Origin of the sequence: Enterobacter cloacae complex sp. 2022EL-00981 (genome assembly GCF_028737495.1) — a bacterium.
Classification (GTDB): Bacteria; Pseudomonadota; Gammaproteobacteria; order Enterobacterales; family Enterobacteriaceae; genus Enterobacter; species Enterobacter cloacae.
This window is the reverse complement of sequence record NZ_JAQZRK010000030.1, coordinates 1-57,306: the sequence shown is the minus strand read 5'-3', so window position 1 is coordinate 57,306 and position 57,306 is coordinate 1. Positions and strand designations below refer to the sequence as shown.

The window sequence follows — 57,306 nt, the reverse complement described above, 5'->3', positions numbered from 1 at the left end:
ATTACATCGAAATGTTTTATAACAGTAAGCGTCGGCATGGTTCTAGCGAACAGATGTCACCGACAGAATATGAAAACCAGTATTATCAACGGCTCGGAAGTGTCTAGATTATCCGTGGCGATTCACTTCACCCAGCAGGATCGCATTACACAAACCGTGAGACAGATTATAAACGCCACCTAACTGGTGAGCCATTGAATGGACATAACCAAGAGACGCGTTTGAAAATGCCATTCCAGCCAGATATTCACCATATTGCATTGCATCACGTGCTTTGCGGTTTTGGCCATCATCTACAACGTCTTTAAGATTATTAACAATAATTTCAATTGCTTTGATAGCACAAGCATCAGTAACAGGCGTAGCTGCTGTTGATACATACGCTTCAATTGCATGAGTTAAGGCATCCATACCTGTAGTTGCCGTAAGGAACGCAGGCATTGCGACCATAAGTTCAGAATCGTTAACCGCAATGATAGGCGTAAAGTGCTTATCCACTACCGGGTATTTAGTTTCATCTTCCTGGTTAGTGACGATTGCAAATACGGTCATTTCCGATGCCGTACCCGCTGTCGTATTTACAGTAACTAATGGTAATTGTGGTTTTTTGGACAGATGCACACCTTTCGAGTAATCCCGAATATGCCCACCATTAGTGGCCACCAATGCAATACCTTTAGCTGTATCGTGAGAAGACCCCCCACCAAAGGAAATGACAAAATCAGCATTACTTTTTGCAAGCAAGGCTAAACCGTCATCAATATTTTTCTCTGTTGGATTAGGTTGAACACCATCAAATATTGCATAACTAATTTTATGCACCTCAAGCTCATCTGTCAGTTTGTTAACCAGTCCGGTGTCAACCAAAACACGGTCAGTGACGATCAGCGCCTTTTTTAACTCCCTTGAAACAAGTTCATCCCCTAAAAGACGAATAGCATTCAGTCCCATTAGGGTTACAGGCGGCATATAAAATACATTACTCATAGTTAATATCCTTTCGTCAGTTTAAATATTAGAGAGGGCATTTTAAATCTTGATAGCCTTGTTGTTTCTGTGTGTACATTATCTGCTTCATATACTATACGGCAGTATAGTAACTGGCAATACCAATACTGTTGATAAGGATTAAAAAATTATAAACACTTGATTTTTATCTGAAAATATTTTTTGATGTTTGATGAGGACTTGGGTTATCACTTCTGAGTAGTAACCTGTTGCGTGCGGGAAATTTCTTCAGACAGGTCAGGTGACAACGCCGCACAGAATTGGCCTATACAGTGCTGTGACCAGCCCCCAGTACCAGAACTGTCAGTTAGTACTGGTTTTCCGAACAGTGGGCGATTCTGCCCTATCGCCTGGACCGGTCTTGCGACGGTTTACAATTACAGATATCTGTAGGGCGAGGCGGCACCTGGAACACTGGTGCCGAGAATGATTACTGGATCAGAAAACTCAGGGCAGTATGTACTGCGCATGATAACGAAATTATCGCACCTGAACTGATGACAGCATTTGTCGTAGTGGTATACAAAGCAGAAATTAGTTTTGGCTGAACGACACTGGACTCCTGGGACATAGTCAGGGAATGAGTAGTACCTGTGGACTGGCTATGCCGTTCGGTTGGTGTTCATAATGACATCCAGCAGTGACCGGGTTTACCGGTCAGTTGCTATTTAAGATAGGCGCGAACCAGTTCAATCGTATCGTCAACTGATTTACTGACTTCATGGCTATAGCTGTCATTCTGGTCAAAGGTTTCTCGTATGTGACTCTCCAGAACCTCAGCCATCAATCCGTTAGATGCGCCACGAACGGCAGCAATTTGCTGGAGAATGGCGCGGCATTCAGCACCATTTTCAAGTGCTCTTTCCAGAGCATCAATCTGCCCTCTGATGCGGCGAACCCGTGTCAGTACCTTTTTTTTCTCTTCCGGAGTACTGGGCATTTCTTACCTCACTATCTTTAAGTTGATATACTGCGTCGGAGTATGCATTATCCGATCAATGAATGTATACCTCCCGTGTAGTATACAAACATAACAGAGCACATACCGATAAGCTTTATTTATAAAATAAAACAACTGGTTATATTATTGGCAAAATACAGACTGAAGGGTGTGATATTAGCCCAAAAGCATGGTCAAAAAAAGCGCGTCGCAAACACAGATTTTCGATATCAAGTCGCTTCCTGTTAGCCCATATTGCTTTAGCAGGCTAAATCCTCTTCCTTTTGTCCGAATATCGTCTGGTACCGTCATAGTCTGTGGGAGCTGTGTTCTGGTGTTCGGGCGTACAGACACAACCCAGCCACTATAAATGCATGATAGTGACATCAGGCCATTTATCTGCCAGGTACTCAGCAACCAGCCGTCTGTGGCAATGATGTGGTTTATGTTCGCTACACAATAAGCAAGCATCAGCAAACTGACTCTTTTCGAGCGATTCGATATGTCTTTTTGTAATCAGATCGATGAAATCCGAAGAATATATCTCCCAGTCTCCTTTCTGTAATTTGTATCGCTCAAACATTTCCCGCGTCGGGGCAAGATCTGGCATATGTGCGTAATCGATATCACATAGAGTATGGGCAAAGAACTTCAGATCGTCCTGTTTTGCAAAACCTGCCAGCTGAGAGCGATTATTGAGACGCACATCCAGAATACGTCTTGCTCCGGATTCCTTCAGGCGCGTAAAAAAATGCTCCGCCGAAGATTGTGTGAAACCAATCGTAAATAGTTTCATCAGGTTCTCCTTACCACCTGCATAACAGTGATGTTTAACACTGGATTAGATTTGGTGTTTTTGCTGTGCCCTGGTACAACAGGTTTCTTATCACGTATTTTTTCAGGTAGTCACAATGACAGGTAAAATGTTCAGGGGATATACCAGTAGCGTGACAGTGTCGTCATTCACGCTATGACGACACTGTCCTTTTACCAGTTCCGTGACAACTCCCGGGCAATAAACGGTGCCGTGCGGCTTTCACAAACCTGTGATACCTGGGCGGGTGTACCTTCTGCAACCAGGTTGCCTCCCTCATGACCTGCTCCGGGACCAATGTCCATAACCCAGTCAGCCTGCACGACTGCACGCATATCGTGTTCAATCACAACTACGGTATTCCCTGTCTCAACAAGACGCTGCAACTGCACAAGCAGACGGTCGGCGTCTGACGCATGGAGTCCGGTGGTCGGTTCATCCAGAACATACAGCGTATGGCCACGTTGGCTACGTTGCAGTTCGGTTGCCAGCTTTATCCGTTGAGCTTCTCCTCCGGATAACTCAGTGGCTGGTTGACCCAGACGCAGATATCCCAGACCGATTTCGCCCAGCAGGCGCAGAGGTCGCGCCACGGGTTCTACATCAGCAAAGAAGCTGCAGGCTTCATCCACTGTCATCTGCAAGACTTCCGCAATGTTTCGCTCCTTCCAGCGAACCCTGAGCGTATCCGGGTTATAGCGTGCGCCATGACATGTCGGACAAGGGGCATACACACTGGGCATAAACAAGAGTTCAACGCTGACGAACCCTTCACCCTCACAGGTTTCACAGCGACCTTTTGCCACATTGAAAGAAAACTGTCCGGCATCATAATGATAGTTTTTAGCAGCAGGTGTTCCGGCAAAGAGCTTACGAATATGGTCAAACAGTCCGGTATATGTCGCCAGGTTAGAACGCGGTGTCCGGCCTATCGGTTTCTGGTCAACCTGCACCAGACGTTTGATCAGTCCGGTGTCGCCTGTCAGCGTACCGTAAGTTTTCTCAGTAACGGTTGGTCCCTCAGCATCACTGCCCTCGGATAACACGTCTTCTGGTTCATGGCCAAGCGAGGAAAGCACCAGCTCAGGTAAGGCCTGAGCAATCAGACTAGACTTTCCGGAACCCGAAATACCTGTAACAGCGGTCAGTACCCCCAGAGGAATACAGGCGTCCAGTCCCTTCAGGTTGTGACGGTGAATATCCTGTAATTTTAACCATCCTGCTGGCTGTCGGGCGTATGATTGTGGTGGCCTGATTTCATCAAACAAATACCGCGCCGTTCTGGATTCAGCAATAGCTTTCAGACCTTCAGGTACACCACTGTAGAGAATATGACCGCCCTGTTCTCCTGCAGCGGGTCCCACATCAACCAGCCATTGCGCCCGTCGCATCAGGTCAAGATCATGCTCAACGACAAACACTGAGTTTCCGGCATCCCGCAGGTTCTCCAGAGCATCGTAAAGTGCATGGCTGTCTGCAGGGTGCAGGCCTGCTGATGGTTCATCGAGAACATAGACGACCCCAAACAACATGGAGCTAAGCTGAGTGGCAAGACGCAATCGCTGGAGTTCCCCTGCGGAGAGTGTTGGCGTTGTTCTGTCTAATGTCAGATAACCAAGTCCCAGTTTCTGCAACTGATACAGCCGGTCCATAACACCTCTGGTCAGTCGTTGAGCAGCCAGTCGTTTCTCTGTCGATAATGCTGAGGTCCGGCGGACATCCGGCGTTACAGAATGGACTGCTCTGCCGGAACCTGCGCGTTCTGTCCGGTCCCGGCGGGTGATATCCCTGTCAGTATCAGCCCCGGCATGATGCGTACTGAAATCCCCCCGGGAGATAGGAAGAAGCAACTCAGCCAGCTGGTCTAAAGGCATCTGCATAAACTCACCGATGTCCACTCCAGCAAAAGTGACTGACAATGATTCCGGTTTAAGCCTTTTTCCGTGGCAGACAGGACACAGTTTACCTTCCATAAAACTGGAGACGCGTTTCCTCATCAGTGCACTTTGGGTGTGTGCAAAGGTATGCAGAACATAACGTCGCGCCCCTGTAAACGTCCCCATATAACCCGGAGTCATTTTTTCCCTGACTGCGACACGTGTGTCTTCCGGGCTGAGTCCGGGGTAGACCGGCACCGTCGGGGTATCTTCAGTAAACAGGATCCAGTGTCGCTCTTCTTCAGATAACTCTTTCCAGGGGATATCGACGTCATAGCCCAGTGTCACCAGAATGTCGCGAAGATTTTGTCCGTGCCAGGCAGGTGGCCAGGAGGCAATGGCTCTGTCCCGGATACTGAGTGACGGATCAGGTACCATCAGTGCTTCTGTCACATCATAGATATGTCCGAGACCATGGCAGGATGGACATGCTCCCTGAGGCGTGTTAGGAGAAAAATCCTCAGCATAGAGCATAGGTTGTTCTGCCGGATAGGCTCCCGCCCGGGAATACATCATGCGCACCAGGCTCGATAAGGTGGTCACACTGCCGACAGAAGAGCGTGCATTGCTGGTTCCTCGCTGTTGTTGAAGGGCAACTGCAGGGGGGAGTCCATCAATGGCATCCACATCCGGAACACCGGCTTGATCAATGAGGCGCCGCGCATACGGGGCAACCGATTCAAAGTAGCGTCGTTGCGCCTCAGCATAAATGGTTCCAAAAGCCAGTGAAGACTTACCGGAACCAGAGACCCCCGAAAAGACAACAAGTGCATCACGCGGAACAGAGACATCCACCTCTTTAAGGTTGTGCTCCCTGGCACCACGTACCACAACAGAATTACTGGCGTCTGTCAGGGTTGGGGGGGCACCAAAAAGTTTCTTTGACATAGTTTAATCCTGTAATACGTAAATCAACTTTACTTCTGACGCTGGTTACGTTGAATGGCGTTAACCGATGTGCCGAACCATTAGTTAAGAAGGAATAATGACAAAAGGGATTTATGCAGCAGTAAGCGGATTGCCTGCGCCGGCGCCGGTGATTAAATAAGGAATGCCGCTGATGTTTCAGCGGCATCAGTAAGGTTCAGGTATCACTCTTCTGAGCGGGAATGGACCGCACTCTTATCCGGATCAGGTGATTTACCTCCCGTGATAATGCGGGCTCCCCTGTATCCGATACTGTGGTTCCAGATCCAGCTGATAGCGACACTCAACCGGTTTCTGGTTCCGATCAAAAAATACAGGTGGATAATTTTCCAGAACCACCACGCCATGGCTCCCCGGAGTTTTAACCGTCCCATATCAACCACAGCCAGTCCGCGACCGATGGTCGCCAGGTTCCCCTGATGCCGGTACCGGAAAGGTTTCAGGACAGGTTTTTCATCCTTTAAACGGGACTGGATCAGTTTAGCCACATACTGTCCTTCCTGTTTTGCGGCCGGAGCAATGCCCGGGATCATCCTGCCGTCCTCTCCGGTCACGGCCGCGGTATCACCTATTACAAATATTTCAGGGTGTAACGGGAGCGTGAGATCAGCTCCCACGATAACCCGACCAGCCCGATCAGCTTCCGTCTTGAGCCAGCGTGCAGCCGGAGAAGCAGTGACGCCTGCTGCCCAGATGATCGTTTTGGCAGGAAGAGGTTGCCCACCATATACTACGCCTTCGGCAGAGCATTCCGTTACCGGTTGGCCAAAACTGACTTCCACTCCCAGTTTCTCCAGGGACTGACGGGTATATTCCGATAATGACTCCGGGAAGGCAGTGAGCAATCGTTGTCCGGCTTCAACCAGAATAATTCTGGTCTCTGTCGGATCAATAGAACGGAAATCATTTTTCAGCGTTTTCCTTGCCAGTTCGGCAATGGTCCCGGACAGCTCAACGCCTGTCGGTCCCCCCCCGACAATGACGAATGTCTGGTAGGCAGCCCGTAACGCGGGATCAGTGGTATTCTCAGCTTGTTCAAAAGCGGAAAGGATCCGTGCGCGCAGGGTCGTGGCATCATCCAGGTTCTTCAGTCCCGGCGCAAACTGTTCCCACTCATCATGACCGAAATAAGCGTGCGTGGCCCCAGTGGCAACGACAAGCGTGTCATAATCAATTCGGGAACCATCTTTCAGCAGAACCTCCCGTGAATCGGTATCCACATCCTGGACCTCGGCCATCAGGGTACGTACATCCTCACGATGACGAAACAGAGAGCGAACGGGCCAGGCAATTTCTGCTGATGGCAGTGATGCGCCAGCGACCTGATAAAGTAAAGGCTGAAACAGATGGTGGTTACTCCGGTCAATGATTGTGATCGAAACGCCCGGCTCTTCCAGTTCTCTGACAACGGAGAGTCCACCGAACCCAGCCCCTATCACGACAACATGATGTTTTTGATCGCAGAAATGTACCATAACCATAATTCCTGAATTTAGCGCGTCAGTGCTGCTGCATGATGTGCAATGTGGTCGCCAATGTAGCTGGAGATAAAGTAATAGCTGTGATCGTGTCCCGGACGCAGGTTAAGCGTCAACGGATGACCGGTGTCCTCACAAACGCTCTTCAGTCTCTCCGGCTGAAGCTGAGTCTTCAGAAACTCATCATTCAGTCCTTGGTCTACAAGCAGAGGTAGCCTTTCCTGCGCTTTACGGATCAACTCAACCGTGTCGTACTGCTTCCAGTATTCCCGATCATCACCCAGATAAGCAGACAATGCATTTTCTCCCCAGGGCACCTGAGAAGGTGCGACGATCGGTGAGAATGCGGATACACTCTGATAGCGGCCCGGGTTTCTGAGCGCAATCATCAGGGCGCCATGTCCGCCCATCGAATGTCCACTGATACTTCTTTTATCAGACGCCGGGAACCATTCTTCAATCAGGGACGGGAGCTCGTTTACCACATAGTCATACATTTTGTAATGTGTCGCCCAGGGCTCCTGGGTTGCATTAACATAGAATCCGGCCCCCTGACCGAGAGCGTAGTCAGGATCATCAGGAATATCGGTGCCACGCGGACTGGTGTCTGGTGCCACAATCATGATCCCATGCTCTGCGGCATAACGCTGAACGCTCGATTTGGTAATAAAATTCTGTTCCGTACAGGTCAGACCGGAAAGCCAGTAGAGTACCGGTACATTACCGTTAAGCGCCTGGGGTGGAGTATAAACACCAAATTTCATCGTGCAGCCAAGCGTGCCAGACTCATGCTGATAAACTTCCTGCCACCCATCAAAGCTGGCATGATGTTCAAGACGTTCCATAATTTTCTCCGTATAACGACAGGACAATTCAGCAACAACGTAACAACTCAGTCAGAGCGGTTTTCGTTATGTTCAGGGTCGGTGTGCGAGTTTCTTATTCTTCGCACCACCCACCAAATCGCGAGCACAATGAAGGGCACGAGAATGGCAACCGCCAGCTCAGGTGGCATGACATCGTGGATCCCGGGAACCCCTTTCACCAGATACGAAATCAGACTCACCACATAATATGAAATGGCGGCAACAGACAATCCTTCAACGGTTTGCTGCAGATGTAGCTGTTGTCTGGCCCGGTTATTCATCGAAGCCAGCAGGTCACGGTTCTGATGTTCCAGTTCAACATCTATCCAGGAGCGAAGTAACGAAATAGCCCGCATGAGTTTGTCAGACAGCTTCGCCTGTCGTTCTTTCACAGAACGGCAGGTTCGCATGGCTGGGGCAATGCGCCGTTGCAAAAAATCAGACCAGGTGTAGTAGCCTGGAACCGGCGTTTCGGAGAGCGTATTCAGCCTTTCCTCAACAATTTCATAGTAGGCCTGGCTTGCGCCAAACCGGTACAGATTCGCTGCAGCGCCGGCTTCAAGTTCTGCGGCAAGATTGGTCAACGCAGAGAGCAACTGTTCATTTTTACGATGCTCTCCGGTGCGCATTTCTTCTGTAATTTCAGCCAGTCGGTTTTCCACTCGCCTCAGTTCAGAGGCCATGGTTCTTGTCAGTGGTAAAGAAAGCAAAGCAAGCGTGCGATAATTTTCAATCTCAAGCAGCCGCTGAACCAGTGCACCCAGCTGTGCCTCTGTCAGGTCCCGTTCAAGTATCAGAATGCGTGTCAGCCCGTCTTTATCCTGGCGAAAATCAGAGATAATTGCGGCACGGCCATTTTCTGTTACTGAATAGCACCTGCTGACAGGATCTAAATTCGTTACTGCAGCCTCAGATTCTGCAGTCCATGGCAGAATATCCAGACGGGTACCACAGATAACCGAACCCGGTGGCGTGAAACCATGCCGGAAGGGGTTCTCTCCCCTTAACTGTCCGTCACGCGGATCGCATGTGGTACTCCATAAGTAGGTGGAAAACTCACCGTGTTTTTCACAATACAAAGCGCCTTCCCGCCACGTGATACCGTGCAGGGGTGCTGAATTTTCTGATGGTGTTAAACCAAGACGATCTGACAGCTCAACCATGACCCGCTGGTCACCTGACTGGTCGCCTTTAGTCATGAAAGCAAACTGCAGCAGGGTCTGTGGTGATGTGATAAGCAGGTGCGGACGCGCATGTACTTCATTGACAGCGGCCGTTCTGTCTTTATGAGCCGGCATCCCGTACACGGTTTCGGGTGATTGCATCTCAGAACGGATAGCAGATAATGCTGACTCTTTCATAAGACTCTCTCTTTTTCTGACGGCCAGTCACATTACGCTTCGAGAAAGATACCCGCAGACGTAAACGTCTGCGGGTTGATCTTCATACGCTGGCACAACTCATACCGTTCGCCTGATCGGCAAACCGTACAACATTTGTGTCGGATGCACCCTACGATCAGATGAAGGTATAGGAGCAGATCTTGTTACCAGCCGGATCACGCAGGTAGGCAGCATAAGCACCTGGCAGATGACCACGAGGACCCGGTTGGCCTTCATCAGTCCCGCCAGCAGCCAGGCCTGCGGCATGGAAAGCGTCAACTTCAGCAGGCGTGGCGGCAGCAAAGCCAATTGTCACACCATTGCTGGATGGCGCTTCACCATTGCCAGGACGGGCAATGATGAAAGCCGGCTTGTCACGGCCAAACAACACCCAGCCATTACCAAAAGGACCAAGGTTGTTGATACCGAGTGCACCTAAAGTGGCGTCATAAAACTCAGCCGACTTTTGAACATCTACAGCACCGATAAAGACGTGAGAGAAGATGCCATTGCCTGAAATAACTGGATTGGACATGGATTGTTTCCTTTAAAACTAATATTGAAAGATCGCCAGTGAAACCTGAATCAGTAGTGGATCACTGTACGAATAGATTTGCCTTCATGCATCAGGTCGAAGGCGTCATTAATCTCTTCAAGGCCCATGGTATGAGTCACGAATGGTGCGAGATCGATTTCGCCTTTCATCGCATCTTCAACCATGCCCGGCAGCTGGGTACGACCTTTAACACCACCAAAGGCAGAACCCTTCCATACACGGCCGGTGACCAGCTGGAATGGACGAGTGGAGATTTCTTTACCTGCACCCGCAACACCGATAACGACGGACTGACCCCAGCCACGGTGTGCCGCTTCAAGTGCAGAACGCATTACGTTTACGTTACCGATACATTCAAACGTATGGTCGACACCCCAGCCTGTCAGTTCAATGAGAACGTCCTGGATAGGTTTGTCGTAGTCTTTCGGGTTAATGCAGTCAGTTGCACCAAATGAACGGGCCAGGTCAAATTTCTCCGGATTGGTATCGATGGCAAAGATACGACCCGCTTTTGCCTGACGCGCGCCCTGTACCGCTGCAAGGCCAATACCACCCAGGCCAAAAATAGCAACCGTGTCACCTGGTTGTACTTTCGCAGTGTTGTGAACCGCACCGATACCTGTCGTTACGCCACAACCCAGCAGACAGACATGTTCATGATTCGCCTGTGGATTAATTTTGGCTAAAGACACTTCTGCGACGACGGTATACTCACTGAATGTAGAGCAGCCCATATAGTGGAAAAGAGGCTGGCCCTTGTAAGAGAAACGGGTCGTGCCATCAGGCATAAGTCCTTTACCCTGGGTGGCGCGAACAGAGACACACAGGTTAGTTTTTCCGGATTTACAGAACAGACACTCGCCGCATTCTGCCGTGTAAAGCGGAATAACATGATCGCCAGGTTTCACACTGGTGACCCCTTCGCCGACTTCCACAACAACACCCGCACCTTCATGACCCAGTACTGCCGGGAACACACCTTCCGGATCATCACCGGACAAGGTAAATGCATCAGTGTGGCAGACGCCGGTATGGGTGATTTTTACCAGTACTTCACCCTTACGAGGCGGCTCCACATCAATTTCAACGATCTCGAGGGGCTTACCAGGAGCAAATGCTACAGCTGCACGTGATTTCATATGTCATATCCTTTTATTACTGTTTTTACTGACCCCATCAGACGTCTGCCTGGCAGAGTTAACGGAGATATGAGCGAACAATGGAAATAGCGTCGTTGATAGATTTCGTCTGCGACCCCCTTCTTTTGTTCGTATCGGGAAATTCTTCCCTGAGATAGCTTTCCAGAACAACAGTCATCAGGCCTTTAACGGCTCCTCGTACCGAAGCCAGTTGCTGCAACAATGAAGAACATTCCGCTTCGTTTTCAATCGCCTGTTCCAGCGCTGCAATCTGACCTTTGATACGTCGTACCCGGACAAGCGCCTGTTTCTTTTCTTCTGGAGAATGTGGCATTGATTGTCCCTGTTAATCAGGATTGAAGAGACTATAGTATACCCCCCTATACTATGCAAGAAAAAATGTTGACCCCACGATGTACAAATCCAGACAGATGACAGAGTTGTATCAGGCACATTCGTACTTTAACGGTACACAATAGAAGTGAACAGAACGCCAACTTATTGGTACAGAACAAATAACTTTTCTTCAGTCAGGCATAAATGCCTTACGTCGGGTTGTCATAAACTATAGTGTAGTAGTGTTAACGCTGTCCGGGGCGTTCCAACCAGGAGAGATCATAATGTCCACAGGAAAATTCATTTTACATTCAGGCTATATCCCGTCAGGAGATCAGCCCGAAGCAATAGCCAGACTGATAGCGGGAGTCGAAGCAGGAGCGACACATCAGACACTTCAGGGGATAACCGGTTCGGGTAAAACCTTCACCATGGCGAATGTGATACACCGTTTGCAGCGCCCTACATTAATACTGGCTCCTAACAAGACGTTAACCGCACAGCTTTATCTGGAGATGAAGCAGTTTTTCCCAGAAAATGCTGTCGAATACTTCGTTTCTTACTACGACTTTTTTCAGCCAGAAGTCTATATCCCCGGAAGTGACCGCTTTATCCCGAAAGATTCCGCTATCAACGATCATCTTGAAAGGTTACGGTTATCTACGACCAAGGCATTGATTGAACGTCAGGATGTGATAGTCGTCGCTTCCGTCTCTTCGATATACGGATTAGGTGATCCGGACGCATACAGAGAGATCCAGATCCCGGTATACCCGGGACGACAACTCGCCCAGCGGGAGTTAATTCATCAACTGGCACGTCTGCAGTATGCCCGTACAGACAAAACTCTGGGACGGGCGATGTTCCGGGTTCGCGGTGACGTTATTGATATATTCCCTGCCGATTCCGAACATCAGGCCATCAGGGTCGAACTTTTTGATGATGTTATAGAATCCGCAAAATGGATTGATCCTGTCAGTGGGAAAATTGCGGGCGACATTGAACATTATTTAATATCACCCAAAACACTCTTTGTTACACCGACCGCAAAAATACCCTCAGCCACCAAAAGCATTCTTACTGACATGGAGAAACGGGTTGCTGAACTTAACAAAGCAAATCGTCTGATAGAGGCTGAGCGCTTATACGAACGCGTCAACAATGATGTTGAAATGATCCGTGAACTGGGTTACTGCTCAGGTATGGAAAACTATTCCTGCTATTTCAGCGACAGAAATCCGGAACTCCCACCGACAACGCTGCTGGATTACCTGCCAAAAAATGGCCTGCTCTTTGTTGATGAATCGCACGTAATGGTCCCGCAAATCTCAGCCATGTACAGTGGCGATCAGAGTCGCAAGGATACTCTTATCGATTTCGGCTTCCGTCTGCCCTCCTCAAAAAACAATCGACCCCTGAGTTTTGCTGAGTTTGAGAAGATTAAGCCCCAGACTGTCTTTGTTTCCGCAACCCCAGGTAAATATGAATTGCAGAAATCAAAGAAAAATGTTGTTCAGCAAATTATCCGCCCCACCGGTTTACTGGATCCCGAAATTGAGGTCCGAAGCAAAGACCAGTGTGTGGAGAACTTACTTGAAGAAATCCGTCATTGCGTCAACAGAAACAATCGTGTCCTGGTGACAGTGCTGACCAAAAAGACCGCAGAAGAACTGAATGATTTTCTGACAGAAAATGGGATCCTGTCCCGATATCTGCATTCTGATATCAAAACAGATGAAAGACAGGAAATTATCAATGGATTACGGGCCGGGGAATTTGATGTCTTAATCGGCATCAGTCTGCTGCGTGAAGGACTCGACATCCCTGAAGCCTCACTGGTCGCGATACTTGATGCTGACCATGCAGGTTTTTTACGTTCATCACACGCACTTATTCAGATGATTGGACGTGTGGCACGTAATGTGGAGGGTAAAGCCGTACTCTATGCAAACAGGATCACTCCGGCCATGAAACAGGCGATGGATGAAACGCACAATCGCAGGGAACGTCAGATAGCCTATAACCTGGAACATCAAATTAAACCAGTGACTTCAGTTCGTAAGCGGAGTACTGAACAGGATGAAAGCGTCTATCCTGCCACTCATACAGAGGCATTTTGTTCAACGCTATCAGAGTTGTGTGAAAGAATTACTGTTAAAGAAAAGCAATTACTGGCGATCGAGAATTCAGGTGAGGAGAAGGATATAGAAAAATTAAGAACAGAACTGAGTGATTTGTATCGTCAATTTATATTCATGTAACAGCATCATAAAAATCATCCTGTATTAATCAGGATGATTTTTATATACACAATACTTTCCCTCTTGAAATCCGTATTCACAGGAATTACTTTCCGTACTTCCAGTAAGGAGTAGTTCCGATTTCATCGACAATAAAATCAATAAAATCCCTTACTTTATATGACATGTTTTTTGCGGATAAATAATCCAGATCGCTGATTCATTGGGGTACATACTGAATTCCCAGTCCGGAATAAAAAAGAAGAAAATGGTCCGTAAGATGTTAAGCAAATCCTGCTGAGCTCATCCCATTCCAGTGGACTGACTGAGTAATACATCTATCTGGTGGTGATCCCTGAGTCTGAGTACGGTAATCAGCTCCGGACGTTCAGCAAGACGAACCAGTTCGGGCAACGACAACTGCAGGAGTTTATCTCCGGTACACTTGTCGATACCTAGCCGAAACAGGGCTGTGTCTTCGTAATGATTCAGAACCCGCTGGGCAAGCAATAAATAGGAAAGATTGTGATGCCAGATTTGCCTCTCAATCTCTGCATTCATTATTTTCATTCAGATTCTCCCTTTTTCCAGTAACGTCTGGGGGCAATAACAAAAGAGTCAGGGCTCTGTTGTCGCCAGGTAATGCCGTAAAGGATGTATTTGATGTCCCCGGTCATCGAAGTTGACAGTTCTAAGCCAGATAGTTATCGCACTGGATATTCTTTCCCATTCATCCTGAATAATTGAATACATTACAACGTCCACGCTCCTTGATTTAAGTATTTGTTTATTACGCAGTATCCCCTCTTTCTGGAACCCCAATCTCTCGGCAGATCTCATACCCTGAGAGTTGAGTCTGTCGGTTTGCCATTCACATCGACGATATTTAAGCACATCAAAAACATATGATAGTAACAGGAACATTGCTTCTGTACTGACTGAAGTTCGTTTGATAACTGGAGTAAGATGTACACTTCCTATTTCCGCTACGCCATTTTTATTGTCGAGGTTATACAGAGAAAGAGTTCCCACAGCCTTTCCTGAATTATTTTCTATAATGGCGTAATGATATACTCCCTTCTGTTGAATGAGTTGCTGAATATAACTGTGGGTTGCCTGTTTTGTCGGCGGTCTTTCATCCGGAAGATAGGTCCAGTCACGTGAATCCTCTATACTGTGCCATCCCTGGAAGAGGTCATTCCCGTGACGGGTGGACAGCAACTGCAGAGTGCAATAACGCCCTGGTAATTGGCGCAAATCAGGTAATGAAAGAGTGACGTCATCGTCAAGGTGACTGCCTATATATTGACCGAAATTATTTTGCTCTGTCATATTCTTCTCCTTAAAAAATGCAAGGATAATAATGAGAAGTTTCGGCGTTTATTTTAGATATAAGCAACTAAAATTTTAACGGTATGTACCATATCAGATGTATCCTGAGAAACATCATATATTAACAATAGCATATATTGCGTTTGTATCAACGCTTATATTCATTTTGAGAACATGTTCGCAATTAGTTAATTATCTCGAAGTAACGGAAATATGTCAGATATTATATTGTGATTATTATTGTGTGGGTATTAATGATGTTGTTCATTATTTAAACAAAAAAAGACTGAGGGACCGTTATCCGGAAAATGTTGTATCGCCAGGAGGATAAAACAGGACAAGTTTAGCAACATACGAGAAAACCGCAAACCAAATGAAAAACCGTTTTGGCAATTTCTGAATGAATCAAGAATTGCTCCCTGACTCACCGATCGTCAGCGTTTCCCGAAGGAATCTGATTCCGTCTGATATTTCTTAAGGATAAGACCAAAATATGAAAAAAGGGAAGTCAGGATGACCTCCCACTAATTGCCTGAAAACCTGTATTTTATACATTACTGGATGTTGAAAACACTGAGCGAACGCAAGGCATGATGTACGCGTGCTGTTCTGTTTCCAGTGCTGGATTCATTGATGGCGCAACCACCTCTGCCAGTCAGTCTCACATAACTACATACCAGGAACCGCTAGTTAACCCAGTCCTCAGGTACCAAGGTCGATATCCTCTCAAACTCCAGCGCATTATTCGTCACCAGCACGGCACCGGCGACAATTGCGTGCCCGGCGATAGCTATGTCGATCGGGGTGCCAGCGAGGCGCAGCACCAGTTTAATCTCCGTGGTCGCATCTACCGCTGCGCAGTCCCAGGTCAGAACGGCACACAGAACGCGTCAACCAACTGCTCGCGGGGTGGGGAGGCCTTCGGACCTGTGGCGCCAAAGCGCATCTCGGAGTAAGTGATAACCGAGACCACGATACGCTGGTCACGCAGCACCGCCGGCTCCAGGCGCTTCAGCACCACTTCCGACTGCTCGCGCATGATGAACGAGCAGATGTTGGTGTCGAGCATGTAGATCTTGTTCACAGGTCAAATCGACCTTCATCGCTGACAACGTCCCCACGTTCCACCATAAAGTCCGGTTCGGCTTTTTCAAGCTGCGCGAACGAGCACCAGGTCGGCCGGACGGGACGCAGGATGATACAGTCCCCCTCCCGAACAATCTTCAGCTCGCTGACGCCCTCAAAATCCAGATCGCGAGGCAGACGGATGGTTTTGAGAAAAACATCGGGTAATGTACGCCAACTGGAATTTATCTCGCTACGTTACCGACAGTTCTGGCTCTGGTATGGATAATGAGTCAACTGAGATTTCGGAGAAAAAAAGATGCGTTATACCCGAACCAGCACTGCAACTGATGTCACTGATACACTCAGACAATACCAGGCTGACTTGCTGACAGGTCCTTGCTGGATGTCGGTATGGCCACTGATAGAGCGGCTACTGAGTCGTGAGAATGAAATGCAGTCGGTCTGGCAGAATATTGCCCGTCAGGCGCTAACCTGGCAGCAATGCTATTGTCTTCTGGAGCAAATCATACTGGCGGGCCGTTTCAGTAGACCTGATATCGTTTCCCGATTGAAAGAGGATTATCGCCAGCTTGAAGAACTGAACCGGACTATCAGTAAGGAGGCCGGTGAACTGGCACAGAAGATATTGGTCCGAGATGCGATCCTGAACCGGAACGCATTCACACTTGAGAGAACCACGCACATCGTGGAACTGATGGAGATGGCTGAAGATAATGATGGGCTTTACCGTTATTATCTTCATGAAACACTCGATGGCCTGACCTGTCGTTATGACGGAAAATACTGGCCGGGACTCCCTGGCGTCCTGCAGGTTATAGCAAGGGAGCACCCGGAAATTGGATGTCTATCAGAAAGCGATCGGGCCATCATTAACGGGCGCGGCAAAATGCTCCCCGATTATCTCCGCGAATTATTCAGTAGCATCGAGAACGTCAGGCAGGGTCCATGGGGTCTGCCGAAAGAATTTACGTTGACGGACAGTAGCCTGGCTACGCTGGCCACTGTAACACTGGATCATACTGAAGTGTTCTCCGCTGATACGGTAAAAGTACGCCGGAGTGAATTCAGCAAAAGAGGAGAGCGGGGAGCATGGCCATTTAAGCCACTGAAGGCAGTCGATATGTAGACCCCCGATGTGGACGAAGGTCTTATTTGCCTTCTGACTTTTCCGCCAGACCGACTGAAGTTCATGCCAACAGCAATCATAACGGTTACTGAATTACCAGGTGAATGCTTCTATAGTGGGATTACCTTAGGCACCACATGGAAAAGAAACAATGACGGTAGGATCACGCTGGTTTAAATTTGATTTTCATAACCATACCCCGGCCTCAGATGACTACAAAGTCCCAGATCTCCAGCCCCGGGAATGGCTGCTGGCTTACATGCGGCAACAGGTCGACTGTGTTGTCATCAGTGACCATAACAGTGGGGCATGGATTGACGTGTTGAAAGCGGAACTGGCGAACATGTCCCGGGACGCCAGTTCCGGTGAACTGGCAGACTTCCGGCCGCTGACTTTGTTTCCCGGTGTGGAGCTCACGGCCACCGGCAACGTTCATATCCTCGCCGTGTTGCACACCCAGAGCACCAGTGCCGAGGTGGAACGGCTACTGGCACAGTGCAACAACAACTGTCCTATTTCGCGTGAAACCCCCAACCATCATCTTGTGCTTCAGCTGGGACCCGCGGGCATTATCAGTAATATCCGTCGTAACCCGGAAGCTATTTGTATCCTCGCACACATTGATGCGGCGAAAGGCGTTCTGACAAGCCTTACTAATCAGGGGGAACTGACGGCCGCTTTTCAGTCAAATCCTCATGCAGTGGAGATCAGACACCGGGAGGAGGAGATTACGAACGGGACTCACCGGCGTTTAATTGCGGATTTGCCATGGCTTCGGGGATCAGATGCGCACCACCCTGAACAAGCGGGAGTGCGCACCTGCTGGCTGAAGATGTCCGAGCCTGATTTTGACGGTCTCAGGCACGCATTACTCGATCCGGAAAACTGCGTGCTGTTTGATGATAATCCACCGGAGGCACCAGCTTCACATTTGCGCAGCCTGACATTCAGGACCCGTCTTTGCCAGCCGGCAGATCAGTATGGAGCCTCCGTTGAGTTTAGCCCGTTTTACAATGCGGTGATTGGCTCCCGGGGCAGTGGTAAATCCACGCTTATCGAAAGTATTCGTCTGGCCATGCGAAAAACCGAAGGGCTGACTGTGTCTCAACGCAACAAGTTGAACCAGTTTAGTCAGATGGGGATGGGCATGGATGCGGATTCTTTCATCGAATGTGTGTTCCGCAAAGAAGGCACAGATTTTAGGCTCAGCTGGCGACCCGATGGTCGTAATGAATTGCATATTTTCAGCGAAGGTCAGTGGGTGCAGGACAATCACTGGTCACCAGATCGTTTTCCCCTCTCAATATACAGCCAGAAAATGCTCTACGAACTGGCGTCAGACACAGGGGCATTCCTGCGCGTCTGTGACGAGAGTCAGGTAGTCAACAAACGCGCCTGGAAAGAGCGCTGGGATCAACTGGAAAGGGAATACCTGAATGAGCAAATAACGCTGCGTGGTCACCTGGCCAGCCAGACGATCGCAGATAAACTGCAGGGGGAGTTGTCTGATGCTGAACGGGCCGTCAGTCAGTTGCGGTCGAGCGCTTACTATCCGGTTTGCACCCGCCTGGCCACGGCTCGGGCTGAACTGTCTGCAGCAACGCTTCCTCTGGAGCATCATGAACAGCATGTCGCTGGTCTGAGGGCGCAGGAGAAAGAGCCAGTACAAGTCCCGGAGCTCCAGGTGGAGCCGTCTGCGACACTGACAGCATTTATGACGCGTCTTTCTGACGTACAGCAAAAGTATGACCAGCGTCTTGACACACTGTTGTCGGACTATGCCGCGGAACTCAGTACCATTAGGCAGGACCCCCCTCTTCTCGCACTGGAAGAGGCGGTGCGTAACCAGGAGGAAACTGTACAACGTGAGGCCATGGTGCTACGAGAACAGGGACTCAATCCGAATGTCCTCGATGAGCTGATGACGCGCTGTGAGTCGCTGAAGTCGGAACTGAGAAATTACGCCGATCTTGACGGGACGATCGCGGCCTCAGCAGCGAGATCCACAGGATTACTGGCTGAAATGCGTAACCACCGGATGGTATTGACGGAAAAGCGGAAGGCGTTTCTGTCCTCTCTGTCTCTCAGCGCGCTGGATATTAAAATTCTGCCGCTCTGTGCCCCACACGAAGACACCGTATCTGGTTATCAGGCGGTAACCGGGATCGGCAACTTTGCCGATCGTATCTATGATGATGGTGACGGGAGCGGGCTGCTTCATAGCTTCATCAGCTTGCGCCCGTACAGTCCGCTACCGTCGGCAACGGAAAACAAATATCTTGCGCTGGATACGCTTAAAGCTCTGCATCTTGCCATCCATCGCGAGGAGCCGGGAGCAGGGTCAGAGCTCCACGGAGCTTTCAGAAATCGCCTTAAAGGTCTGAATGATGCGCAACTGGATGCCCTGCAATGCTGGTATCCGGATGATGGGATCCACATTCGGTACCAGACGCCCGGAGGAGGGATGGAAGATATTTCCTCTGCCTCACCGGGACAAAAAGGGGCGAGCATGTTGCAGTTCCTGCTGTCATATGGCACCGATCCCCTCCTGCTGGATCAACCAGAAGACGACCTGGACTGCCTGATGCTGAGCATGAGCGTGATCCCTGCCATCATGGCAAACAAGAAACGCCGACAGCTGATTATCGTGTCGCATTCTGCCCCAATAGTGGTCAATGGTGATGCGGAATACGTTATCAGTATGCAACACGACCGCTCTGGCCTGCACCCGGGGCTTTGTGGAGCGCTTCAGGAGACGCCGGTGAAGGAACTGATTTGCCGACAAATGGAGGGAGGGGAAAAAGCATTTCGTTCCCGCTATGAGCGGATACTCAGCTGATAAACGGCACCATCCCTGGGACAGAGAGACATGTCAGAAGAGTGGCACCTGCGTGCCGCTGAGTATCTGAAAACCCGAACATAGACCCCGATCAGGCTGCCCCAAGAGTTTGATCGGGGCCTATGAGGCCGATGAGTTACCCTTTCTTCTGACAGTCTTCTCCTGAGTGTCAGTGGTGGGCATTGAGCCATGCTATCAAACGAGCATCGCTACGGGAAAGCGTCCCGTTTTTCAACTGATTATCAATGGCTGTGTATACTTTCTTTTCCGTGATCCCGTGAAGGGGGTTCAGTTCCCTGAAAACTGACTCACTGGTAAACTGGCACCGGGTAAATGCCTCCTCAGCGGTGCTGACGGTTGGGTGGATCACCACAATATTAAACAACGCGCTGATTGTTGCCCGCAGATAGTGTTCAAGGTTCACCGTCAGCAGGTCAATGTGCGGGCTGGTACCTGCATTGTGCACGATGGTATTTCTCAGCAGATACAGGCGGTGAAGATGTCGGGTGACTTTCTCGGCATGTTGCCCCAGTTTATCCGCCATTTTCTCGGGTGACGCACAGATCCCGGCAAGCTTACGCACCCGATACATGACATAGGGAAAGTGCTGTAAATCTGTCTGAAGTTCACGGACCCGGTCCGCATCTTTAAGAAGGGCATAGAGTTGCCCCAGCGGAAGTGAAGCGATCTCCGGTGTGCGCAAGGGGTGCCCTGGCTCTCGCAGAATGAAGCGCAGAACTTTTCTTAGAGAAAACAGTTGCTTAACAACATAGTCCAGCACCATACAGGGAGCCACAACACCGATGACATGCTGTTCATGTGATGGTGTGCCAGGGGCAACTCCTAGCGTTAATGATTCAAGCGCCGACCAGTAAGCGGTGAAACGACTCTCCTGAACTTGGCTTTCAATGCCGTTACGGAAAAACCGAAATGCGGAGCTGATTTTTTTACGGGACACATCCGGTGTATCCGTGAACAGTCGGTTCATCGCCACCATAAAGCGCGCAAACTCCTCGTCCGTTAACCGGTCCGCGTTTGCCTCGATTTCATTATCGAAGCGCGGCACTTCTGTTTCGTCTTCATCCCTGATTATCATGAACTGTTTCTGGACGGTGATATCTCCCTTACCTACCATGTAGGCAATGACATCCAGGGATTCACGAAGCATCTGACCGGCCATGTTACGGGCAGATGTGTCAGACATTGAGCAAACCGGTATATCGACTGAGAGGGAGAAGCGTTGTCGGGCTTCATCAAGTGGCATGAACACACATCCGTTGAACTGCAGTGTGGGTCCTTGCGTGTTAAGTAGGGTGTGCAGTTTCTCACTGGTAATAAACATCCGAACAGTCACGTCCCGAGTAGGCGTTACCAGTTTCTGCCGGAACGAGTGAAAGGCGGCCCGGAAAGCGTTCGGTTCAGTACTCACATTCCTGAAAATATTGATGTACAGCAGGTAACATTCCGTCAGTGTCATACCCCGGGTGAGGAGTACACTCATCACTCCGTTTGTCAGTGAGTAAATATCCCGTGCATGGTGTTCATCCAGAGGGGGCCATGCAAACAGTTCCTGTTCAAGCATCTCAAGAGCCTCAGTGATATAACTGGCCTCGGTGATATCCGCCAGTTGTACACATAGGCTACAGATAAGACGAGGACGCTTTTCCACCGGGCTGCGAGTGGGGTCAACCAGCAAATCTCTGTCCAGAAGAGTCACCAGTTGAGCGGGGATGTCCTCAAATGCTTCTCTCCTGAGAACTTGATCGGTCTCGAGTAACTCGAGCAGTTCAGTGGCCACCCGGAGTCTTTTTTTATCGGCACTGAAACGATCTTCCATTTCGTAAAGAAATAGCAGTTCGCGGATGGTGCTGAGTGGATTGCTGTATCCGACCCGGTCAGTATCCGGGCTGTTTTTATGGCAGAAGTTGGACCAGCATTCAATAAAATAAAGCTGACGCTCGGTGAGTACATCCCTGCTCAGACGTCGGTCGATACGCATAGGTCTGGAAATCTCTTGTACAGTGAGTTATTATTTATTCATACCATATTTAAACCATCTGCCGCCATGCGGGGGATGTCACCGAAAAAAACGGCTCTCCCTTCCGTCAGTGGCTCAGTCCCGGGAAGGCTCAGGGCCTCATATCCAGAAAGCCACCCTTGCGGGTGGCTTTTTTTTCAGAAGTCCGGATGGTCCAGTGCAGGCAACTACCTGGCGACCCGGATGATGTCCGCCTCCCGCCAGAACAGTGCTTCATTCATGTACCAGAACAGGTGGCGACGGAAGACATTTTGCTGAGGACGTTCCCGACCAGCCTGCTGCACACGCAGTGAAAGCCAGGGCACACCCATCCATCATGATGGGTTGGAGATTGAACATTCAGTCATCTCAGGCAGAGTAAACCCGGTCTCTGACAGAACGCCTGTGGGACGTTTATTGATGAAATTCATTCTCTTCCCCATTTATATTCCCTGCTGACCCTACAGAAAACTGAAAGGAAGTCATGAGACAATCATGAAGGTTTAAGGCTGGCTGTCCGTCAGCATGACTGAATAGTGAATACCTTGTGGCAGATTGATTGAGAATGGTTTATTCAGTGTAAGCGGGATGGTCTTTGGTGCAATCGGTATTGTCCTGATACTGTCTCCTACCAGGCGAGCATTCACGTATCGCTCGTGATCATAGTAATTTATCTCACCACTGATCTCGGCCGTTCTGCTTTTTTCACCCGGAGACAAATCAATATACATCGTCGCTGCGGCAAATTTTCTGTCCAGCTCAGAGGTGAATGCTTTTCCAGGCATCGGTCGAAGTGCATACAGTATAGCGTTATGTGTATTGTCTTGTTTCATAAGGCTGTCCGCAGTTACGGTAATTATGGTTGCCCCTGATACTGGCGACTGCATTTCCGTTCTGAGGTACTGCGCACTGTTTTCTGATGGCACGGCACTGCATCCCATCAGCGAGAGGCATAAAACAGCGAGTCCTGTCATTCTGTTCAATTTAAATGTCCTTTATCCATTATCAATAATTGGTGGTCGCTCTGTCAGTATCGGCATGATTCATAAAATGTTGATACTGTTATGCCTGGACCCGAAAGATACGAAAGGCGAAAACTATCTTGCTCATAAGATAAATAGTGCTAGTTACCACTGCTTTGGCTGGAATGACCCCACGACAGAAGACAATTTATGTCCTCACGAAGAGGCCTGTTCGAAGATCTTCGAACTGAGGGCGCGGAGAAGGCTGCGACGATTCAACATTATCTGTAGCAATTCAGTTTCAGAGCAGATGTGCAAAACATTTTTCAATAGACAGCAAAACCGGAAATGTAACTTTCCATAAAATCAGAACACTGATTAACCCAATCTCCGGAGATTCACATGCCTTTCTCTGATTTTCTGAAAATCATTCAGAAGTTTCAGTGTGCAACTGTGCTGGAAAAAGTACTGATGCTGCTGTTTGTAATTCTGATCATTGTGCAACAGGTGATCGATACGTTCTGCAGTCGATAAGACCCGGCCGGTAAGAAAGCGGGGTTGGATTAGACGGGTTTCTTACACGCCGGTCACAGCCAAGTGTCCTGCCGGAACGACAGGACACAGCCTGAACACAACGGGATTTCTGGCAGAATAACCGTAACACCCACCTCTTTCTGCGGAGCGCCATCTATAGACATTCTTACGGAAAAAAACGACACCTGATGGACAGGTACCGAAGGGTTAAACCAGCCAGGCTGATTAGAGTTATGGGAGTATTAGCTTCGTTTCGTTTGTTTCAAGCAGCTGTACTTGTTCGTCAATCCACTGCCCTGCAACAGCAGCTTCACTGAAATCTACTACCGGGTTATCTATCAGTTTCTGAAGGAGCTGTTCAATACGATCTATCCGGTAATGGAGATCACGCATTTCGGCTAAAAAATCAAATTGCTCCTGGTGAAAGTGAGTGTACTCGAATATCAACCGGTACCGGCCGTTATGATAATTAACCTGTTCCTCTGTGTGTTGCCTTGCCTTACGAACTTCGTCAGCCAGGAATGTGTCAACATCACGTGTTTCTAACTCTCCGCTAAGGCGCTGCAGGGCAGGAAAGTGGTCAGGATAACAAAGGGCGAAAGTAATCATCATTCCCTCTAAAAAATGATCCCCTAACGTTTTATTAATCCAGTCCTTCAGCCACTTGCAATGCCTTTGCAGCGTAGGATCTGCACCTACAGAGACTGGCTCATAGGCCGCTCGAGCGATAATATGGAACAGAAGCGCTACGCAGTACATTTTGCCTTTCGTGCTAACCTGAACGCGATCATCGTATTTGAGATTATATGGGTTGATGTTGGGCATAACATCATGACTGTAAACCAAAAACTCAAGCGACTCATCCATGACCTTCTCAAAACGCTGGCTGCGATTGTTTCTGTCACTGATAGAGCCGGCCTGATACCACCGGTCCGAAAGCTGTCGGTATCGACGGTAATAGTCATCCTCTTTTTGCTGAATAAACTGATTCCGGATCTGGGCGTCAATCCGACGTGCCAGACCGGAGAAATCGGGTAGGACAAATTTCTCTGGTTCATTTTTCGGAGATATAAGTGCTATGAATTCAGAAACCTGCATGTCTTTACTCTGAGGTCCATAACGTTTTCCTGACATGCGAGTGCCGATGAAAAAGCTTTCAATCGTCATAACTTACCTTTCAGTGTCTATTCAGAAATTTTAAGTGTGCACTAACTATTCCATAAAACTGCATATCAAGACAAAATATCAATCAGTATAAAAATACTTTTGTATTACATTTGTATTGCCAATGTGTGCGTAATGGATTACAACTACTCCTGACTGATAAACATAATCTGGAGCCGTTATGATGAACAAGCTACAGGAACGATATGCTCGCATAATTGCGATAATGAACAATAAAGGTGGTCCTGGTAAGACCAGTTCGGCTACCAATCTGGCTGTTCACTATGCCAGATCAGGGAAGCGGACGCTGTTGATTGACTCGGACCAGCAGGCCAATACGACAGAAGTCACCGCAAATGGTAAAAAGTACTATTCCATGTATGGTCCAACTATTTGCGATCTCTACAGCAATTCTCGATTTGATATCCGCGATGTCATCATCCCCGCGATGGCCGGTGATGCTCCTATCCCTAACCTGGATCTGATTCCGTCTGACCCGACGTTCGAAAAAATTATTGAACAGACCCTTACCCGCAGTCACCGCGAAAAAATCCTGGGCCGTCATCTCGAGAAAGTTCGCACTGAATATGATTACATCATTATTGACTGTGCACCTGGGCTCAATATCGCAACCGGCAATGCAATTTTTATCGCCGATCATGTTCTGGTACCTGTCGATGGCGGGAGTTTTTCTCTGAGTGGTCTTGAAATCATGCTGGACTATATGGATGAGATCTCTGAGGAAGATTATGCACGCTTCAGTGTATTCCGGAACAATTACAATGGTGCAAATAAGAAAATAAACACTTATATCGAAACCGCCCTGGGCTCGCACGAGAGAATTTCTCCGAGACTATTGAAAAGCCGGATTCGTACTGATCAGGCCATAGTACAGTCTCAGGTGGCTTGTCTTCCTCTGTACTACTACCAGAAAAGTGCAATGGCTTTAGTGGATTACGGCAAACTTGCCCGTGAGCTAGAAGAAATTATCAGCAGTGAGGCAGCATAATGTCTAAAGAACTTGTTCGACCTATAATGGAAAAACCTGAACGGGCCAGAAAAGAAAGTAGCCTGACTAACATTGCGGCTAAAAAGAAAAATACGACAGGCGAAACACCAAAAACTATACGCATGACACCTGCGGAAAAGATGCTGGCGCAGGAACTGGTTGAGCAGATCCAGGCACTTACGCACAAGAACATTACGGTTTCCACATTACTTCGTGCAGGGCTGTACCTTGCTCAGTCAGCAGGACCAGAAAAAGTTCTGAAGGCGATTAAAGAGAACATTTAGCAATACAAATGAAATACATTTGTATTTCATCTTCAGACATCTTTCCTGCTCAGTCTGGCCTGCGGGATCAGCAGGCCATCTTGTCCAGTTGCTTAATTATCTCAAGTTCTTCTTTAAGCAAAACAGGGTACTGATGGGTACAGGATTTTAACATTAAGAACTGGCGATTCTGTCTTCATTTTTCGTGTATTTTTGAAGGGAGCCCTTTAAAAGCGTCTTCCCAGTAGAGTTCCCTTTCCTCATCATTAACAACTTTACTCATCCATGATTCCGAACGGTTCCAGCGAGCAGCAACTTCCTTCATGGTCCAGTTTTTTTCTTTTAATAATTTTTTAATCGTCTGAGTTGATAATCGGGCATTACTCCAGTTTTCAAGAGACTTTCTGGAAACATGAAAATCAAATTCAGGATATGTCTCTTCAAGTTTTTCTTTAGAAATAAAAGACCAGTTAGGTTCCTGGTACTGGTTGAAGTGAACCAGACTATATCGGTCATCCTGGGTTATGCTGATTTGAGATTCGTAATGTTCTACCCATACAGAATTCTCACGAACATACTCAAACAGAATTGATATCACTTCTTTACTTTTACGTTCCTGTGATTTAAATAAATCAAAAATCCCTTGCTGATTCTGTATTTTAATTGCACCGTCATTAATGAGTGCATTCACAGCTGATGCCCGTACACTCTCAACAGCATTGGTAATTGAAGTGTTATAATAATTTAACAACTGAGCACAGAAAAAAATTATCTTCCCGTTAACGATCTGAACTTTTAAATAGCAAAATCCCTCATCATCCCAGAAGGCTCTGAACTGCAGAGGAAGATATGTTTTTTTAAACCCTTCAATCAATCTGACACTGAGCTTCATCTTAGACTCCAACTGATTTTATAATGATAAATTGAACTATAGTTCAATATTTGTCAAATCAACGTGCAAACTGATGTCGAAAGAAGGCTGATACCTGTGGGAGATATTTTGATGCGGTAACAACCAGGACGGTCAGGATTTCTCACTCAATAGAATGAGTAACAACGCCAGCCAGAACCGGTAAAGACTGTAAGTGCATATCATCGGCACCGAATACAAATGAATTACAAAAGTAGTTCATTTGTATTCGGCGTAATTTCACTTAAAAGCTAATTAAATGTTCAATTCTTCAGCCGGTATTACACGGAAACCTACCAAAATTAGTTGGTTATATCATTTAGTTCATCCTTTACCGATCGTTCTAATACATCCAGCGCCAGGTGATGTATTATCAACTCAGTTGTCAGCTTAACGGGCAACTACCTCACGTTACGTCTGGATAACAGGCGCAACACACACGTAAATCTGAGAGGAATTCCACATGGAAACTCAAAGAATTCGATATATAAACTTTACAGAAGGAATCATCCATGAACCAATTTACAGAGGACCTACATAATGTAGTAGCTCAAATCTTAGCCGGCGCAGAAATCTCTGATAGTGAAATTTTCAAAGAATTAACTATTGAACCTGATTTTTACAAGGTGCAGGACCAGTATTACGGTGGAAATGGTATCTATTTCAACTCTGAATCAGAAACCCGCTTTTCACTGCGTAGCAAATCCAAAGGTGTATTGTATCTGGCCACCACGGCATTTACAGGGCTGAAAGAGTTTTATCAGGATGCTCCGCTTGTTGAAACTGAGGATCTTGAGAAAAACTGTATGGCGGTAATTCAGGCAGCACGCACAATCAAGATTATTGATTTAGCTGCCCTGGCGCCCCATCTGAAAACTCCGTTAGGTTATTTGATGGGCTCTAAAGCTGTCTATGAGGATACTCAGTGGCTGGCAGAAGTGCTTTCTCATTATGCTGATGGTATTGAATATTTGTCTCAACACACCGGCAAAACCTGTATCGCGTTGTGGTCTGACACCGTTGATGGAAACGGAATGCTGAAGAACATCTCAGTCACTCCGTTAATCCAGTTCAGTCTCAACGGACAAAGTACGCAGGCGATCTTAAAATCAAAGCTGGGTATTCTTACTCTCTGAGATTAAAAATGGGCCAAAAGGCCCATTTTTTTACATGGTATGGTTGGTACCAAAGTTTTCTGCCAGGATTCTGAAGTGGGTCATCTCTTCAGGCGTAGCGCCACGGCGCAGCGCGTCAACAATAGAGACATGTGTTTCAGTTCCCGGAATATCAACTTTACGGGTAAAGAAGTGACATTTCCGCACAGCACTGACCTTGTGTTTAATCAGGGATAATAATTCCGGGATGCCGGCCAGCATACCGCCTTCTGAATTATTCTCACGTGTGCAAAACTGAAATACCGGGTAAAGGTTTTCAGAACCCCATTTAATCTGAATAACTTCACCACGGTTTCCTCTTTTATGCAGGGTTGGCGGCGTGGTTGCCAGTATTTTTATAACGGCCGTTGATTTATGCACTCCGCCTGAATTCTCCAGCGACTTAAGAAATACTTCTCTCGCTTCAGCAAGATCTTCCTGGGCCTGTTTTTCAGGTGTCATGGTATTAATTAATGTCTGCAGCTGAGCCTGATTCTTTAATTCAGCCCAGAATGTTTCATCCTGCAGCGTGAGCAGTTCCAGTAACTTCTCGTGGGGCAGTTCATGCAGTGCTTCAACGAACTTGCTTCCCACATTCTGAATGCGGGTCTGCAGCAGCTGGATTTCAGTTTGCTCACGGTTTTTGAGGTGAGCACGGGCTTTATTAGGTGCATAACTGATGTTTGTCATAGTCGCCTCGTCTCGGGTGTTTAAGATTTCCATGACTTAAGAATACACAAAATCTTAAAGAAGTGCAATTTTTGTACTTCCTGCATTCCCTGCAAAATCTGCATTCCGATTTCCGCTATTTGAGGAAAGGTCGCCCAACTGAGGGCAGTTTGTCACAGAACACAACATACAGCCCTTCCCTCCCCTTCAGACCCCATCATCCAGGCAAAAAGGATCCTTTTTCGATCCTTTTGCGATCCCATACTCTCCTCACGCTAAAATATTTGTTTCTGATTTATGGTATATATCCAGAAAGCGGAAATTCAGTGCACACCGCTCTGCGGGTTTTTTCCGTGGCAGTCGCGGTCGCGAGCAACGAAAATGACAGCAGAATTTCATCAGATTGCGCTACGTGAAAAATGGCAGGGTTGCAGGGGTGTGACCCGACAGAATTTACGTAGCGTGAGCGGACCAACGGGGACACCATGACTCTGCCCTCTTTTATTAACGCCTCCCCTGCCCTGCCGGCGACAGGCCAGTCGGCTGGCCTGGACTACGGCCGCGCGCTTTCGCTACGCGAAATGGCCCGGCACTACACCGAGCTGCCAAAATATCTGCTGGCTCCGGAAGTGGCCGGACTGCTGCACTTTGTTCAGGACTGGGGTCAGCACGCTTTTTTCAATACGTTATGGAATACCGGGGCACGCCTGAACGAAGGCCTTGCCCTGAGACGGCGTGACTTTCACCTTAACGAGAGCATTCCGCATGTCGTTCTGCGCACCGCCAAACAGCGGCGGGCCGGCGGCGGCCGTCCGCGTAAGGGAAAAAGCGCCAACCGGGTGGTGCCGTTATCGGACCCGGCTTATGTCGATGAGATGCGCCGGCTGTTCGCCAGCACGAAGGAGCAGTTTGAAGATGATCCGATTACAGGCGAACGTCGCGCGCAGCCGGTGTGGAATGTGTCCGACCGGACGGTGCGTAACTGGCTGGTCCGGGCTACTGATGCCGCGGATCGTGACGGCGTCAGACTGAGCATCGACGTCAGCCCCCATACCTTCCGGCACAGTTTTGCAATGCACCTTTTATATGGCCACGTTCACCCGAAGGTACTTCAGGGTCTGCTGGGTCATGAGAAGTTTGAGAGTACCGAGGTTTATACGAAGATATTTGCGCTCGACGTGGCTGCCAGTCAGCAGCTGCGGTTCACCCTCGATGCACGTGACGCGCTGCAGCTGCTGCGCGGGAATAACTAAAGCAAGGAAAGGCATATGTTTGATGATGATGACGCAGGCCACGAACCCCGGCCCCATGAACTCAGTCCTGACGTTCAGGCCCTGATTAACAATGGTCTGGAATTTCTGGACAAAGCACGTGAAGAGCTGGAGGCATCTAAGGCAAAGTTCTCGGTTGTCAGTTTCTGGACGGCGGTTGAGATCCTGCTGAAAGTACCCCTCGTACACGAACACTGGAGCCTGGTCTGTAGCAAAAAAACGACGCCAAAAAAGCAGGCCTATCGGAATGGCGACTTTCAGTCGATAACCTATGAAGAGACCCGCAGTTTACTTCGTGATGTTCTGGAAAAACCGTTGCCGCCTGATACGCATAATGCCTTCGAGAAGGTAAGAAAGCACCGTAACCGCGTGGTGCATTTCTATCATTCTGCCTTTACCTACGCCGATCAGGAGCAGATTCAAAAAGAGCAGGCCGATGCCTGGTTTGCGCTAAATCGTTTTATGCGTGATCAGTGGTTATCAATTTTTGATGAACCTCTGACCTTAAAGCGTGCTTTAGACGAAGATGGAATGCTCAGGAACTCGCTGTTTTATGCTGATGCAAAATTTCGTTATCTCAAGCCAGAACTTGATGGACTCAAAAAACAGGGATGTTCAGTCTCTGCCTGCCGCTTCTGCAGCAAAGAAGCGGCGGTTGATATGCGTTTAAATGAGGAAAGCGGGAATACCCTGCACGAATCTGACTGTCTGGTCTGCGGTACCAGGTCAGATCAGTATCTCGAAGTGACCTGTCCTCACTGCGGGATAAAGCAGAATTTATACGCTACGGGTGAAACAGAATTCACCTGCTTACAATGTAACCACTCTTCATCACGCTACGATTTGCTTGATGAATGGGAGGGTAAACCAGAAGATTTCAGTTATTCAGGTCTTCCTGCAAGTTGTTCCGATTGTGACAGCTATGGGACGGTATGTGAGTACGGTGGTGGATACCTGTGCACCACCTGCCTCGTATTTCATGACTCACTGGAAACCTGCGGATACTGTGGCGGGCATTCAACCGCAGTCCCTGAAATGAGCGGACTTGTAGGATGTAACCTCTGTGATGGTAATAGATGGTTGCTGGAGGAATGAGCATTAAATGAATTACATTTGAAATTCATTTGAATTACAAATGTATGCCTTATGTAATTATTATCTGATAGCTATCAGAAATACAATAAAAACACAAATGAATTTCAAATGTATTACATTGAGGGTTTTCGATGTCAACGTGGACAGATATCTCTATCGGTAACTTCACTCTGTACGATACGCAGAATGACTATTATCAGTGGTATTTTCAGGAGGGCGATCGTGTCAGGGAGATTGTCAAAGAGGAGGACGGGAGCTGGTCAGACGAAACGTTTATCGGCTATCGAACAACCGTGGCACAGATGCGCCGACGGTTACAGCTGAATGGATATGACCGGGCTGCTCTCGAACGGGATTTTTCGACTGCCATTGAGTCCTGGAAAGCTGATTCCATTGCCGAGCTGGCCGAACTTGAAAGCGAAGAACATCTCCACGAAGAATATTATCTACAGTACAGAATCACCTGGCTGAAGCACGTCATCCCGGTTCTTGAAAATGCGACGCTGGATGACTGGCTTGAGCGGTTAAATACGGCGGCATGTTGGCCGAGTAACGAGAGAGATTTTTCCCAACTTTTGACGTGGATTGAAACCGGTGATCCGATGCTTTCCCTGATGGTCAGCTCGGTTGACGGTGATTGCCCCTGGGTTCGTGATTCGAACTTTAATTTCCCGTGTACACAACAAGACTTTTACTCTTTAGCGATTCTGCTAATCACTGAGGATGATGCTGTATGCGAACTGGACCTGAAATGGCTCATTTCTGCCGAATTGACTGATGATTTTGACGATCTGGAAGAACAACATGCAGGAGCCACTCAACCGCTTAGACATGTCAGACAGAGCCTCTCTGAGTTAAGTGCACTGGTCACCTCAACACCCGAAAATCCTGTGCTGTTGAGAATGTGTTACTCCGGCATCATTACCGTCATGGAAGCTTACCTTGCAGATATCTTCATACGGGCAGTAAAGCATCCTTCGGTCAAGCGGCGTTTCGTTGAGAGCTACGAGAAATTCAAGGGCGGCGCCAAAAAACCTCTTTCAGACATTTATAACCAACTTGATTCTCTCGATAAAGTTATCGAAGAGGAGCTATTCAGCCTGTCATTTCATCATATCCCGACAGTGAAAAAACTCTATCAGGAATGTCTCCTTGTCAGTTTCCCGCCCGATATACTGAAGGATATAGCGCGTTCAGTGATCATTCGACACGACATTGTTCATCGAAATGGCCGGGATAAGAAAGGGAAGCACCATTTAATTGAGCGCCATCATGTAAATCAGCTCGAGGAGCTCATGCACGAATTTCTGGCTGGTATAGACAAACAGATTCTGGATGGGCTTCAGCAACAATTTCAGAATGAAAATGACGTACAAATGTAATTCTTTTGTGTTTTATTTGTATGTCATTTATAAAACAACATCGCCGAAAAATGAAGAGCTAGACCTAAGTGAAATCTCAGTGTCTGTACTTCATTTGCATTCCCGTAGTATGTTTTATTGTATTTCATTTGTATCTCTTTTGTATTACTTTTGAAATTCATCTCAATCTTATCGTTTGAAGGGTTTCGCTGTCAGGAGAAAGGTATGGAACTGGTCTGGAAAAAAAATCCCAGAGGGCGGTTTGAGAGGAAACTGAACCTGGCGGAAAAGGAAGCCCTGCTTCACGTCTTCAGCAATGGGCGCAAACCCGGTCATGCTGATTTACGCATTGTTAACCAGGTTCTTGAAGAGATGGACAGACAGGAACTATGGATCAAGTGTGACTGTGTTGACCCGGTATCTGGAATTGAAGGTCCCTATAATTGCGAAGTGAACGTGGCCAAGTTACGCCATGTAAAAACCACAAGGCCGCATGATGAACAGTGCCCGCTGTATCGTCTTAAAAAAGAGAAGGATGCTGACAACACTCAAGGTGAAAGTAAAACCAGCCCTCTGAACCCTGTCGGAGGCGATGACTGGCTCCCGGACAGGAAGAAGGATACAAGAGCAGTCCCCGTGGATGGGCCGGTAGTGCCACGTAAGCGCAGGCGTAAGACACTGAAACCCGTCCCGGCACTGGGACGCAAATTACTGACGCTGGTCCAGGCTGCAGGTCTGAATCAATTGGAACTGATTCCTGAGAACCAGAGTCCGGGGCTTTCGGGGGCAATCAGCAGGATAAAAGAAGTGCTGGATAACCACTCAATGAGGAATGGTACTTCCCTGAATCAGTTATTCAGCTGCGCCCCCTGGCTGAGTATCGAACGCATTAACGAAATGCTCTCAGCTCTTGAAAAGACGGACGGTTTCAACAGTCAGGAAAAAGAACCGTGCGTGTATGTCATCGGAATAACGGCAGACGCCTCCCGGGAAGAAGTGACCTTCAACGTTCGGGGAAAAACTTTCACGCACCGGCCGGAGGCGCGGGTCAGTATAAATGGCGAAAACTCCTACAATGCCGGCAGTCGAGCTCCTTACTGGGTCATTATTGAATACAGGAGGGGAAGGGATGGTAACGTTTACTGCCACGAAGGCTATGCCCATGCAGCCTACACGCTGGATAATCCGGTGCCTGTCGACAGTAACAAGGAACGTGACACCCTTAAGGTGATCATCAATGCGAGCAGTTATGCCAGCAATCAGCCAAATCACCCGGATGCGATAAGCCTCAGCAAACCTTTGTTCACGACGAAAAGTATCAAGGACGGTGTGGAGGAAGTGATCCATCCTGATTTCATCCTGAATGTGGTACCCGCAACTGGAAGCTCAGTAACGACGTTCATCATTGAAACAATGGGTTATGAGTCAGAGGACTACATCGAACGTAAACATTACACTCACAGCTGGATGGAGCAGGAAGGCGTTTTGCTAACAGACCCGCCAGGCTGGCCAGCTGCTTCAGATAAAACGTTTAACAGTGTTTTGCTCAGACACATTTTCAGTGCAGGTAAAATACAGCGCTAGGGATGAGGCTTCCTTGTTTCAGGCAAACTGTGACAATTTACCCTCACTCTGAGGGACAGGGCATGGAAACATGGGTGTGACAACTGGCACTCAGTTTTTGCAGGGACATGTGACAATACGCCCTTAAATAACTGTGACAATTTGCCCTCATAAAGGGCGATAAAGCAGGTTTGGGAGCTAATCCGAATAGGTAAATCCACCCGGAACAGGGCTCTGGATGGTTTCCAGTGACAAATTGCCCTCAGCTCAGCAAACAAGTGTGACGAACTACCCTCTTAAATGTGACAAGCCACCCTCTAATTAATCGGGCAGAATTGATGTTATATCACTGAAAGTAAACACAATGTGCGTGGTCTGGCGGCCCTTTTTTTTCTCTATGTAAGACAGACGCATCGGAGTTCTGCTGTTGATCTCATCCACGCTGGCCTGCAAAAAACGACGGCGGAAGTCAGGCATACGTTGATAGCTTTGCGGTAACTGATATCGCTCCATAATCCAGTCAATCTTCAGTGAAACCACTCCAGAACCATCAGCCTTACGGTACTGACAAAGGGATTCATACAGGCGCATGGCATAGGGGTTAGTGATCTCTTTAGTTTCACTCAGGCGGAACTGCGTGAAGCGGTTCTGTAGGCCAATAAAGAATGGGATAAGGTAGGGGTTGATATGAACGCTATAAAGGCCTCTGGAGGGGCTGTGGGCACGCTTAATGAACCAGGGAAAGGATTCATAACCTTTTTCTTCACCGGCGTCTTCTTCTGGCCGATAGAAAACGACCTCTTTACCGGCAAAACCTTTCAGCGCCTGGCGAATATCCTTACTGGCCTCTGCTGAAGTTAGCCCAAAGGTTTCTGCATATTTCGCGACCTGAATTTCACAGATACCATCATGTTCCTGAAGTGTACCGTCAGATTTTCTGATCTGATCCACGAAAAGATAAAGCATACGCTTCTGATCTCGGGAAAGACTGTAAGCCGCTTCAGTCAGTTCGTTAGACTGGACAATTCGCGGGCTATTCTTACGTTTCTTATGATTTATAACCGCAACTTCCGCCATGACAGATCCATGTTAAGTGTGACAGGTTTTTAGATTGTCACACTTATTGAAACAGAGTCAACAACTAGGGATAACTTTGTGATATCTGGCATTTTTTGAGGGCAATTTGTCACAGGGTTAAGGGCAGTCTGTCACAGTTAAATAGGGGATTTGAGGGTGATTTGTCACAGAGAAAGGGCAAATTGTCACAGAGAACCTTCTGAAAGCCGCATGGTTAAAGGGTTTAGAGGTATTCTAAAAAGGTAGATCTAACAACCCTTTAAAAAGATCTTATAAAAATATGCATGTGGATAAGTGGATAAACCTGAGTAGGGTATCCATTCAATACCGAGCGTAAGCAGAATATGTTCGTTCTGTTCCCTGGTGCTTCCTCGCTCACTCGCGGGCTTCGCCCTGTCGTTCGGCTGCGGCGAGCACTACTGGCTCTTTCTGAAAGGCGAAATTTAACTGATCCGCGCGATGGGGATATCTTTCCAGCAGGTGGTGTACGCAGGGGACAGCATATCGCGTTTCATTTGCCAGGAAGGCGCAATTCCTCGTCCGGCAAACCAGACATGTCCCAGGCCGGAATGGTTAATTCCATCGAGAACCTTCATCAGCTCAGCGCTGTGAGGACGTGGTGGCCGTTCGTCGAACAGCTGCAACTGCGAAACGCCTGAACCTGTAAAGTCATTCAGCATCACTCCGGCTTTGGCATACCGGTGGCCATCCTTCCAGATGCGCTCCAGAGCCGTTGTGGCGGCCGCAATGATGTCACGGGTATCCTGAGTAGGGGTAAGCAGTTTCTCCGTGGCCACATTGCCGTAATAAGGTTCTTTAACGGCGAACGGAGACGTTTTGACGAAAACGGAAATGTGCCGGCAATACTGGTGCTCCTGACGCAGTTTTTCAGCGGCCCGTTCTGCGTACTGACAGACAGCCTGGCGGAGCGAATCGTACTCCGTAATCTTCTCGCCAAAACTGCGACTACAGACAATCTGTTGTTTCGTTGGTGGTGATTCCTCAAGCGACATGCAGCTTTCCCCGTTCAGTTCGCGCACCGTTCGCTCGAGAACCACGGAGAAATTTTTCCGGATGAAGGCCGGGTTCGTCAGGGCCAGATCAAGTGCGGTCCTGATACCCAGTACATTGAGCTTGCGTGCAATGCGATTTCCCACGCCCCAGACCTCTTCGACCGGCTGAAGTGACAGCAGTTTACGGGTTCGCTGAGGATTATCCCGCGTCAGGGCCAGCACGCCCCGGAACTGTTTCCACTCTTTGGAGGCCCACTGGGCTGATTTTGCCAGACTTTTCGTAGGTCCAGCCCCCACGCCGATGGTCAGGCGGGTACAGTCATATACGTGCTGGCGCAGCTGCCGGCCAAAGTCTTCCAGGTCCATGCAATGCGACACACCGCTCAGATCGAGGAACATCTCGTCAATTGAATATTGTTCCACCCTCGGCGCCAGCTCCTCGAGGCAGCTCATCACGCGCGCTGACATCGAGGCGTAAAGCTCATAATTACTTGAAAATGCAAATATTTTTTCAGGGTAACGTTCGTTCTTCATCTGGAACCACGGGGTGCCCATTTTTATCCAGGGCTTCGCTTCGGCACTTCTCGCGATCACGCAGCCGTCATTGTTGCTAAGGCAGACAATGGGTTTCCCTTTTAAATCCGGGCGGAAAACACGTTCACAGCTGGCATAGAAGCTGTTCACATCGGCCAGGGCAAACATCAGTACATCTCCCTGGGACGGTGGATGATGTGCGTGACGACACCGAAAATGTCCAGTTCGTCCGGGTCCGGATAGATGGGGGACCAGGTGGCGTTCATGGGCTGCAGTGTCAGTCGTGGCGTCAGCAGGAGCCGTTTGACCGTAAATTCCCCCTGCACGCTGGCCACAACGATATCGCCGTGCCGGGGCTTCTCTGCACTGTCCACAACCAGCAGATCGCCATTATAAAGGCTGCCGTCAGACATACTGTCGCCACAGGCCCGAAGGTAATAGGTCGCGCTCGGATGCCTTATGCAGTACTCATGCAGATCCAGATCTGACTGAACGTAATCGCCGGCTGGGCTGGGAAAACCGCAGCTGGCCAGATCGGCGAAAAACGGATGGGTCTGTGGCGGGGTATCTGTCCCGGGGCTAAAAAGCTGTAGCTTCATGTTACCTCCTGACTAAAAAAATATACTGTATGTACATACAGTATATTTAACCAGGCAAAGATAATCCAGAAGGCCCGCATTAAGAACTATGTGAGATGCATAAGTTACTCAAATTGATTGTAATTATCATTTTGATATTCTTGAGTGTCTCAATTTGAGAAATAACGCTTTTGTTTTTTCATTTTGCTCTTATAATTAGTATCAAATTGAGTGTAACTAATGGTGCATAATGATGAAGATTTTCTGCGATGATGGTTCAACAAATGTTAAGCTGGCATGGTTTGAAGGCGATGAACTGAAGACCCGGATCTCGGCAAACTCATTCCGGCACGGCTGGAAAGTGGCGGAATTCAGTGCGGCGACGTTCAACTATCAGGTGGGGCCACTGAAATACACGTGGGACAGTGTAAGCCGGGATGCGATTCCGACGACGAACGTGGACTATCAGTACGGCGATCTTAACCTGCTGGCTGTTCACCATGCTCTGCTGAACAGTGGCCTGGAGCCGCAGCCGGTAAGCCTGACGGTCACGCTGCCCCTGAGTGAGTATTACGATCAGGACTGTCAGCGCAATGAGGTGAATATCCGCCGTAAACGGGAGAACCTCATGCGGGAACTGACACTCAACAAAGGCTGCGCCTTCACCGTGACGGATGTGAAGGTCATGCCGGAATCACTGCCGGCAGCGTTTACCAGACTGTCTCAGCTTCAGCCCGGAGCCGGTGAAACCACCCTGATTATCGATCTCGGCGGAACCACGCTCGATGCAGGTGTAATTGTTGGTCAGTTTGATGATATCAGTGCGGTACATGGTAACCCGTCTGTCGGTGTTTCACTGGTGACACGCGCAGCCGCAGGTGCACTGCGGGCAGCAGACAGTGAAACCAGCGCCCTGATTGCTGACAGTGTCATCCGTCACCGGGATGATGGTGAGTATTTACAGCGGGTCATCAACGACGCCGAAAAGATTGATTACGTCCGGGGAAAAATAGCCGAAGCGATTGCCGCACTGGGTGCGCGCGTGACCAGCGAGCTGACCGCCTTCAGGAACGTGAACCGGGTATTTCTGGTCGGGGGAGGGGCTTCCCTGATCGAAGAGGCGATACGTCAGGCCTGGCCTCTGGCTCCTGAACGTATCGAGGTTATTGGCGATCCCCAGCTGGCGCTGGCCAGAGAGATTGCCCTGTACAATAAAGAGGACTAAACGTGCCGGACGGCCTGTATTCTTTCTATCTGCACAGTGATGATCGCACCGACATCGCGGCGATGGCGACCATAAACACCATCTCGCAGCCACTGCGCGGTGAATTTATCCGGACAGTCGCCACCGCAGGTGCGGTGGTGTATCAGGCTGATCCCCGTTTACCTGCGCTAATCCCGGTGTTCTTTGACGGCCAGCTCAGCGCCGTCCGGCTTTGTGCCGTGATGGCGATGGTATCCGGAACCTGGTCATCCCTGTCCGGGTTACCGGAAGAGCCTGATACCCGGAAACTGTCCGTAGAAATGCCTGCGGAGAGGGAACGCAGGCGCTACACGCTTGCGCTTCAGGATGACCGGAGCAGTAAGCGGGTTGAAGAGTTGCTGGCAGGGGTATCGTCACGCCTGCGTGGCGATTTGCTGAGAAACCTCATTATCACCGGGCTGGCACTGCACACCACGGCGCCGGAGTTGCCGCGTCTGCTGGCCAGCCTGCCGGTGCCACCGGCTACGGTCAGTGAGTTACAGGCCATTGTCCGGCAGATGGTTCGTGCAGAACCTGGCGGCGCGGGCATCAGCGAAGCGGGAGAGACGGAAAAAGCGGCTTCGCCCGTCACCACATCACCCGGAGCGGAAACCGCCGGAATAAAGAAAAACATGCGACGGGCATTTGGAGACTAAAAACATGTCAGTGATTAAACGAACAGCAGAGCAGTTCATTCACAACCTTCTGCGTGCCCGGAACGTGCCTGAATCTCAGTGGCCCGACTGGGTGAAGAAGATCGGGCGGGGGATGATACTGGCTGGCGTGGCCGCCGTCATTCCAGGGGTTCTGGTTGATAACATCTCTCTCCCGGTGACTATCGTGATGCAGGTCTGCTACGCCTCACTCATCGGACTCGGGATTCTCCTGGCTTTTGACGATAAAAAGGCGAAGGGCCGATCCTGAGCAAGAACATCATTAAATTCTGCACTGAACACTCCAGGAAAAAAAACGGCAGGGTGACATCTCATCCCTGCCGTCAAAATAAATCGCATAATTTTTCGGCGATTATACAGTGACAAAATGTGATGTAAATCACGTTTTAACCTAATGTAAAATTTTCCCGCTTAATATCTTCCCGGACAGATTACCCGCCGTGCCTTCACGCTAACCCGGCCGCTTCGGCCGCCAGGGAAGCTTTCGCCTCCGTCCTCACCCGTTCGCGCCCTGCACGGTGCATTCAGCCCGTGAAGGGCTTGCGCTGCGGCTTCGGCATCGCCCTGGCGTCCTCCACTTTCCGCCGGGTTTTTGTGTCGGCACGGCGCAGACAGGTGCCGGATGCTGAGGACATAACCATGTTCAGACTGACCTGTATTGAACTGAATAACGGCGAATTTGCCGTGTATATCAACAACCATTACCTGGGGAGCCAGGATGCCAGCAGTGAACGACTGTGCCTGGGTGAAATTCTGGAGCAGCTTTCCCTGCTACCGGGAGTGGAGAAAACCACGCTCCGGTCGACGGTTCCGGAGGACGATGACTGGTGCTGGAATGACATTGCCGATCGCGTGCTGCCGCCTCTTTCAGCCTGTCGCGATGATGTGACCGTGGCGGCACTCATCGCGAGACTACAGCAGTATCCGCCTGATGCACTGTGTATGGGGACGTTCTGGCTTGAAGATGACTTTCTGTCCCTTGATAACAGCCTGACTGAGGAGGAGATTGCTGAAGCCATGCGTATCTGCAACCACAGCCACGATGCCGGCATCGGATTTAACTGGGACACACTGCAGTCTGCCATTGACCGGGTGAAGGGGCGCTGACACCAAAAAATGGACACCTCCCGGGGAGGAAGGTGTCCTGAAATCATGCCATTCGTTTTAAGTGAAAACCCTTCAGATGGTTTCAGGACGGATGATCACATAACACCCACGCATTTACACCCGCCATATATCGCACAAAAACAGGCCGCCACCGGGCAGTCATGTCCTGTCATTCGGGACGCAAAGGGTGTCGGTTCCCTCCGCATTTATGCCGCCCTGCCGGCGGCGGGTGTCAACGCCGTGCCTTCACGCTAACCCGGCCGCTGCGGTCACAAGGGTTCACTTCGTCGATATCCTCACCCGTTCGCACCTTTCACGGTGCATTCAGCCCGTGAAAGGCTTGCGCTGCGGCTTGCGGTATCGCCCCTGCACCCTCCGCTCAGAGCCGGGTTTTTGTGGCGGCACGGCGCAACAGGGTGCCGCATATCAGAGAGGAGTGTGTCTATGTCCCGTTTTATCCTGGGTGACTGCGTGCAGGTGATGTCCCGTTTTCCGGCGCGTGCCGTCGATTTTATTCTCACCGATCCGCCATACCTTGTGGGCTACAAGGACCGCACCGGCCGCACCCTGGCCGGGGACAATTCAGCAGAATGGCTCCAGCCTGCGTGCCACGAAATGTACCGTGTCCTGAAAAACGACAGTCTGATGGTGAGCTTTTACGCCTGGAACCGTGCAGAACTGTTCCTGAATGCCTGGAAAGCGGCCGGCTTCCGCGTTGTCGGGCATGTCGTCTTTGCCAAAAGCTACGCGTCAAAATCAACCTTCGTGGGCTACACCCATGAGAACGCTTACCTGCTGGCGAAGGGCCGACCGCAGACGCCGGACCGTCCCATCCCGGACGTGATCCCCTGGAAATACACGGGCAACCACCACCACCCGACCGAGAAGCCGGTGCAGAGCCTGCGCCCGCTGATTGAATCCCTCACGCGTCCGGGCGCCATTGTCCTGGACCCGTTCGCCGGCAGCGGCTCCACCTGCGTGGCCGCCGCCGAAGCCAGCCGCCGCTACATCGGTATCGAGATGCTGGAACAGTACCACGCCGCCGGTGTTCGCCGTCTCGCACAGGTTGAACGGGCGAGAAGAATGCCGGCGGCAAATGACAGCGGTTTTTATCCTGACTGGCCGGAGGCCGCATGAACTATCCCGGACTTGAAGACCTGCGTGCGGACGTGGCCGCACTGAGTAACGCCATGTGTGACGTGCGGATGTTGCTGAACCGTCTCGAATCACAGCACCGGCACGATGCGGCCACGCTGGCTGAACGAATGGCCGCCCAGAGTCTGCGTCGTATTAACACCCTGCTACTGGAAGCATACCGCGAAGCCCTGGTGCTGGACGAAACCTTTCAGGACTGACTGACCCGGCCGGGCGAAGGCCCGGCCTCTGACACTGATAAAGAGAGAAAAACAATGTACGGAACCCGTGAAGAACTTTGTGTGCAGCTCGAAAACATGTTCACTTTTGACGAACCCCTGACCCTGCTGGTCTGGACGGAAGAGGGGATCAGCGTGGCCTGCCGTGAAAACCAGCCCGAACCGGATGTGGCCGAAATTCGTGCCGTGATGAAGGACATCGGTGCAATGACTATGGCGGATTACCGCCGGGATGGTGTCACAAATTCAGACGTCAGCGACCTCCTGGCCCGTCAGCGCGAGGCTGCAAACCGCCTGGTCAGTGTGCCGGCATCCCTCCTTTCCCGCGTCGTGCGTGGCTATGAACGCGAGCTGGAGCACCGTACCGGGCAGGCATGGGAGGCCGGACGGCCGGAGCCAGAGTCCGTGCAGGCGGCACGTAACGACGTATATGCGCTCAAAGACGCACTGGCTGCCTGATAACGAGCCGGGGGGAATCCCCCGGCTGCCTAATATGCAGAACCTACTCAAAAATCTTGAAAAGAGTAAACACTATACCTGCACCTATTACAGCAACAGTACCTGCTTTCTCCCATCCGGACATTTCATTCCAGCCCTTTGATTCCTTGCTTCCGTCATTCTTCGATGTCTGGTGTTGTTCGGCAATTATCGTTTCCAGGTACGCAATAACTTGATCCGCGCCTTCTATAAAATCAGCAATGTCGACGTAAAAATCAGCTTCATGCGCAGCCTTATTACGCACGCTGGCGATCCAGCGAATTTTTTTAACAAAAGTGGTATCAATAATTTGGGGTCAGTTTGGATATCGAAAATTATTGTACGTTAAGGTTGTTTTTTGTACTACCAGGCTGCGGTAAGGGAGATTGACCATGTTGACAGGCAGCTTTGAGCGAAAAGCGGAAGTTGTGCTCATAAACAATAAATGTTCCGACAATGGGTTAGCAGGTTATCATTGCAGCATCAGCCGCGATCTCGCTGGTAAAACATGGTCATAAAGACCATCTGACCATGTCTGAGCTGACAGGATATCTGGCTTTTACATTTAAAGGTTCGCTACTGAACCTTCAGTTCAGGCATATCGCCTTGAAATACGGGAGAGTCTCCCCTGATAATTTTTATCTCCCCTCTAAAAGTTTTAGCGGGCCATAAGCGTTTACGTTTACCTTGTTTCTGGTTTTTCAGATAGGCTTGAAAAAATTGCTTATGGGAACAGAACAATGAAAATCGTTAGCGCAGAAGAAAAGCACATCCCCGCCATCCGCGATATCTACGCCCATCATGTTACTCACGGTACCGCTAGCTTTGAGACTGAACCACCGGATAACAATGAGATGTTGGCCCGCCTGAACAAGATCCGCAGTCAGGGGCTGCCGTTTGTGGTCGCGCTACATGAAGAAAAGGTCATAGGTTATTGTTACCTCACCCGCTATCGTGAACGCTATGCCTACCGCCACACTATCGAAGATTCAATTTATATTGACCCGGCTGCGCAACGTAAGGGCGTGGGGAACGCGTTACTGCGCCATGTCATTGCCTGGGCAGAAGTTCACGGCTATCGGCAGATGATTGCTATCGTCGGCGACAGCAATCATCAGGGCTCGCTGAAAGTTCATCAGCGGGTTGGGTTTACTGAAATTGGCACGCTGAAAGATATAGGCTTTAAGCATGGGCGTTGGCTCGACACGGTATTAATGCAACGGAAGTTAAGCGAAGGGAGCAGCACACTGCCAGCTGATTCAGGCATATTGCCCTGAGGCAAGAGTTAGGGGGCATTCGCCCCCTTGATATTTATTTCAGTTGATTACCGTCATCATCTATGACTTTCTCACCATCTTCCTTTGTGAACGCGCCTTTTTGCGCATCAGGAAGGATATCCAGTACTACTTCTGACGGACGGCACAACCTTGTTCCCAGTGGCGACACCACTATCGGACGGTTAATTAGGATAGGATATTGAAGAAGATGATCGAGCAACTGTTCATCAGTAAATATATCCTCTGCAAGTCCCAGTGTCTCATAAGGTTCTACGTTCTTTCGCAGTAATGCGCGTACCGTAATCCCCATATCTGAAATAAGTTCAATAAGCTCATTACGGGTCGGTGGGTTATCAAGGTAATAAATAATGGTGGGTTCGTTACCGCTATTACGGATCATCTCCAGCGTGTTACGTGAGGTGCCACAGGCCGGGTTGTGATAAATGGTAATATTGCTCATATCAGTATCTCATTACAAAGTGACAGAGAGCCGCCACGCCAGCGCGGCCAGAGTGACAAACAGTACGGGCAGGGTCATGATAACGCCGGTGCGAAAGTAATATCCCCAGGTGATGGTCATATTTTTCTGTGCCAGCACATGCAACCATAGCAGAGTGGCCAGGCTGCCAATTGGGGTGATTTTCGGGCCTAAATCGCAGCCAATCACATTGGCATATATCATTGCATCTTTGATAACACCGGTCGCAGCACTTCCGTCAATCGACAGCGCGCCAATAAGCACTGTCGGCATATTGTTCATGATCGATGACAGGAACGCGGTCAGGAAGCCGGTACCAAACGTGGCCGCCCATAAGCCCTTATCTGCCAGCAGATTCAGCACACCTGAAAGATACTCCGTGAGCCCGGCATTGCGCAGGCCATAGACCACCAGATACATGCCCAGTGAGAAAATCACGATCTGCCAGGGCGCACCGCGCAGCACTTTCCCGGTGTTAATGGCATGGCCTCGCTTAGCCACCACAAACAGCGCTGCTGCGCCAGCCGCAGCTATTGCGCTGACGGGGATGCCCAGCGGCTCCAGTACAAAGAACCCTACCAGAAGGAATAGCAGTACTACCCAGCCAGCCCTGAACGTCGTCGGCTCTTTAATCGCACTGGCCGGTGTCTTCAGCAGTGAAACGTCATATGTCGCCGGAATATCCCTGCGGAAAAACAGATGCAGCATGATTAGTGTGGCTGCAATGGCTGCCAGGTTAACGGGTACCATAATGGAGGCGTACTGCGTAAAGCCGAGACCGAAGAAGTCCGCCGAGACAATATTTACCAGGTTAGAGACGATCAGTGGCAGACTGGCGATGTCCGCGATAAACCCCGCGGCCATGACAAAGGCCAATGTCGTGCCTTTGCTGAACCCCAGCGCGAGCAACATCGCAATCACAATCGGGGTCAGGATTAGCGCCGCGCCATCGTTGGCAAACAACGCTGCAACAGCAGCACCGAGCAATACTATCCACGTAAACAGCAGGCGGCCACGTCCATTGCCCCAGCGGGAGACATGCAGCGCAGCCCATTCAAAGAAGCCTGACTCATCGAGCAGCAGGCTGATAATGATCACAGCAATGAAGGCCGCCGTCGCATTCCAGACAATACTCCAGACAACGGGGATATCATCAATGTGGATAACCCCAGTTACCAACGCCAGCACGGCTCCGATACTTGCGCTCCAGCCGATACTCAGGCCTCTGGGCTGCCAGATGACCATTATCAGCGTCAGTAAGAAGATACTCCCTGCCAGAAACATTTCAGACTCCTATATATATGTTTATATGTATGTGATTGATGGTGTTAGCACGAGATGCAGGCCGATTTTGTCAGCCATTCAGGCATATCTTCCCGCATACACTGCCAGGATGTGGTGATCGTTTCAGCCGCCCATGCCGGTATGTGTGGTGACAGGCGGTAGTGAACCCATTTGCCTTCTCTACGGTCAAGAACAAGTTTTGCCTCGCGCAGAATAGCCATGTGGCGCGATATTTTAGGCTGTGATTCGGTGGTTGCCGCGCAGATATCGCAGACGCACAGTTCGCCGGATTCCCTGAGCAGCATTACAATGGCAAGGCGGGTTTCATCCGACAGGATCTTAAAAAGCTGAACAGGCTGTAGCATTTTTTACTCCGTTCCCTTTAGTATGTACATATGCTAAACCATATGTGTTAAGTTTAAAATCACCAGATCATTCCAAAGGAGAAAAAATGGAACAATTTCCTGCCCTGAATGCTGATTGCTTTGATCAGCATATCGCTGAACACCTACAGCTACAGGAGCCGCCACGCATTCTGATTCTGTATGGCTCAGTAAGAGAGCGTTCCTACAGCCGTTTTGCAGCAGAAGAAGCGGGACGCCTGCTGACGGCGATGGGGGCGGAGGTCAGACTGTTTAACCCCTCTGGTCTACCCCTACCGGATGATGCTCCGGATACGCACCCTAAAGTCATTGAGTTGCGCGGGCTGGTCAGATGGTGTGATGGGATGGTGTGGAGTTCTCCGGAGCGGCACGGGGCAATGAGCGCAGTAATGAAAGCGCAGATCGACTGGATACCCTTAAGCGAAGGGGCAGTTCGTCCTTCTCAGGGAAAAACCCTTGCGGTGATGCAAGTCTGCGGCGGTTCTCAGTCCTTCAATGCCGTGAACCAGATGCGCATTCTGGGGCGCTGGATGCGGATGTTCACAATCCCTAACCAGTCCTCAGTGGCCAAAGCCTGGCAGGAATTCGATGAGAATGGGCGGATGAAATCCTCATCCTGGTACGATCGTATTGTCGATGTTGCCGAGGAGCTGTTTAAAATCACGCTGATGCTCAAGGGGCAAACGGATTACCTTGCCGATCGCTACAGCGAACGCAAAGAAAGCCATCAGGAACTTTCATCCCGCGTCAATCAGGAAAAAATATAATTTTCTCTTTTCGTTAATTCATAACATGTGAATTCAGCAACGTCCGCTTCTGGCACAAAGCGACCTTTGTCATGAATCCTGACTCACTGTCTGAGGCAGGAGCAGGCCCGCTGAATGCGGCTTTAGCGGCAGGAAGCGTTAGATAACGTTGAGCTGAACGGCGCCGTAAGCCCGGCTCCGCCGGTTATATTCTGATATATGGCGCTCCCCATTCCTGTCAGTGTATCGAATCTCACAGGTGAACCAGCCGCAGACTGCTTCCATAGGCTGCAGGTTAAAACGTTTGCTTACTTTCTGAATCATGAGGGCTTTTCTGGTGGCCCAATATCCGGTTAACGATAACTTTCAGAAAATGAACCCTGCCTCTCTGGGATGATTAGGATTAACTAATCATCTTATGGAATTGTAAAATCCCGTATGAAATTAAAAAATCTGTGCGGGATTGCCGTTTTATTAAGGCTGCACTGCAGTCAATTAAAGAGAGGGAGACTGAATATGCGTGTTCGCCTGACCACTGAAAACGATGCTATATCCCTGATTACTATCGACATTGTTGCCCAGAGCCAGCCAAAAGGTGCGGCGCAAATCCGCATCTGGTGTGCCTGGTCTGTCTGTTATATTGCCGAACTGCAGGGAATAGCGATGGGATATGGCGTGCTGAACTACCATTTCTTCGGCTACGGCTTTATTGAAATGCTGATGGTAGGGGAACACTACCGCCGCAGGGGTATCGGTCTGGCGTTGATTGCAGCATTGAAGTCCCGCTGCCAGCACCCGAAGCTGTTCACCTCCACCCATCGTTCTAACCTGCCAATGCAACGGCTGCTGTTGAACGCCGGATTTATCCCCAGCGGTCAGGTCGACAATCTCGATGACGGGGACCCGGAAGCGATATTTTTTATTCCAGCCTTAACGTAGCGCAGAGAGAAGGGTACACAGACACCCATATCCAGGGTGCCAGGCTCAGCGAGGCCAGGGTTTTAGCGACCTCTGTATCTAACGGGAAGTGCCTCTCTGAGAAGGTTCTGGCAGTGAATCAGGCAAAAACTGGCCGGGTGTAAGGTAAATCATCTTTCTGATAAATCGGGTCTTTACCTTCAGGCTGCGTCTGAGATTGCTGCCGATAATTGATAACTGTTTTACGCAAATATTCCCGCAACGCTACCGGCTGCTGCCGCCCGGCTTGATGCGGCATGATCCTGTCCTTTTCCCGGCTGTCTTTGACCGTCATCCCCGGCCAGCATTCCTCAACGTATCCGATAAGAAACCTCCCGATTGCCTTGCTGTCGATTGCGTTATCAATCATGGCAGCTAAACTTAGTTGACACTTACCCGGTCGGGCAGCCACACCTTTCCGGCCGCAAGCAGGAGAAGATCATGAAAGCAGTTATTTACAACGGTCCCTATGATGTAAAAGTTAAAGACGTGCCGGATGCAAAAATTGTTCGCCCCACCGATGTGCTTGTCCGCATTACCACCACCAATATTTGTGGATCGGATTTGCACATGTACGAGGGTCGGACCAGCTTTGAGCAGGGACGTATTTTGGGGCACGAAAACCTGGGTGAGGTGGTTGAAATTGGCTCAGGAGTGGAGCGTGTTAAGGTCGGTGACTATGTCTGTCTGCCATTTAATGTCGGATGCGGTTTTTGCGAGAATTGTGAAAAAGGTCTGACCGGTTTTTGCCTCACCACCAATCCCGGTACTGTGGGCGCGGCCTATGGTTTTGCTGAAATGGGCTCCTGGGAGGGTGGTCAGGCGGAACTGCTTCGGGTCCCCTTTGCAGACTTTAACTGCCTGGTGCTTCCGCCTGACGCAGTAGAAAAAGAAGATGATTATGTGATGCTCTCTGACATTTTCCCTACCGGCTGGCATGCGACAGAACTCGCCGGATTAAAGCCTGGCGAAAGCGTAGCCATTTACGGCGCGGGGCCGGTGGGTCTGATGGCCGCACACTCAGCCATGATAAAAGGCGCTTCACAGGTATTTGTAGTGGATACACACCAGGACCGTTTAGCGCTGGCAGAGAAAATGGGGGCGACGGGCATCAATGCGACCGGCGATGAAGCCGTGCAACGAATTCTCGACTTAACTGACGGACGCGGCACTGACTGTGGCTGTGAATGCGTGGGCTATCAGTGCTGTAACAAACATGGCCATGAAGATAATTCGGTCACTATGAACAGCCTCGTTGCATCAACCAAAGCAACCGGGGGAATTGGTGTGGTTGGCGTGTTTATCCCGCAGGATCCGGGAGCTGCATCAGACCTTGCCAAAGAAGGTAAGATGCCGTTTGATTTCGGCAGTTTTTGGTTTAAAGGACAGTCAATCCGCACCGGCCAGGCGAACGTCAAAGCCTATAATCGTCAGCTGGCCCGTCTGATCCATCAGGGTAAAGCCAGCCCGGGCGGCATAATCTCACACCGTCTTTCACTTGCTGAGGCGCCTGAGGGATATAAGCACTTTGACGATCGCGATGAGGGATGGACGAAGGTTATCCTTAAGCCTTAACTGACGCTGATCGGTTATAAAAGTTAAATCGGAACAATTAAACCGGAACAATGTAGAAATATCGACGGGATACCATTGCGTATCCTGTCATAATATTTATCTTCTGCTGCCAGGCTCGCCCCTGTATCTATTGTGATGTTTAATGACGCATTATGAATATTATCAGGACCTGTGAATAGCGCCCGATCTTCTTCAGGCATAAACGAAATAAACGCTATTCATGTAATAACGATGAGAGTGGGTGAGAATGAAGTGCGATATTATAAGGATTCTATGTAACATCATGTCGGGATAGATCCAGAGTCAAAGCCACCTGAGTATTACAGGTGGCTTTTATACGATTCTGAGCTGCGTTTTTACCTTAAGCTGGTTTTGAAAAACTGTTCAAACCTGGCAAAAGGGATCTTACCTGCAGCGTTGTCGTATAAGTCCACGTGGTTTGCGCTGGGGACGATCACAAGCTCTTTTTCAGTGCTGCCAACCGCTTTGTAGGCATCTTCTGCAAAATAGCGCGAGTGCGCTTTTTCACCTGTAACAATCAACACAGGAATAGTGATTTCATTTGCGTAGCTAAGCAGCGGCATATTCATAAACGACAAGGGCATCGTTGCATTCCATGCGCCATTAGAGTTAACAGAACGCCCATGGAAGCCGCGTGGCATTCTGTAATAATCAAAAAACTCTTTCAGTACCGGGTGTGGATTCGCGGGTAATGTTTCCGGCAGAATTCGCTCAGAAGCGCTTACGCTGCCATTCTTATCCACATTAATATCGTGACTACCGCGGGCGATAGTTCCGCTTTCAGCATCTTTCCAGCGCTGCTCGTTCAGGTACTGTAATACGGCACGGCGATCGGCTGTTGAATAACGGTCTTTGCCATCACCAACGCCATGTCCCATCGCCCGGCTCATGTCGTACATCACGCTGGTCGCAACTGCTTTTACGCGTGTATCCATCGCCGCCGCATTGAGTGCCATGCCTCCCCAGCCGCAAATACCGAGTAATCCAATACGATGGCGATCCACCTCTTTTTGTAATCCAAGGAAATCAACCGCCGCGCTAAAGTCCTCAGTGTTGATATCCGGAGAGGCGACATTACGCGGATAGCCACCACTTTCACCCGTGTAAGAAGGATCGAATGCCAGCGCAACAAATCCCTGTTCGGCCAGGGTCTGTGCATACAGGCCGCTTGATTGCTCTTTGACCGCACCGAAAGGACCACTTAATGCAATCGCAGCCAGTTTACGTTCGCCCCGGTTTTTGGGGATGTAAAGATCCCCTACTAATATGATCCCGTAACGGTTCTGGAATGCCACCTTGCGATGATCAACCTTATCGCTCTCTGCAAAGGTTTTATCCCATTTTTCTCCCATTGAAACAGGCGAGTTCGGATTAGATGTGTCAGCATAACTCATTGTCGTAACTCCACTTAATGATACGCATAGCAGCATAGCGGGTAGCGCGGCTGTCAGCTTTCTGGTGAAAACATTCATTTAAATTCCCCTGAAAAAGAAAAGTGAGGTACCGGTTTCATACGGAGAGTACTGCTGTGCTTTGATGCAATGCGCTCATTATAGGTAGCAGAAATAGTGCTGATTAGAGGGTAAAAATTGCCAGGATTAATAGCATATTGTTATAAATGAAGGGCCGCAGCAGACATCATTTGCGGCCAGATATTCTGAGGACGCGCAAATGGCAAAACGGGAAAACTATAATGAGCTCTACTTGTTTATGCAGGTGGTGCGGGAGGGCAGTTTCACTGCAGCGGCACATCGTCTTGGACTTGCACAATCAGGCGTTAGTCGTTCTGTCCGTGAACTTGAAGAAAGGCTGGGTATACAGCTTCTGGTTCGCACTACGCGCAGGCTGTCGTTAACACAGGCAGGTGAGCAACTGTATCAGACAACAGAATCCGGATTTGATGCTTTAGATACGGGTCTTGCCACGCTGGCGTATTACCGGAATACCCCGTCCGGTACGGTACGCATCAATGCCAGCCAGCATGCTATTGATAAAGTTCTTTTACCGAAGCTGGCGCTATTTAAGCACCGTTACCCCGATATCAGGCTTGAACTCATCAGTGAAAGCCGGTTCGTCGATATTATCGCTGAGCGATTTGATGCCGGCGTGCGGCTGGGGCCGGAGGTAGGACAGGGCATGGTCGCGGTGCGTATTACACCTGACATGGAGATGGTTGTTGTAGCTACGCCCGAGCATTTTCGTCGCTATGGCTTTCCACAAACACCGGCTGATTTAGTGATTCATCCTTGTATAGCCTACCAGTTTGCCGATGGTAGCCTTTATCAGTGGGAACTCCTTCAGGACGGTAAAAAAATAACGCACCGACCACAAGGACAGTGGGCCTTTTCTGACAGCTACATGGAAGCAAAAGCAGCCAGACTGGGGCTGGGGCTGGCTTATGTCCCGGAGGAACTGGTCGCTGATGATTTAGAGCAAGGCAATCTTATCAGGGCGTTGCCACGTTACAGCCAGCGCCTGGAAGGTTCATTCCTGTATTATCCTCACCGCAATGTGTCGCCGGCACTGAGAGTCGTCATTGATATACTGAAAATCTGAAGTTTAGCTATTTATATTCTTCGTTGTTCCGCTCTTTGTTATCGGAATAACGTCCGCTTATGGCACACAGCGGACTTTACTTACATAGATGATGTGTCAGGCTGCTAGTCACAGGGAGTTAACTATTACGCCATGACTGCAAATAAACACGGTTATTTCAGCTTTTTAGGTTTTATGAAGCGCTTGTATCCGGCAAACCTGTGACGCGCTGTAGCCCGTAGCATCAGCCGTTTCCTGGATACTCAGTTTCTTTACCTGTCTGTAGTACAGGACTTTCTGATGTCGCTCCTGATCGGCCTGTTTACCCCGGTATTTCCCCAGTGTATGTGCCCGTTCAATTCCCTGCTTTTGACGCAGGCGGCGGCTCAGCCAGTCCTTATGCGACATCGCGGCCATCAGGTCGATAAGCATGTTATTGATGGCTGTTATCACTGCGCGGGTGATTGGGTCAGCCTGCGAAGGGTCTTTATCCGACAAAGCCTGCCATGAGGTGGGCACATCCAGGCTGACAATACGCAGCTCGTGTTGTTCTATCTGCTTTTTCAGCGTCATCCAGTCGCTGTTGCTCAGACGGGTCAGGCGGTCTATCTGCTCGACCAGTAAAATATCATTGTGGTGACTGTCCATCAGTAAGCGACCCAGTTCCGGGCGGTCAAGTTTTGTCCCGCTGATGTTCTCCCGGTAGTAACTGGCTATTTTATGCCCCCGTTCCTGGACGAACTGCTCCAGCATCTCTTTTGCCCGATCGGCAAACTGATCTTCCGTCGATGCCCTTAAATAAGCTCTGATGAACATTTTTTCACCGCATTATCGCATTTAGGTTATTGCATTTAATCTGTCGCATATAGGTTATGTCATTCATTGTATTACGTCACGTTTTGATTATGGCGTCAGGGTGTACCCTTATGCGATAACCATTTTTGTTAAAAATTCCGCATCAAATAATTTATGAGGGAAACTATATGGCAAGGAGGCAGATTCTTTCTCTGTCGGAAAGAGAATCATTACTGGCATTACCGGACGATGAGTTAACGCTGACACGAATGGCGTATTTTAGTGAGCATGATCTGGCGCTTATCAGTGCTCACCGTAAACCCGCCAGCCGTTTTGGTTTTGCCGTCCTTCTTTGTTATCTGAAAAATGTCGGCTTTGCACCGGATAAAAAAATCCCACCCTCTGATGCGCTGCTGAAGCATATCGCCAGCAGGCTAAAACTTACCGGGGATCTCTGGCCTGCTTACCTTTCCGGCAGGGAAACCACGCGACGCGAACATTTAACCGAACTATACCGCTATCTTGGCGTAAAAGCGTTCACCGGCAAAATACAGCAGGACGGCATTACACACTTGCTACCGATGGCGACGCGCACCGATAAAGGTATTCTCCTGGCCGAAGAACTGCTGGTCTGGCTCCGGAAGAACAACGTGATAATCCCCGCGATTGATGTCGTGGAGCGTACCTGTGCTGAGGCCATGGCTGGCGGCGATAAAATCGTATTTCAGACTCTGCATGCCCCGTTAACTCCGGCTCTCAGGGATGCCCTGGATCGTTTACTTGAGTCATCAGACAATCAGCCTTCCAGGCTGACATGGCTTCTGCAACCGCCGGGTAAAATCAATGGTAAGAACGTGCTGCAACACCTTGATCGGCTCAGCAGCATTGAGTCGCTGGCATTACCTGAAGGTATAGATCGTACCATTCACCAGAACCGGTTGCTGAAACTGGCGCGGGAAGGCCGAAAGATGAGTAGCCGGGATTTGACCCGATTTTCAGCAGCCCGCCGTCATGCAATCCTGGTCTGCGTGCTGGAAGAAGCCAGAGCCACACTGACAGACGAAGTGATTGAGCTGCATGAGCGAATGCTGAACAGCCTGTTCAGCAAAGCCAAAAGAACACAGGCTGAGCGCCTTCAGCAGACCGGAAAGCTGATCCAGTCCAAACTGAGGCAGTACATCGATGTCGGTCAGGCGCTGTCTGATGCCCGCGATTCCGGTGGCGATCCATGGCTCGCAATAGAAAACATACTCCCGTGGCCCGAATTTGTCGCCAGTCTGGAGGAAACACGCCATCTCGCCAGAAAAAATAATTTTGACCCGCTGCATATTATTACTGAGAAATACAGCACATTACGGAAATATGCCCCGCGCATGTTGTCTGCTTTACAGTTAGTCGCAACCCCGGCAGCACAACCTCTGGCTGATGCGCTGGTTGTGATCAAGGATATGTACCGGAAGCAGTCACGTAAAGTTCCGGCGACTGCGCCGCTTGAGTTTGTCCCTGAAAGCTGGCGCAAGGTGGTGATTACACCTGCGGGTATTGACCGGCAGTATTATGAATTTTGTGCGCTCAGCGAGCTTAAGGGAGCATTGCGCTCCGGGGACATCTGGGTTAAAGGCTCACGCCGCTACAAAAATTTTGATGATTACCTCATTCCCGAAAAGGACTTTGACAACCTCACACCGGCGCTGCCACTGCCCGTCTCTGCTGATTATCATGAGTACATTACCAGCCGCATGACTCTGCTTCAGTCCAGACTTGAAGAGGTCAATGCTATGGCTGCCCTTGGTGAACTGCCCGATGTGGAAATATCCGACAAGGGCGTAAAAGTCTCTCCGCTGGATAACTGCGTTCCGGCACAGGTTTTACCGCTGGCAGAGCTGGTTTACAGCATGCTACCGCGACCTAAAATCACGGAAATTCTCGACGAGGTAAACAGCTGGACGACGTTTACCCGTCATTTTTCGCATATAAAAAATGACATTACCCGTCCCGATACCCGCCTGCTCCTCACCACCATTCTTGCGGATGGCATCAATCTTGGTCTGACCAAAATGGCAGAAGCCTGCCCAGGTAGCACCAAATCATCACTCGAAGATATTCAGGCATGGTACATCCGCGACGAAACCTATTCAGCCGCTCTTGCTGAGCTGGTAAATGCACAGGGAAAAAGACCACTGGCGGCATTCTGGGGAGACGGGACAACGTCATCATCAGATGGACAGAATTTCAGAACAGGCAGCTCAGGCCGCTACGCAGGGCAGGTTAACCCGAAATATGGGCAGGAGCCTGGGCGTCAGTTTTATACCCATATTTCGGATCAATACAGCCCGTTTTACACCTGCATAATCAGTCGAGTCAGGGATTCAACTCATGCCCTCGATGGCTTGCTGTATCACGAAAGCGACCTGGAAATCAGGGAGCATTACACCGATACCGCTGGTTTCACCGATCATGTCTTTGCCATGATGCATCTGCTGGGATTTGCGTTCTGTCCGCGAATCAGGGATCTCCACGACAAGAAGCTGTTTATCAAAGGGAAAGCGGACCAGTACCCGGCGCTTCAGTCACTGATATCAACGACCAGCCTGAATCTGAAAGAGATTGAACTTCACTGGCGTGAAGTGCTGCGTCTGGCAACCTCGATAAAGCAGGGAACCGTGACGGCATCCCTGATGCTGAAAAAACTGGCCAGCTATCCCAAACAAAATGGCCTGGCAAAGGCGCTGAGAGAAATTGGCCGCATTGAGCGGACGCTGTTTATGCTCGACTGGTTCCGCGATCCGGTACTTCGTCGGCGGGTCCAGGCAGGACTGAATAAAGGAGAAGCCCGTAACGCGCTGGCGCGCGCGGTATTCCTGCACCGTCTGGGTGAAATCAGGGATCGTAAACCGGAAAATCAGAGCTACCGCGCCAGTGGACTGACGCTGCTGACAGCAGCTATCTCACTGTGGAATACCGTCTATATGGAAAGAGCGGTCGATGCCCTGAAGCGTAAAGGGGTGAAGATCAACGAGCAACTGCTGTCACATTTGTCGCCGTTAGGCTGGGAGCATATCAATCTGACAGGCGATTATATATGGAAAAGCAACCGGATACCGGCCTCCGGTAAGTTTCGTCGGCTGAGGCCTGCTAAAGTAGAAAGGTCAAAAAATCACCTTAACGTACAATAATTTTCGATATCCAAACTGACCCCATTTGCTCAATTGAGCTTAATTTTTCATGCATTCCGCGACCACTTCCCCCAAGCTTGCAAAGCAGGGATTCAATTTTGGTAGCCTTATCTAAAATTTCTTCGCGCATTATCTGACTCCTGTAAAACGCAACTCATGAATCTACATTTTTTAACCAGCCAGTACAAAATAAGGATGTCAGTACCTTCCGCCTTTATCCGCCGCCGCCCGCCGGGCCGCGTCGGGACAGTAAAACTCCCCTGAAACGCCGTGCGGCGACGGCATAGCCGTGACTTCACTGTAGCCCGGCCGCATCGGCCACAAGGGTTCGCTGTCGCCTCCGTCCTCACCCGTTCGCACCCTTCACGGTGCATTCAGCCCGTGAAGGCTTTGCGCTGCGGCTTGCGGCGTCGCCCCTGCGTCCTCCGCTTTTCGCCGGTCTGTCGTGTCGTCACGGCGATGCCGGAACCGAGAATATGTTAACCGTGGAGGATCTATGAACCAGACCGTGATCTGTTGTGATGCCGTTCGTCTTGAGGGCGCGCAGCGTCTGACCTTTTTGCCCGATATGTTCGGCGGCGACTATATGACCGCTGAGGCGTCCGTGTACGCCTATGCACAGCGTTATTGCCCCGATTATCAGGGTGGTTTCTGGCAGTTTTACCGTCTGCCGGACGGCAGCGGTTTTATGGCGCCAGACGTGGAGAGCGTGACCTTCTGCAATCCGGATAACTGGTTTGAGCAGACCATCAGCGGGGACGTTGCGGGGATCATCCTCACCGCACTGGTACTCAATCACCGCAGCTGGTTTCACAGCAACCATGACCATGAGGAGCTGTGCCGCCATTTCTGCCGCCGCCATGAGCAGTTGATGGCTTTTGCGGATAACCATCCTGCCAGTGCAACCATCTGGCGTGCTCTTGACTGACTGACAACGGGCGGCGATGCCGCCCGACTAAAGGAGAACAACATGATTGGTACAGCAAGAGAAATTGCCCTTGAAATGCTGCGTTATTCCGACCTTGATGGCGAGAAGTACGTTTTCGCCAGTTGGAACCGAAATGATATCCGCTGCGTCTGTCTTGACTGGGATTTGAACGATGAGGAACTGGATGAAGTCCTGCGCCGGCTGAGTTCCTGTCTTGAAAGTGGCGCGGATATCGGCCAGATACGGGCGATAGTCGAAACTATGCTCAATGAGCGTCACGAGAAGCGATCCGTAACTATACCCGCGAAATCGCTGGCATCAGTCATGCAGCTTGCAGGGCGAGAGATGCAGCGTATCGCTGTATGCGCGGAAGATGGCGGCGGATCGGCAGAAGAAACCCTGAAAGAAGAAAATGACGTCATGTTAAGCCTGCGCTCTGCGCTAGATGCCTGACAGAGAAACCGGAGGCGTTGCCTCCGGAAACAGAAAAAGGAGAACACCATGCAGCTTTCAACAGACACCCGTTCCATATTGCGCCAGTACAAAACGCTGATAAACGAACGAAGACGCGAGGCAGGACTCAGCCCCGTTACCACGGTAAAAGTGCTGGAAGAGATCTGCGAATCGGCGACCCGCCAGTGCGCCGTGTACCTGTGCGGTCACTTCATCCTTCAGGGCGGGAAGGGCGACGGTCAGTAACAGGACGGGCGGGGCATATGCGCCGCCTGTTCGCGCGCGAAAACCCTGTCATCCCTGCGGGCTGACGGGCGGAAAAGACAGCGCCTGCGGCGCTGCCTCACTCCGCCCTGTATGCACAAAGTACGGTACTGAAAAAGCTGTGAGGGCAAATTGTCACAGATACTGTCCTGCGTGGCGTGGCGTGGCGTGGCGTGGCGTGGCGTGGCGTGGCGTGTCCGGCTATGAAACCCGATCAGCAAATTTCCTCAAAACACCTGAATTCCACTTCTGGCCCCCTTCGGCTCCCGGCCCGCGTGGCGGTCCGGTCGTCGAGCCCCACTCCGCCAGGCAGCTGCTTCGCACCCGCGAGTCTCCGCCGAACCCCTTCGGGTTTCGGGCTTCGCTAGGGTCTGATG

The 57,306-nt window shown here is 49.8% G+C and carries 58 protein-coding genes and 1 pseudogene; 28 read left to right on the top strand and 31 right to left on the bottom strand.

Translation table 11 applies throughout. The features are described 5' to 3' along the window. Positions 1-107: IS3 family transposase (locus PUZ33_RS20545; protein ID WP_129949912.1), on the top strand; the 107-nt coding region annotated here is incomplete at its 5' end. 1 nt (position 108) lies between these two features. Here the strand turns inward: PUZ33_RS20545 and PUZ33_RS20540 are convergent. The 10 genes from PUZ33_RS20540 to frmR (PUZ33_RS20495) all read right to left on the bottom strand — a co-directional run bounded on the left by PUZ33_RS20540 (position 109) and on the right by frmR (PUZ33_RS20495) (position 11,381). Next, positions 109-987 (bottom strand): iron-containing alcohol dehydrogenase, encoded by an 879-nt coding sequence (locus tag PUZ33_RS20540; protein WP_274205364.1) that lies wholly within the window; start codon positions 985-987, stop codon positions 109-111. Positions 988-1,672: 685 nt separating this feature from the next. After that, positions 1,673-1,948: a formaldehyde-responsive transcriptional repressor FrmR gene (gene frmR, locus PUZ33_RS20535; protein ID WP_050886229.1), complete on the bottom strand. Its 276-nt coding sequence runs from the start codon at positions 1,946-1,948 to the stop codon at positions 1,673-1,675. Positions 1,949-2,312: 364 nt separating this feature from the next. Next, complete coding sequence (locus PUZ33_RS20530; RefSeq protein WP_047402202.1) at positions 2,313-2,744, bottom strand: DUF488 domain-containing protein; 432 nt, start codon at positions 2,742-2,744, stop codon at positions 2,313-2,315. A gap of 191 nt (positions 2,745-2,935) precedes the next feature. Next, positions 2,936-5,587: an excinuclease ABC subunit UvrA gene (locus PUZ33_RS20525; protein WP_000038427.1), complete on the bottom strand. Its 2,652-nt coding sequence runs from the start codon at positions 5,585-5,587 to the stop codon at positions 2,936-2,938. 203 nt (positions 5,588-5,790) lie between these two features. After that, positions 5,791-7,101 carry an NAD(P)/FAD-dependent oxidoreductase gene (locus PUZ33_RS20520; RefSeq protein ID WP_000233327.1) on the bottom strand — a complete coding sequence of 437 codons (1,311 nt, stop codon included), beginning with the start codon at positions 7,099-7,101 and terminating at the stop codon, positions 5,791-5,793. Positions 7,102-7,118: 17 nt separating this feature from the next. Further along, positions 7,119-7,949, bottom strand: coding sequence for an S-formylglutathione hydrolase (gene fghA / locus PUZ33_RS20515; RefSeq protein WP_000440264.1), 831 nt, complete (start codon positions 7,947-7,949; stop codon positions 7,119-7,121). Between the two features lie 47 nt (positions 7,950-7,996). Further along, the gene (locus PUZ33_RS20510; protein WP_000664785.1) at positions 7,997-9,331 is read right to left on the bottom strand and encodes a DUF3422 family protein; all 1,335 of its coding nucleotides are present in this window, start codon (positions 9,329-9,331) and stop codon (positions 7,997-7,999) included. A 157-nt stretch (positions 9,332-9,488) separates the two neighbouring features. Next, positions 9,489-9,887, bottom strand: coding sequence for a VOC family protein (locus tag PUZ33_RS20505; protein ID WP_000070400.1), 399 nt, complete (start codon positions 9,885-9,887; stop codon positions 9,489-9,491). Positions 9,888-9,937: 50 nt separating this feature from the next. Continuing rightward, entirely contained in the window at positions 9,938-11,047 is a 1,110-nt protein-coding gene (locus tag PUZ33_RS20500; RefSeq protein ID WP_000842119.1) for an S-(hydroxymethyl)glutathione dehydrogenase/class III alcohol dehydrogenase, read from the bottom strand. A gap of 58 nt (positions 11,048-11,105) precedes the next feature. Continuing rightward, a complete protein-coding gene (frmR, locus tag PUZ33_RS20495) occupies positions 11,106-11,381 on the bottom strand; it encodes a formaldehyde-responsive transcriptional repressor FrmR (protein ID WP_001120775.1) in 276 nt (91 codons plus the stop codon). 286 nt (positions 11,382-11,667) lie between these two features. Between frmR (PUZ33_RS20495) and uvrB the strand changes: the two genes are divergently transcribed. Next, on the top strand, positions 11,668-13,644 hold the full coding sequence (gene uvrB / locus PUZ33_RS20490) for an excinuclease ABC subunit UvrB (RefSeq protein WP_274205363.1): 1,977 nt from the start codon (positions 11,668-11,670) through the stop codon (positions 13,642-13,644). Between the two features lie 282 nt (positions 13,645-13,926). Here uvrB and PUZ33_RS20485 read toward each other — a convergent pair whose 3' ends face one another. The 4 genes and pseudogenes from PUZ33_RS20485 to vapB all read right to left on the bottom strand — a co-directional run bounded on the left by PUZ33_RS20485 (position 13,927) and on the right by vapB (position 16,269). Continuing rightward, positions 13,927-14,193, bottom strand: coding sequence for a flagellar transcriptional regulator FlhD (locus PUZ33_RS20485; protein WP_000699996.1), 267 nt, complete (start codon positions 14,191-14,193; stop codon positions 13,927-13,929). A gap of 48 nt (positions 14,194-14,241) precedes the next feature. Next, positions 14,242-14,955, bottom strand: coding sequence for a GNAT family N-acetyltransferase (locus PUZ33_RS20480; RefSeq protein ID WP_274205362.1), 714 nt, complete (start codon positions 14,953-14,955; stop codon positions 14,242-14,244). 686 nt (positions 14,956-15,641) lie between these two features. Next, a pseudogene (locus PUZ33_RS20475) lies at positions 15,642-16,039 on the bottom strand (type II toxin-antitoxin system VapC family toxin). Beyond that, positions 16,036-16,269 carry a type II toxin-antitoxin system VapB family antitoxin gene (vapB, locus tag PUZ33_RS20470; RefSeq protein WP_032140383.1) on the bottom strand — a complete coding sequence of 78 codons (234 nt, stop codon included), beginning with the start codon at positions 16,267-16,269 and terminating at the stop codon, positions 16,036-16,038. The pseudogene PUZ33_RS20475 and the gene vapB overlap by 4 nt, the downstream one beginning before the upstream one ends. A gap of 70 nt (positions 16,270-16,339) precedes the next feature. Here vapB and PUZ33_RS20465 point away from each other — a divergent pair, with 70 nt between their 5' ends. Then, complete coding sequence (locus PUZ33_RS20465; protein ID WP_001270901.1) at positions 16,340-17,170, top strand: hypothetical protein; 831 nt, start codon at positions 16,340-16,342, stop codon at positions 17,168-17,170. A gap of 151 nt (positions 17,171-17,321) precedes the next feature. Next, positions 17,322-20,009, top strand: coding sequence for an anti-phage protein Ppl (gene ppl, locus PUZ33_RS20460; protein ID WP_000215804.1), 2,688 nt, complete (start codon positions 17,322-17,324; stop codon positions 20,007-20,009). Positions 20,010-20,178: 169 nt separating this feature from the next. On the opposite strand, the gene PUZ33_RS20455 is transcribed toward ppl, so the two are convergent. The 3 genes from PUZ33_RS20455 to PUZ33_RS20445 all read right to left on the bottom strand — a co-directional run bounded on the left by PUZ33_RS20455 (position 20,179) and on the right by PUZ33_RS20445 (position 23,009). Then, positions 20,179-22,008, bottom strand: a complete 1,830-nt coding sequence (locus PUZ33_RS20455) for a hypothetical protein (RefSeq protein ID WP_001217270.1) — start codon at positions 22,006-22,008, stop codon at positions 20,179-20,181. 206 nt (positions 22,009-22,214) lie between these two features. Further along, positions 22,215-22,352 carry a hypothetical protein gene (locus tag PUZ33_RS20450; protein WP_007372357.1) on the bottom strand — a complete coding sequence of 46 codons (138 nt, stop codon included), beginning with the start codon at positions 22,350-22,352 and terminating at the stop codon, positions 22,215-22,217. A gap of 177 nt (positions 22,353-22,529) precedes the next feature. Continuing rightward, positions 22,530-23,009 (bottom strand): hypothetical protein, encoded by a 480-nt coding sequence (locus PUZ33_RS20445; protein WP_126498302.1) that lies wholly within the window; start codon positions 23,007-23,009, stop codon positions 22,530-22,532. Positions 23,010-23,390: 381 nt separating this feature from the next. Between PUZ33_RS20445 and PUZ33_RS20440 the strand changes: the two genes are divergently transcribed. Next, complete coding sequence (locus PUZ33_RS20440) at positions 23,391-23,522, top strand: hypothetical protein (RefSeq protein ID WP_001116618.1); 132 nt, start codon at positions 23,391-23,393, stop codon at positions 23,520-23,522. A gap of 231 nt (positions 23,523-23,753) precedes the next feature. Here the strand turns inward: PUZ33_RS20440 and PUZ33_RS20435 are convergent, their stop codons facing one another. After that, complete coding sequence (locus PUZ33_RS20435; RefSeq protein WP_274205361.1) at positions 23,754-24,689, bottom strand: hypothetical protein; 936 nt, start codon at positions 24,687-24,689, stop codon at positions 23,754-23,756. 178 nt (positions 24,690-24,867) lie between these two features. Here PUZ33_RS20435 and PUZ33_RS20430 point away from each other — a divergent pair, with 178 nt between their 5' ends. After that, complete coding sequence (locus PUZ33_RS20430) at positions 24,868-25,695, top strand: ParA family protein (protein ID WP_000981293.1); 828 nt, start codon at positions 24,868-24,870, stop codon at positions 25,693-25,695. Then, positions 25,695-25,979, top strand: a complete 285-nt coding sequence (locus PUZ33_RS20425) for a hypothetical protein (RefSeq protein WP_000032260.1) — start codon at positions 25,695-25,697, stop codon at positions 25,977-25,979. Before PUZ33_RS20430 ends, PUZ33_RS20425 begins: the two co-directional genes overlap by 1 nt. A 175-nt stretch (positions 25,980-26,154) precedes the next feature. Here PUZ33_RS20425 and PUZ33_RS20420 read toward each other — a convergent pair whose 3' ends face one another. After that, positions 26,155-26,850 (bottom strand): hypothetical protein, encoded by a 696-nt coding sequence (locus PUZ33_RS20420; protein ID WP_000778342.1) that lies wholly within the window; start codon positions 26,848-26,850, stop codon positions 26,155-26,157. 530 nt (positions 26,851-27,380) lie between these two features. Here PUZ33_RS20420 and PUZ33_RS20415 point away from each other — a divergent pair. Beyond that, the gene (locus tag PUZ33_RS20415) at positions 27,381-28,004 is read left to right on the top strand and encodes an RES family NAD+ phosphorylase (protein WP_001071437.1); all 624 of its coding nucleotides are present in this window, start codon (positions 27,381-27,383) and stop codon (positions 28,002-28,004) included. 30 nt (positions 28,005-28,034) lie between these two features. Here the strand turns inward: PUZ33_RS20415 and PUZ33_RS20410 are convergent, their stop codons facing one another. Continuing rightward, positions 28,035-28,712: a hypothetical protein gene (locus PUZ33_RS20410; RefSeq protein ID WP_000182008.1), complete on the bottom strand. Its 678-nt coding sequence runs from the start codon at positions 28,710-28,712 to the stop codon at positions 28,035-28,037. A gap of 464 nt (positions 28,713-29,176) precedes the next feature. Between PUZ33_RS20410 and PUZ33_RS20405 the strand changes: the two genes are divergently transcribed. The 4 genes from PUZ33_RS20405 (at position 29,177) to PUZ33_RS20390 (ending at position 34,002) form a co-directional block, all read left to right on the top strand. Further along, positions 29,177-29,944: a tyrosine-type recombinase/integrase gene (locus PUZ33_RS20405; RefSeq protein ID WP_274205360.1), complete on the top strand. Its 768-nt coding sequence runs from the start codon at positions 29,177-29,179 to the stop codon at positions 29,942-29,944. A 15-nt stretch (positions 29,945-29,959) separates the two neighbouring features. Further along, positions 29,960-31,057, top strand: a complete 1,098-nt coding sequence (locus PUZ33_RS20400) for a hsdR (protein ID WP_274205359.1) — start codon at positions 29,960-29,962, stop codon at positions 31,055-31,057. Between the two features lie 131 nt (positions 31,058-31,188). Further along, positions 31,189-32,439, top strand: coding sequence for a HEPN/Toprim-associated domain-containing protein (locus tag PUZ33_RS20395; protein WP_126493953.1), 1,251 nt, complete (start codon positions 31,189-31,191; stop codon positions 32,437-32,439). Between the two features lie 204 nt (positions 32,440-32,643). Next, complete coding sequence (locus PUZ33_RS20390; RefSeq protein WP_126493952.1) at positions 32,644-34,002, top strand: hypothetical protein; 1,359 nt, start codon at positions 32,644-32,646, stop codon at positions 34,000-34,002. 300 nt (positions 34,003-34,302) lie between these two features. Here the strand turns inward: PUZ33_RS20390 and repE are convergent, their stop codons facing one another. From repE to umuD, 3 genes are all read right to left on the bottom strand, one after another. Beyond that, entirely contained in the window at positions 34,303-35,058 is a 756-nt protein-coding gene (gene repE / locus PUZ33_RS20385; protein WP_126493951.1) for a replication initiation protein RepE, read from the bottom strand. Positions 35,059-35,501: 443 nt separating this feature from the next. Then, positions 35,502-36,773: a Y-family DNA polymerase gene (locus PUZ33_RS20380; RefSeq protein WP_229078598.1), complete on the bottom strand. Its 1,272-nt coding sequence runs from the start codon at positions 36,771-36,773 to the stop codon at positions 35,502-35,504. Further along, on the bottom strand, positions 36,773-37,204 hold the full coding sequence (gene umuD, locus PUZ33_RS20375; protein ID WP_126493949.1) for a translesion error-prone DNA polymerase V autoproteolytic subunit: 432 nt from the start codon (positions 37,202-37,204) through the stop codon (positions 36,773-36,775). The genes PUZ33_RS20380 and umuD overlap by 1 nt, the downstream gene beginning before the upstream one ends. Before the next feature lie 232 nt (positions 37,205-37,436). Here umuD and parM point away from each other — a divergent pair, with 232 nt between their 5' ends. From parM to PUZ33_RS20340, 7 genes are all read left to right on the top strand, one after another. Further along, positions 37,437-38,408 carry a plasmid segregation protein ParM domain-containing protein gene (gene parM, locus PUZ33_RS20370; RefSeq protein ID WP_126493964.1) on the top strand — a complete coding sequence of 324 codons (972 nt, stop codon included), beginning with the start codon at positions 37,437-37,439 and terminating at the stop codon, positions 38,406-38,408. 2 nt (positions 38,409-38,410) lie between these two features. Beyond that, positions 38,411-39,082 carry a plasmid partitioning/stability family protein gene (locus PUZ33_RS20365; RefSeq protein ID WP_126493948.1) on the top strand — a complete coding sequence of 224 codons (672 nt, stop codon included), beginning with the start codon at positions 38,411-38,413 and terminating at the stop codon, positions 39,080-39,082. Positions 39,083-39,086: 4 nt separating this feature from the next. Further along, positions 39,087-39,350 carry a hypothetical protein gene (locus tag PUZ33_RS20360; protein WP_126493947.1) on the top strand — a complete coding sequence of 88 codons (264 nt, stop codon included), beginning with the start codon at positions 39,087-39,089 and terminating at the stop codon, positions 39,348-39,350. A gap of 389 nt (positions 39,351-39,739) precedes the next feature. Next, positions 39,740-40,207: a hypothetical protein gene (locus PUZ33_RS20355; protein WP_126493946.1), complete on the top strand. Its 468-nt coding sequence runs from the start codon at positions 39,740-39,742 to the stop codon at positions 40,205-40,207. A 444-nt stretch (positions 40,208-40,651) separates the two neighbouring features. Then, positions 40,652-41,344, top strand: coding sequence for a DNA methylase (locus PUZ33_RS20350; protein WP_126493945.1), 693 nt, complete (start codon positions 40,652-40,654; stop codon positions 41,342-41,344). After that, complete coding sequence (locus tag PUZ33_RS20345; RefSeq protein ID WP_126493944.1) at positions 41,341-41,562, top strand: hypothetical protein; 222 nt, start codon at positions 41,341-41,343, stop codon at positions 41,560-41,562. Before PUZ33_RS20350 ends, PUZ33_RS20345 begins: the two co-directional genes overlap by 4 nt. Positions 41,563-41,616: 54 nt before the next feature. Next, positions 41,617-42,039, top strand: a complete 423-nt coding sequence (locus PUZ33_RS20340) for a DUF1380 family protein (protein WP_126493943.1) — start codon at positions 41,617-41,619, stop codon at positions 42,037-42,039. Positions 42,040-42,082: 43 nt separating this feature from the next. On the opposite strand, the gene PUZ33_RS20335 is transcribed toward PUZ33_RS20340, so the two are convergent. Further along, complete coding sequence (locus tag PUZ33_RS20335; RefSeq protein ID WP_274205358.1) at positions 42,083-42,322, bottom strand: hypothetical protein; 240 nt, start codon at positions 42,320-42,322, stop codon at positions 42,083-42,085. Positions 42,323-42,797: 475 nt separating this feature from the next. Between PUZ33_RS20335 and PUZ33_RS20330 the strand changes: the two genes are divergently transcribed. Beyond that, on the top strand, positions 42,798-43,334 hold the full coding sequence (locus PUZ33_RS20330) for a GNAT family N-acetyltransferase (RefSeq protein WP_095463649.1): 537 nt from the start codon (positions 42,798-42,800) through the stop codon (positions 43,332-43,334). A 34-nt stretch (positions 43,335-43,368) separates the two neighbouring features. On the opposite strand, the gene arsC is transcribed toward PUZ33_RS20330, so the two are convergent. Genes arsC through PUZ33_RS20315 form a run of 3 tightly spaced genes read right to left on the bottom strand, consistent with a single transcriptional unit; the run spans position 43,369 to position 45,461 of the window. Continuing rightward, positions 43,369-43,794: a glutaredoxin-dependent arsenate reductase gene (gene arsC, locus PUZ33_RS20325; RefSeq protein WP_095463651.1), complete on the bottom strand. Its 426-nt coding sequence runs from the start codon at positions 43,792-43,794 to the stop codon at positions 43,369-43,371. Between the two features lie 12 nt (positions 43,795-43,806). Next, complete coding sequence (locus PUZ33_RS20320) at positions 43,807-45,096, bottom strand: arsenic transporter (protein WP_095463653.1); 1,290 nt, start codon at positions 45,094-45,096, stop codon at positions 43,807-43,809. 44 nt (positions 45,097-45,140) lie between these two features. Then, a complete protein-coding gene (locus PUZ33_RS20315; RefSeq protein WP_095463655.1) occupies positions 45,141-45,461 on the bottom strand; it encodes a metalloregulator ArsR/SmtB family transcription factor in 321 nt (106 codons plus the stop codon). A gap of 86 nt (positions 45,462-45,547) precedes the next feature. On the opposite strand from PUZ33_RS20315, the gene arsH reads away from it, so the two are divergent. Further along, a complete protein-coding gene (gene arsH, locus PUZ33_RS20310) occupies positions 45,548-46,246 on the top strand; it encodes an arsenical resistance protein ArsH (protein WP_095463657.1) in 699 nt (232 codons plus the stop codon). Positions 46,247-46,741: 495 nt separating this feature from the next. Continuing rightward, positions 46,742-47,164, top strand: coding sequence for a GNAT family N-acetyltransferase (locus PUZ33_RS20305; RefSeq protein WP_095463659.1), 423 nt, complete (start codon positions 46,742-46,744; stop codon positions 47,162-47,164). Positions 47,165-47,282: 118 nt separating this feature from the next. On the opposite strand, the gene PUZ33_RS20300 is transcribed toward PUZ33_RS20305, so the two are convergent. Beyond that, positions 47,283-47,552: a hypothetical protein gene (locus tag PUZ33_RS20300; protein ID WP_140429702.1), complete on the bottom strand. Its 270-nt coding sequence runs from the start codon at positions 47,550-47,552 to the stop codon at positions 47,283-47,285. Between the two features lie 71 nt (positions 47,553-47,623). Here PUZ33_RS20300 and PUZ33_RS20295 point away from each other — a divergent pair, with 71 nt between their 5' ends. After that, positions 47,624-48,757 carry a glutathione-independent formaldehyde dehydrogenase gene (locus tag PUZ33_RS20295; RefSeq protein WP_038626485.1) on the top strand — a complete coding sequence of 378 codons (1,134 nt, stop codon included), beginning with the start codon at positions 47,624-47,626 and terminating at the stop codon, positions 48,755-48,757. Positions 48,758-49,113: 356 nt separating this feature from the next. On the opposite strand, the gene PUZ33_RS20290 is transcribed toward PUZ33_RS20295, so the two are convergent. Further along, positions 49,114-50,250 (bottom strand): alpha/beta hydrolase, encoded by a 1,137-nt coding sequence (locus tag PUZ33_RS20290; protein WP_095463661.1) that lies wholly within the window; start codon positions 50,248-50,250, stop codon positions 49,114-49,116. A gap of 199 nt (positions 50,251-50,449) precedes the next feature. On the opposite strand from PUZ33_RS20290, the gene PUZ33_RS20285 reads away from it, so the two are divergent. Beyond that, entirely contained in the window at positions 50,450-51,334 is an 885-nt protein-coding gene (locus PUZ33_RS20285) for a LysR family transcriptional regulator (protein WP_038626483.1), read from the top strand. 165 nt (positions 51,335-51,499) lie between these two features. Here PUZ33_RS20285 and PUZ33_RS20280 read toward each other — a convergent pair whose 3' ends face one another. Then, a complete protein-coding gene (locus PUZ33_RS20280; RefSeq protein WP_100936155.1) occupies positions 51,500-52,129 on the bottom strand; it encodes a recombinase family protein in 630 nt (209 codons plus the stop codon). A 167-nt stretch (positions 52,130-52,296) separates the two neighbouring features. Here PUZ33_RS20280 and PUZ33_RS20275 point away from each other — a divergent pair, with 167 nt between their 5' ends. After that, complete coding sequence (locus tag PUZ33_RS20275; protein ID WP_095463673.1) at positions 52,297-55,284, top strand: Tn3 family transposase; 2,988 nt, start codon at positions 52,297-52,299, stop codon at positions 55,282-55,284. Here PUZ33_RS20275 and PUZ33_RS20270 read toward each other — a convergent pair. Then, a complete protein-coding gene (locus PUZ33_RS20270) occupies positions 55,271-55,414 on the bottom strand; it encodes a hypothetical protein (RefSeq protein ID WP_274205357.1) in 144 nt (47 codons plus the stop codon). The two genes, PUZ33_RS20275 and PUZ33_RS20270, sit on opposite strands and share 14 nt — an antisense overlap. 366 nt (positions 55,415-55,780) lie before the next feature. Here PUZ33_RS20270 and PUZ33_RS20265 point away from each other — a divergent pair, with 366 nt between their 5' ends. The 3 genes from PUZ33_RS20265 to PUZ33_RS20255 are packed head-to-tail and all read left to right on the top strand — an operon-like array spanning position 55,781 to position 56,911. Continuing rightward, positions 55,781-56,212, top strand: a complete 432-nt coding sequence (locus PUZ33_RS20265; protein ID WP_126493941.1) for an antirestriction protein — start codon at positions 55,781-55,783, stop codon at positions 56,210-56,212. Positions 56,213-56,254: 42 nt separating this feature from the next. Then, positions 56,255-56,665 carry a DUF1380 family protein gene (locus PUZ33_RS20260; protein WP_126493940.1) on the top strand — a complete coding sequence of 137 codons (411 nt, stop codon included), beginning with the start codon at positions 56,255-56,257 and terminating at the stop codon, positions 56,663-56,665. 48 nt (positions 56,666-56,713) lie between these two features. Beyond that, complete coding sequence (locus PUZ33_RS20255) at positions 56,714-56,911, top strand: hypothetical protein (RefSeq protein ID WP_126493939.1); 198 nt, start codon at positions 56,714-56,716, stop codon at positions 56,909-56,911. Positions 56,912-57,306: the final 395 nt, after the last annotated feature.

Bases quoted from the DNA above. Each gene is read 5' to 3' on its own strand.
- PUZ33_RS20540 (WP_274205364.1), bottom strand. From the start codon at position 987: ATGAGTAATGTATTTTATATGCCGCCTGTAACCCTAATGGGACTGAAT.
- frmR (WP_050886229.1), bottom strand. From the start codon at position 1,948: ATGCCCAGTACTCCGGAAGAGAAAAAAAAGGTACTGACACGGGTTCGC.
- PUZ33_RS20530 (WP_047402202.1), bottom strand. From the start codon at position 2,744: ATGAAACTATTTACGATTGGTTTCACACAATCTTCGGCGGAGCATTTT.
- PUZ33_RS20525 (WP_000038427.1), bottom strand. From the start codon at position 5,587: ATGTCAAAGAAACTTTTTGGTGCCCCCCCAACCCTGACAGACGCCAGT.
- PUZ33_RS20520 (WP_000233327.1), bottom strand. From the start codon at position 7,101: ATGGTACATTTCTGCGATCAAAAACATCATGTTGTCGTGATAGGGGCT.
- fghA (WP_000440264.1), bottom strand. From the start codon at position 7,949: ATGGAACGTCTTGAACATCATGCCAGCTTTGATGGGTGGCAGGAAGTT.
- PUZ33_RS20510 (WP_000664785.1), bottom strand. From the start codon at position 9,331: ATGAAAGAGTCAGCATTATCTGCTATCCGTTCTGAGATGCAATCACCC.
- PUZ33_RS20505 (WP_000070400.1), bottom strand. From the start codon at position 9,887: ATGTCCAATCCAGTTATTTCAGGCAATGGCATCTTCTCTCACGTCTTT.
- PUZ33_RS20500 (WP_000842119.1), bottom strand. From the start codon at position 11,047: ATGAAATCACGTGCAGCTGTAGCATTTGCTCCTGGTAAGCCCCTCGAG.
- frmR (WP_001120775.1), bottom strand. From the start codon at position 11,381: ATGCCACATTCTCCAGAAGAAAAGAAACAGGCGCTTGTCCGGGTACGA.
- uvrB (WP_274205363.1), top strand. From the start codon at position 11,668: ATGTCCACAGGAAAATTCATTTTACATTCAGGCTATATCCCGTCAGGA.
- PUZ33_RS20485 (WP_000699996.1), bottom strand. From the start codon at position 14,193: ATGAAAATAATGAATGCAGAGATTGAGAGGCAAATCTGGCATCACAAT.
- PUZ33_RS20480 (WP_274205362.1), bottom strand. From the start codon at position 14,955: ATGACAGAGCAAAATAATTTCGGTCAATATATAGGCAGTCACCTTGAC.
- PUZ33_RS20465 (WP_001270901.1), top strand. From the start codon at position 16,340: ATGCGTTATACCCGAACCAGCACTGCAACTGATGTCACTGATACACTC.
- ppl (WP_000215804.1), top strand. From the start codon at position 17,322: ATGACGGTAGGATCACGCTGGTTTAAATTTGATTTTCATAACCATACC.
- PUZ33_RS20455 (WP_001217270.1), bottom strand. From the start codon at position 22,008: ATGCGTATCGACCGACGTCTGAGCAGGGATGTACTCACCGAGCGTCAG.
- PUZ33_RS20440 (WP_001116618.1), top strand. From the start codon at position 23,391: ATGCCTTTCTCTGATTTTCTGAAAATCATTCAGAAGTTTCAGTGTGCA.
- PUZ33_RS20435 (WP_274205361.1), bottom strand. From the start codon at position 24,689: ATGACGATTGAAAGCTTTTTCATCGGCACTCGCATGTCAGGAAAACGT.
- PUZ33_RS20430 (WP_000981293.1), top strand. From the start codon at position 24,868: ATGATGAACAAGCTACAGGAACGATATGCTCGCATAATTGCGATAATG.
- PUZ33_RS20425 (WP_000032260.1), top strand. From the start codon at position 25,695: ATGTCTAAAGAACTTGTTCGACCTATAATGGAAAAACCTGAACGGGCC.
- PUZ33_RS20420 (WP_000778342.1), bottom strand. From the start codon at position 26,850: ATGAAGCTCAGTGTCAGATTGATTGAAGGGTTTAAAAAAACATATCTT.
- PUZ33_RS20415 (WP_001071437.1), top strand. From the start codon at position 27,381: ATGAACCAATTTACAGAGGACCTACATAATGTAGTAGCTCAAATCTTA.
- PUZ33_RS20410 (WP_000182008.1), bottom strand. From the start codon at position 28,712: ATGACAAACATCAGTTATGCACCTAATAAAGCCCGTGCTCACCTCAAA.
- PUZ33_RS20405 (WP_274205360.1), top strand. From the start codon at position 29,177: ATGACTCTGCCCTCTTTTATTAACGCCTCCCCTGCCCTGCCGGCGACA.
- PUZ33_RS20400 (WP_274205359.1), top strand. From the start codon at position 29,960: ATGTTTGATGATGATGACGCAGGCCACGAACCCCGGCCCCATGAACTC.
- PUZ33_RS20395 (WP_126493953.1), top strand. From the start codon at position 31,189: ATGTCAACGTGGACAGATATCTCTATCGGTAACTTCACTCTGTACGAT.
- PUZ33_RS20390 (WP_126493952.1), top strand. From the start codon at position 32,644: ATGGAACTGGTCTGGAAAAAAAATCCCAGAGGGCGGTTTGAGAGGAAA.
- repE (WP_126493951.1), bottom strand. From the start codon at position 35,058: ATGGCGGAAGTTGCGGTTATAAATCATAAGAAACGTAAGAATAGCCCG.
- PUZ33_RS20380 (WP_229078598.1), bottom strand. From the start codon at position 36,773: ATGTTTGCCCTGGCCGATGTGAACAGCTTCTATGCCAGCTGTGAACGT.
- umuD (WP_126493949.1), bottom strand. From the start codon at position 37,204: ATGAAGCTACAGCTTTTTAGCCCCGGGACAGATACCCCGCCACAGACC.
- parM (WP_126493964.1), top strand. From the start codon at position 37,437: ATGAAGATTTTCTGCGATGATGGTTCAACAAATGTTAAGCTGGCATGG.
- PUZ33_RS20360 (WP_126493947.1), top strand. From the start codon at position 39,087: ATGTCAGTGATTAAACGAACAGCAGAGCAGTTCATTCACAACCTTCTG.
- PUZ33_RS20355 (WP_126493946.1), top strand. From the start codon at position 39,740: ATGTTCAGACTGACCTGTATTGAACTGAATAACGGCGAATTTGCCGTG.
- PUZ33_RS20350 (WP_126493945.1), top strand. From the start codon at position 40,652: ATGTCCCGTTTTATCCTGGGTGACTGCGTGCAGGTGATGTCCCGTTTT.
- PUZ33_RS20345 (WP_126493944.1), top strand. From the start codon at position 41,341: ATGAACTATCCCGGACTTGAAGACCTGCGTGCGGACGTGGCCGCACTG.
- PUZ33_RS20340 (WP_126493943.1), top strand. From the start codon at position 41,617: ATGTACGGAACCCGTGAAGAACTTTGTGTGCAGCTCGAAAACATGTTC.
- PUZ33_RS20330 (WP_095463649.1), top strand. From the start codon at position 42,798: ATGAAAATCGTTAGCGCAGAAGAAAAGCACATCCCCGCCATCCGCGAT.
- arsC (WP_095463651.1), bottom strand. From the start codon at position 43,794: ATGAGCAATATTACCATTTATCACAACCCGGCCTGTGGCACCTCACGT.
- PUZ33_RS20320 (WP_095463653.1), bottom strand. From the start codon at position 45,096: ATGTTTCTGGCAGGGAGTATCTTCTTACTGACGCTGATAATGGTCATC.
- PUZ33_RS20315 (WP_095463655.1), bottom strand. From the start codon at position 45,461: ATGCTACAGCCTGTTCAGCTTTTTAAGATCCTGTCGGATGAAACCCGC.
- arsH (WP_095463657.1), top strand. From the start codon at position 45,548: ATGGAACAATTTCCTGCCCTGAATGCTGATTGCTTTGATCAGCATATC.
- PUZ33_RS20305 (WP_095463659.1), top strand. From the start codon at position 46,742: ATGCGTGTTCGCCTGACCACTGAAAACGATGCTATATCCCTGATTACT.
- PUZ33_RS20300 (WP_140429702.1), bottom strand. From the start codon at position 47,552: ATGATTGATAACGCAATCGACAGCAAGGCAATCGGGAGGTTTCTTATC.
- PUZ33_RS20295 (WP_038626485.1), top strand. From the start codon at position 47,624: ATGAAAGCAGTTATTTACAACGGTCCCTATGATGTAAAAGTTAAAGAC.
- PUZ33_RS20290 (WP_095463661.1), bottom strand. From the start codon at position 50,250: ATGAATGTTTTCACCAGAAAGCTGACAGCCGCGCTACCCGCTATGCTG.
- PUZ33_RS20285 (WP_038626483.1), top strand. From the start codon at position 50,450: ATGGCAAAACGGGAAAACTATAATGAGCTCTACTTGTTTATGCAGGTG.
- PUZ33_RS20280 (WP_100936155.1), bottom strand. From the start codon at position 52,129: ATGTTCATCAGAGCTTATTTAAGGGCATCGACGGAAGATCAGTTTGCC.
- PUZ33_RS20275 (WP_095463673.1), top strand. From the start codon at position 52,297: ATGGCAAGGAGGCAGATTCTTTCTCTGTCGGAAAGAGAATCATTACTG.
- PUZ33_RS20270 (WP_274205357.1), bottom strand. From the start codon at position 55,414: ATGCGCGAAGAAATTTTAGATAAGGCTACCAAAATTGAATCCCTGCTT.
- PUZ33_RS20265 (WP_126493941.1), top strand. From the start codon at position 55,781: ATGAACCAGACCGTGATCTGTTGTGATGCCGTTCGTCTTGAGGGCGCG.
- PUZ33_RS20260 (WP_126493940.1), top strand. From the start codon at position 56,255: ATGATTGGTACAGCAAGAGAAATTGCCCTTGAAATGCTGCGTTATTCC.
- PUZ33_RS20255 (WP_126493939.1), top strand. From the start codon at position 56,714: ATGCAGCTTTCAACAGACACCCGTTCCATATTGCGCCAGTACAAAACG.